Origin of the sequence: Azospirillum brasilense (genome assembly GCF_022023855.1) — a bacterium.
GTDB lineage: Bacteria > Pseudomonadota > Alphaproteobacteria > Azospirillales > Azospirillaceae > Azospirillum > Azospirillum brasilense_F.
In genome coordinates, this window is the sequence record NZ_CP059452.1 from 405,858 (window position 1) to 462,764 (window position 56,907).

Annotated in this window: 48 protein-coding genes (1 of these 48 cut by a window edge); 27 read left to right on the forward strand and 21 right to left on the reverse strand. The window is 67.7% G+C overall.

Going from position 1 to position 56,907, the window contains the following annotated elements:
* From H1Q64_RS28320 to H1Q64_RS28370, 11 genes are all read right to left on the reverse strand, one after another.
* Positions 1-88 carry the 5' portion of an acyl-CoA dehydrogenase family protein gene (locus H1Q64_RS28320; protein WP_237907224.1) on the reverse strand. The gene continues 1,046 nt to the left of window position 1, outside the view, so only the first 88 of its 1,134 coding nucleotides appear in the window; it begins with the start codon at positions 86-88; its stop codon lies beyond the left edge, outside the window.
* A gap of 121 nt (positions 89-209) precedes the next feature.
* Entirely contained in the window at positions 210-1,391 is a 1,182-nt protein-coding gene (locus H1Q64_RS28325) for an acetyl-CoA C-acyltransferase (protein ID WP_237907225.1), read from the reverse strand.
* A gap of 28 nt (positions 1,392-1,419) precedes the next feature.
* On the reverse strand, positions 1,420-2,592 hold the full coding sequence (locus H1Q64_RS28330; protein WP_237907226.1) for an isovaleryl-CoA dehydrogenase: 1,173 nt from the start codon (positions 2,590-2,592) through the stop codon (positions 1,420-1,422).
* A 140-nt stretch (positions 2,593-2,732) separates the two neighbouring features.
* Positions 2,733-4,226, reverse strand: coding sequence for an aldehyde dehydrogenase family protein (locus H1Q64_RS28335; protein WP_237907227.1), 1,494 nt, complete (start codon positions 4,224-4,226; stop codon positions 2,733-2,735).
* A 60-nt stretch (positions 4,227-4,286) separates the two neighbouring features.
* A complete protein-coding gene (locus H1Q64_RS28340) occupies positions 4,287-5,516 on the reverse strand; it encodes a phenylacetate--CoA ligase family protein (protein ID WP_237907228.1) in 1,230 nt (409 codons plus the stop codon).
* 145 nt (positions 5,517-5,661) lie between these two features.
* Positions 5,662-6,507 (reverse strand): ABC transporter ATP-binding protein, encoded by an 846-nt coding sequence (locus H1Q64_RS28345; protein WP_145624901.1) that lies wholly within the window; start codon positions 6,505-6,507, stop codon positions 5,662-5,664.
* A gap of 70 nt (positions 6,508-6,577) precedes the next feature.
* Entirely contained in the window at positions 6,578-7,861 is a 1,284-nt protein-coding gene (locus tag H1Q64_RS28350; protein ID WP_237907229.1) for an ABC transporter substrate-binding protein, read from the reverse strand.
* 72 nt (positions 7,862-7,933) lie between these two features.
* The gene (locus H1Q64_RS28355) at positions 7,934-9,007 is read right to left on the reverse strand and encodes a branched-chain amino acid ABC transporter permease (RefSeq protein ID WP_109469029.1); all 1,074 of its coding nucleotides are present in this window, start codon (positions 9,005-9,007) and stop codon (positions 7,934-7,936) included.
* Between the two features lie 15 nt (positions 9,008-9,022).
* The gene (locus H1Q64_RS28360; RefSeq protein ID WP_014241711.1) at positions 9,023-9,910 is read right to left on the reverse strand and encodes a branched-chain amino acid ABC transporter permease; all 888 of its coding nucleotides are present in this window, start codon (positions 9,908-9,910) and stop codon (positions 9,023-9,025) included.
* 153 nt (positions 9,911-10,063) lie between these two features.
* Complete coding sequence (locus tag H1Q64_RS28365) at positions 10,064-11,995, reverse strand: long-chain fatty acid--CoA ligase (RefSeq protein WP_237907230.1); 1,932 nt, start codon at positions 11,993-11,995, stop codon at positions 10,064-10,066.
* Positions 11,995-12,882: an ABC transporter ATP-binding protein gene (locus H1Q64_RS28370; protein ID WP_014241713.1), complete on the reverse strand. Its 888-nt coding sequence runs from the start codon at positions 12,880-12,882 to the stop codon at positions 11,995-11,997. The genes H1Q64_RS28365 and H1Q64_RS28370 overlap by 1 nt, the downstream gene beginning before the upstream one ends.
* 202 nt (positions 12,883-13,084) lie before the next feature.
* On the opposite strand from H1Q64_RS28370, the gene H1Q64_RS28375 reads away from it, so the two are divergent.
* Complete coding sequence (locus H1Q64_RS28375; RefSeq protein ID WP_237907231.1) at positions 13,085-14,743, forward strand: AMP-binding protein; 1,659 nt, start codon at positions 13,085-13,087, stop codon at positions 14,741-14,743.
* 124 nt (positions 14,744-14,867) lie between these two features.
* Here H1Q64_RS28375 and mmsB read toward each other — a convergent pair whose 3' ends face one another.
* The gene (mmsB, locus tag H1Q64_RS28380) at positions 14,868-15,758 is read right to left on the reverse strand and encodes a 3-hydroxyisobutyrate dehydrogenase (RefSeq protein WP_237907232.1); all 891 of its coding nucleotides are present in this window, start codon (positions 15,756-15,758) and stop codon (positions 14,868-14,870) included.
* A 45-nt stretch (positions 15,759-15,803) separates the two neighbouring features.
* Positions 15,804-16,943: an isobutyryl-CoA dehydrogenase gene (locus H1Q64_RS28385; RefSeq protein WP_237907233.1), complete on the reverse strand. Its 1,140-nt coding sequence runs from the start codon at positions 16,941-16,943 to the stop codon at positions 15,804-15,806.
* A 162-nt stretch (positions 16,944-17,105) separates the two neighbouring features.
* Here H1Q64_RS28385 and H1Q64_RS28390 point away from each other — a divergent pair, with 162 nt between their 5' ends.
* The 3 genes from H1Q64_RS28390 (at position 17,106) to H1Q64_RS28400 (ending at position 20,139) form a co-directional block, all read left to right on the forward strand.
* Positions 17,106-17,801, forward strand: a complete 696-nt coding sequence (locus tag H1Q64_RS28390) for a GntR family transcriptional regulator (protein ID WP_237907234.1) — start codon at positions 17,106-17,108, stop codon at positions 17,799-17,801.
* A gap of 91 nt (positions 17,802-17,892) precedes the next feature.
* A complete protein-coding gene (locus H1Q64_RS28395; protein WP_237907235.1) occupies positions 17,893-19,449 on the forward strand; it encodes a malonate--CoA ligase in 1,557 nt (518 codons plus the stop codon).
* 123 nt (positions 19,450-19,572) lie between these two features.
* On the forward strand, positions 19,573-20,139 hold the full coding sequence (locus H1Q64_RS28400) for a TetR/AcrR family transcriptional regulator (protein ID WP_237907236.1): 567 nt from the start codon (positions 19,573-19,575) through the stop codon (positions 20,137-20,139).
* A gap of 143 nt (positions 20,140-20,282) precedes the next feature.
* Here H1Q64_RS28400 and H1Q64_RS28405 read toward each other — a convergent pair whose 3' ends face one another.
* From H1Q64_RS28405 to galE, 3 genes are read right to left on the reverse strand one after another with little or no spacing between them, the layout of a single operon-like run.
* Positions 20,283-21,461 carry a DUF2336 domain-containing protein gene (locus H1Q64_RS28405; protein WP_269145434.1) on the reverse strand — a complete coding sequence of 393 codons (1,179 nt, stop codon included), beginning with the start codon at positions 21,459-21,461 and terminating at the stop codon, positions 20,283-20,285.
* A 50-nt stretch (positions 21,462-21,511) separates the two neighbouring features.
* On the reverse strand, positions 21,512-22,048 hold the full coding sequence (locus H1Q64_RS28410; RefSeq protein WP_237907237.1) for a MarR family winged helix-turn-helix transcriptional regulator: 537 nt from the start codon (positions 22,046-22,048) through the stop codon (positions 21,512-21,514).
* A 14-nt stretch (positions 22,049-22,062) separates the two neighbouring features.
* Positions 22,063-23,082 (reverse strand): UDP-glucose 4-epimerase GalE, encoded by a 1,020-nt coding sequence (galE, locus tag H1Q64_RS28415; protein WP_237907238.1) that lies wholly within the window; start codon positions 23,080-23,082, stop codon positions 22,063-22,065.
* 501 nt (positions 23,083-23,583) lie between these two features.
* Between galE and H1Q64_RS28420 the strand changes: the two genes are divergently transcribed.
* The 13 genes from H1Q64_RS28420 to H1Q64_RS28480 all read left to right on the forward strand — a co-directional run bounded on the left by H1Q64_RS28420 (position 23,584) and on the right by H1Q64_RS28480 (position 40,711).
* Positions 23,584-25,305: a type I secretion system permease/ATPase gene (locus H1Q64_RS28420; protein WP_237907239.1), complete on the forward strand. Its 1,722-nt coding sequence runs from the start codon at positions 23,584-23,586 to the stop codon at positions 25,303-25,305.
* A complete protein-coding gene (locus tag H1Q64_RS28425) occupies positions 25,302-26,675 on the forward strand; it encodes an HlyD family type I secretion periplasmic adaptor subunit (RefSeq protein WP_237907240.1) in 1,374 nt (457 codons plus the stop codon). The genes H1Q64_RS28420 and H1Q64_RS28425 overlap by 4 nt, the downstream gene beginning before the upstream one ends.
* A gap of 71 nt (positions 26,676-26,746) precedes the next feature.
* Positions 26,747-26,962 (forward strand): hypothetical protein, encoded by a 216-nt coding sequence (locus tag H1Q64_RS28430; protein ID WP_145624157.1) that lies wholly within the window; start codon positions 26,747-26,749, stop codon positions 26,960-26,962.
* A gap of 722 nt (positions 26,963-27,684) precedes the next feature.
* Complete coding sequence (locus H1Q64_RS28435; protein WP_237907241.1) at positions 27,685-28,506, forward strand: calcium-binding protein; 822 nt, start codon at positions 27,685-27,687, stop codon at positions 28,504-28,506.
* Positions 28,507-28,580: 74 nt separating this feature from the next.
* Entirely contained in the window at positions 28,581-30,932 is a 2,352-nt protein-coding gene (locus H1Q64_RS28440; protein ID WP_237907242.1) for a glycosyltransferase family 2 protein, read from the forward strand.
* 4 nt (positions 30,933-30,936) lie between these two features.
* The gene (locus tag H1Q64_RS28445) at positions 30,937-31,764 is read left to right on the forward strand and encodes a class I SAM-dependent methyltransferase (protein WP_237907243.1); all 828 of its coding nucleotides are present in this window, start codon (positions 30,937-30,939) and stop codon (positions 31,762-31,764) included.
* Positions 31,761-33,062, forward strand: coding sequence for a glycosyltransferase family 4 protein (locus tag H1Q64_RS28450; protein ID WP_237907244.1), 1,302 nt, complete (start codon positions 31,761-31,763; stop codon positions 33,060-33,062). The genes H1Q64_RS28445 and H1Q64_RS28450 overlap by 4 nt, the downstream gene beginning before the upstream one ends.
* Positions 33,059-35,233, forward strand: a complete 2,175-nt coding sequence (locus H1Q64_RS28455) for a glycosyltransferase family 2 protein (protein ID WP_237907245.1) — start codon at positions 33,059-33,061, stop codon at positions 35,231-35,233. Before H1Q64_RS28450 ends, H1Q64_RS28455 begins: the two co-directional genes overlap by 4 nt.
* Before the next feature lie 32 nt (positions 35,234-35,265).
* The gene (locus H1Q64_RS28460; protein WP_014241733.1) at positions 35,266-36,579 is read left to right on the forward strand and encodes a glycosyltransferase family 4 protein; all 1,314 of its coding nucleotides are present in this window, start codon (positions 35,266-35,268) and stop codon (positions 36,577-36,579) included.
* Positions 36,580-36,752: 173 nt separating this feature from the next.
* Positions 36,753-37,871, forward strand: a complete 1,119-nt coding sequence (locus H1Q64_RS28465; protein ID WP_237907246.1) for a hypothetical protein — start codon at positions 36,753-36,755, stop codon at positions 37,869-37,871.
* A 63-nt stretch (positions 37,872-37,934) separates the two neighbouring features.
* Positions 37,935-39,122: a polysaccharide pyruvyl transferase family protein gene (locus tag H1Q64_RS28470; RefSeq protein WP_237907247.1), complete on the forward strand. Its 1,188-nt coding sequence runs from the start codon at positions 37,935-37,937 to the stop codon at positions 39,120-39,122.
* A gap of 101 nt (positions 39,123-39,223) precedes the next feature.
* Positions 39,224-39,994 (forward strand): hypothetical protein, encoded by a 771-nt coding sequence (locus H1Q64_RS28475; RefSeq protein ID WP_237907248.1) that lies wholly within the window; start codon positions 39,224-39,226, stop codon positions 39,992-39,994.
* A 246-nt stretch (positions 39,995-40,240) separates the two neighbouring features.
* Positions 40,241-40,711: a hypothetical protein gene (locus tag H1Q64_RS28480; protein WP_237907249.1), complete on the forward strand. Its 471-nt coding sequence runs from the start codon at positions 40,241-40,243 to the stop codon at positions 40,709-40,711.
* Between the two features lie 84 nt (positions 40,712-40,795).
* Here the strand turns inward: H1Q64_RS28480 and H1Q64_RS28485 are convergent, their stop codons facing one another.
* Positions 40,796-42,508, reverse strand: a complete 1,713-nt coding sequence (locus H1Q64_RS28485; RefSeq protein WP_237907250.1) for a right-handed parallel beta-helix repeat-containing protein — start codon at positions 42,506-42,508, stop codon at positions 40,796-40,798.
* A gap of 501 nt (positions 42,509-43,009) precedes the next feature.
* Between H1Q64_RS28485 and H1Q64_RS28490 the strand changes: the two genes are divergently transcribed.
* From H1Q64_RS28490 to H1Q64_RS28505, 4 genes are all read left to right on the forward strand, one after another.
* Positions 43,010-44,083 carry a Bug family tripartite tricarboxylate transporter substrate binding protein gene (locus H1Q64_RS28490; RefSeq protein ID WP_237907251.1) on the forward strand — a complete coding sequence of 358 codons (1,074 nt, stop codon included), beginning with the start codon at positions 43,010-43,012 and terminating at the stop codon, positions 44,081-44,083.
* A gap of 83 nt (positions 44,084-44,166) precedes the next feature.
* Complete coding sequence (locus tag H1Q64_RS28495; protein ID WP_237907252.1) at positions 44,167-44,673, forward strand: tripartite tricarboxylate transporter TctB family protein; 507 nt, start codon at positions 44,167-44,169, stop codon at positions 44,671-44,673.
* Between the two features lie 152 nt (positions 44,674-44,825).
* Complete coding sequence (locus H1Q64_RS28500; protein ID WP_419468869.1) at positions 44,826-46,373, forward strand: tripartite tricarboxylate transporter permease; 1,548 nt, start codon at positions 44,826-44,828, stop codon at positions 46,371-46,373.
* A 97-nt stretch (positions 46,374-46,470) separates the two neighbouring features.
* Complete coding sequence (locus tag H1Q64_RS28505) at positions 46,471-47,175, forward strand: TerC family protein (RefSeq protein WP_237907254.1); 705 nt, start codon at positions 46,471-46,473, stop codon at positions 47,173-47,175.
* Between the two features lie 7 nt (positions 47,176-47,182).
* On the opposite strand, the gene H1Q64_RS28510 is transcribed toward H1Q64_RS28505, so the two are convergent.
* The gene (locus H1Q64_RS28510; protein WP_237907255.1) at positions 47,183-47,371 is read right to left on the reverse strand and encodes a hypothetical protein; all 189 of its coding nucleotides are present in this window, start codon (positions 47,369-47,371) and stop codon (positions 47,183-47,185) included.
* A gap of 161 nt (positions 47,372-47,532) precedes the next feature.
* On the opposite strand from H1Q64_RS28510, the gene H1Q64_RS28515 reads away from it, so the two are divergent.
* Together H1Q64_RS28515 and H1Q64_RS28520 are read left to right on the forward strand one after the other, a co-directional pair.
* Positions 47,533-48,219, forward strand: coding sequence for a CBS domain-containing protein (locus tag H1Q64_RS28515; RefSeq protein WP_237907256.1), 687 nt, complete (start codon positions 47,533-47,535; stop codon positions 48,217-48,219).
* Between the two features lie 36 nt (positions 48,220-48,255).
* Positions 48,256-49,029 (forward strand): GntR family transcriptional regulator, encoded by a 774-nt coding sequence (locus H1Q64_RS28520; protein ID WP_237907257.1) that lies wholly within the window; start codon positions 48,256-48,258, stop codon positions 49,027-49,029.
* A 158-nt stretch (positions 49,030-49,187) separates the two neighbouring features.
* On the opposite strand, the gene H1Q64_RS28525 is transcribed toward H1Q64_RS28520, so the two are convergent.
* Positions 49,188-50,687, reverse strand: a complete 1,500-nt coding sequence (locus H1Q64_RS28525) for a CoA-acylating methylmalonate-semialdehyde dehydrogenase (protein WP_237907258.1) — start codon at positions 50,685-50,687, stop codon at positions 49,188-49,190.
* Between the two features lie 28 nt (positions 50,688-50,715).
* On the reverse strand, positions 50,716-52,077 hold the full coding sequence (locus H1Q64_RS28530; protein WP_330874626.1) for an aspartate aminotransferase family protein: 1,362 nt from the start codon (positions 52,075-52,077) through the stop codon (positions 50,716-50,718).
* Between the two features lie 125 nt (positions 52,078-52,202).
* On the opposite strand from H1Q64_RS28530, the gene H1Q64_RS28535 reads away from it, so the two are divergent.
* The 3 genes from H1Q64_RS28535 (at position 52,203) to H1Q64_RS28545 (ending at position 54,471) form a co-directional block, all read left to right on the forward strand.
* Positions 52,203-53,165 (forward strand): LysR family transcriptional regulator, encoded by a 963-nt coding sequence (locus H1Q64_RS28535; RefSeq protein ID WP_237907259.1) that lies wholly within the window; start codon positions 52,203-52,205, stop codon positions 53,163-53,165.
* Between the two features lie 79 nt (positions 53,166-53,244).
* Positions 53,245-53,805 carry a hypothetical protein gene (locus H1Q64_RS28540; protein WP_237907260.1) on the forward strand — a complete coding sequence of 187 codons (561 nt, stop codon included), beginning with the start codon at positions 53,245-53,247 and terminating at the stop codon, positions 53,803-53,805.
* A gap of 198 nt (positions 53,806-54,003) precedes the next feature.
* Positions 54,004-54,471: a DUF4112 domain-containing protein gene (locus tag H1Q64_RS28545; protein ID WP_237907261.1), complete on the forward strand. Its 468-nt coding sequence runs from the start codon at positions 54,004-54,006 to the stop codon at positions 54,469-54,471.
* Between the two features lie 9 nt (positions 54,472-54,480).
* On the opposite strand, the gene H1Q64_RS28550 is transcribed toward H1Q64_RS28545, so the two are convergent.
* Entirely contained in the window at positions 54,481-55,206 is a 726-nt protein-coding gene (locus tag H1Q64_RS28550) for a pyridoxamine 5'-phosphate oxidase family protein (protein ID WP_237907262.1), read from the reverse strand.
* 100 nt (positions 55,207-55,306) lie between these two features.
* Between H1Q64_RS28550 and H1Q64_RS28555 the strand changes: the two genes are divergently transcribed.
* Positions 55,307-56,749 carry a PLP-dependent aminotransferase family protein gene (locus tag H1Q64_RS28555; protein ID WP_237907263.1) on the forward strand — a complete coding sequence of 481 codons (1,443 nt, stop codon included), beginning with the start codon at positions 55,307-55,309 and terminating at the stop codon, positions 56,747-56,749.
* Positions 56,750-56,907: the final 158 nt, after the last annotated feature.

Sequence of the window (56,907 nt, forward strand, 5' to 3'; positions counted from 1 at the left end):
CGCGCTCGGCGGCGGTGGGCGCCAGCCGCTCCGCCGCGAAGTCCCGCGCCATGTCGCGCACCATCCGCTGCTCTTCCGTCAGCCGCATTGCTTTCCCTCCCGCGTGCATGTTGCCCCCACCCCGGCCCTCCCCCGCTTCGCAGGGGAGGGAGATTGGTCCCCTCCCCTGCGTGAGCGGGGGAGGGCCGGGGTGGGGGCTATACTCCCCGTCAGACCAACTCCACCGCCACCGCCGTGGCCTCGCCGCCGCCGATGCACAGGCTCGCGACGCCGCGCTTCAGCCCGTTCTTCTCCAGCGCCGCCAGCAGCGTCACCAGGATGCGGGCGCCCGACGCGCCGATCGGATGGCCGAGCGCGCAGGCGCCGCCATGCACGTTGATCCGGTCGTGCGGGATGTCGAGTTCGCGCATCGCCGCCATGGCGACCACGGCGAAGGCCTCGTTCAGCTCATAGAGGTCCACGTCCTTGGCCGACCAGCCGGCGCGCTCCAGCACCTTGTTGATCGCGCCGACCGGGGCGGTGGTGAACCAGGCCGGGGCCTGGGCGTGGTTGGCGTGGGCCTTGATCTCCGCGAGGATCGGCAGGCCCAGCTTTTCCGCGTTGGAGCGGGTGGTCAGCACCAGCGCCGCCGCACCGTCGGAGATGGAGGAGGCGTTGGCCGCCGTCACCGTGCCGTCCTTGGCGAAGGCGGGCTTCAGCGTCGGGATCTTGGCCGGGTCGGCCTTCAGCGGCTGCTCGTCCTTCTCGACCACCGTGTCGCCCTTGCGACCCTTGACGGTAACCGGGGTGATCTCCTTGACGAAGCTGCCGTCCTCGGTGGCGCGGCGGGCGCGGTTCAGGCTCTCGATGGCGTAGTTGTCCTGCGCCTCGCGGGTGAACTGGTAGTGGGTGGCGCATTCCTCCGCGAAGGTGCCCATCAGGCGCCCGCGGTCATAGGCGTCCTCCAGCCCGTCGAGGAACATGTGGTCGAGCACGCGGCCATGGCCCATGCGATAGCCGCCGCGCGCGCGGTCCAGCAGATAGGGGGCGTTGGACATGCTCTCCATGCCGCCGGCCACCATGATCTCGGCCGAGCCGGCCTTGATGAGATCGGTGGCGAGCATCACCGCCTTCATGCCCGACCCGCAGACCTTGGAGATGGTCGTGCAGCCCGCGGCCTCCGGGATGCCGGCGCCGAGCGACGCCTGACGAGCCGGCGCCTGTCCCAGACCGGCGGGCAGGACGTTGCCCATGAACACCTCGTCCACGGCCTCCGGCTTCACCCCGGCGCGCTCCAGCGCGGCCTTGATGGCGGCGGAGCCAAGCTGCGGCGCGGTCAGCCCCTGCAAGTCGCCTTGAAAGCCACCCATCGGGGTGCGGGCGGCGCCCGCGATGACAACGGTATCGGTCATGGTTCTTCCCTTCCCTTCGCCCTCGGCTTTACGCCGTTTCCTTGAACAGCTCGCGCCCGATCAGCATGCGGCGGATCTCGCTGGTGCCGGCGCCGATCTCGTAGAGCTTGGCGTCGCGCAGCAGGCGGCCCGTCGGGTATTCGTTGATGTAGCCATTGCCGCCCAGAGTCTGAATGGCCTCCAGCGCCATCCAGGTCGCCTTTTCGGCGGCGAAGAGGATCGCCCCGGCGGCGTCCTTGCGGGCCGTCTCGCCGCGGTCGCAGGCCTTGGCGACGGCGTACACATAGGCCTTGGCGGCGTTCATGATCGTGTACATGTCGGCCAGCTTGCCCTGCATGAGCTGGAACTCGCCGATCGGCTGGCCGAACTGCTTGCGGTCGTGCAGGTAGGGTACCACCACGTCCATGCAGGCCTGCATGATGCCGAGCGGCCCGCCGGCCAGCACCGCGCGTTCATAGTCCAGCCCCGACATCAGCACGTTCACGCCGCGCCCGACGCCGCCCAGGATGTTCTCCTCCGGCACCTCGCAATCCTCGAACACCAACTCGCCGGTGTTGGAGCCGCGCATGCCCAGCTTGTCGAGCTTCTGCGCGACGGAGAAGCCCTTGAACGACTTCTCGATCAGGAAGGCGGTGATGCCGCGCGGGCCGGCGTTGACGTCGGTCTTGGCGTAGACCACCAGCGTGTCGGCGTCCGGCCCGTTGGTAATCCACATCTTCGTGCCGTTCAGCACGTAGCGGTCGCCCTGCTTCTCGGCGCGGAGCTTCATCGAAACCACATCGGACCCGGCGTTCGGCTCCGACATGGCAAGCGCGCCGATGTGCTCGCCGGAGATCAGCTTCGGGAGGTAGCGGGTCTTCTGCTCCGCGGTACCGTTCTTGCGGATCTGGTTGACGCAGAGGTTGGAGTGCGCGCCGTAGCTGAGGCCGACCGAGGCCGAGGCGCGGGAAATCTCCTCCATTGCCACGACATGCTCCAGATAGCCCATGCCGGCGCCGCCGTATTCCTCCTCCGCCGTGACGCCGAGCACGCCGAGGTCGCCCAGCTTGCGCCACAGCTCGTTCGGGAACTCGTTGGTCCGGTCGATTTCCGCGGCGCGGGGCGCGATCTCGTCGGCGGCGAAGCTGCGCACGGTGTCGCGCAGCATGTCCGCGGATTCGCCGAGGTCGAAGTTCAGGGTCGGATACTGGTTCGACAGCATGGTGTTGGCGCTCCCCCCAGAGGTCTGTTCTTCGTTCCCGCCATACGGCGACGTATGGAGCCGTACGGTAGCGTATGGAAATGGGCGTGGCAAGGCCTCTTGGCCCGTCCCCCTTTCGGAGGAGGCCCAAGAGGGTCCGCTCACTTCAAGTTGATGATGATCGTCTTCTTGTGGGTGAAGTGCTCAAGCATCGCCTCCAGCGAGGCCTCCTTGCCGAGGCCGGAGGACTTCACGCCGCCGTAGGACAGGTTCGGCTGCACGACCAAGTTCTGGTTCACCTGCACGAACCCGGCCTCCAGCCGGTGCACCGCGTCCATCGCCACCTTCAGGTCGCGCGTCCAGATCGTCGCCGCGAGGCCGTATTCGGTGTCGTTGGCCTGGGCGATGACCTCTTCGTAGTCGGTCCAGCGGATGACGCAGCAGACCGGGCCGAAGATCTCCTCCTGCGCGATGCGGTCGCTGTTCTTCACGCCGGTGAAGATGTGCGGCTGCACGTACAGGCCCTTGGTCAGCTTCGGGTCGGACGGCATGGCCGAGCAGACATGCGGAGTCGCCCCGCCCTCCTTGCCGATGGCGATGTAGCTCTGCACCCGGTCGAGCTGCTGGGGCGAGACGATGGTGCCGATGTCGGTCGACTCGTCCAGCGGGTCGCCCATCTTCATGGCGTTCACCTTCTCCTTCAGCTTCTCCACGAAGGCGTCGTGGATGCTGTCATGGACGAAGATGCGCGAGGAGGCGGTGCAGCTCTGGCCCTGGCGGGTGAAGCGCATGCCGGCGATGGCGCCCGCAATGGCCTGCTCCAGGTCAGCGTCGCCGCAGACGATCATCGGGCTCTTGCCGCCCAGTTCCAGCGTCACCGGGATCAGCTTCTCGGCGGCGGTCTTGTAGACGATCTTGCCGGTCTCGACGGAGCCGGTAAAGGTCACCTTCTTGACGTCCTTGTGCGCCACCAACGGGGCGCCGCATTCCGGGCCGTAGCCCGACAGGATGTTCACCACCCCGGCCGGAATCACCGTGTTGATGAGCTGCACGACGCGCAGGACGGCGAGCGGCGCCTCCTCCGCCGACTTCACCACCACGGCGTTGCCCGCCACCATCGCCGGGGCAATCTTCAGCGCCATCAGCAGCAGCGGCACGTTCCACGGGATGATCGCGCCGACCACGCCCACCGGTTCGCGCACCGTCATGGTCAGCATGCTCGGGTTGAAGGGGACGGTCTCGCCCTTCAGTTCCGGCGCCAGACCGCCGAAGAAGACGAAGGCGTCGGAGAGGACGCCGGCCTCGACGCGCGACTCGGTGCGCAGCGCCTTGCCGGTCTCCAGCGCGATCAGCTTGGCAATTTCCTCCTTGTGGGCGTCGAGCACGCGCCCGCATTCGGCGACCAGCTTGCCGCGCTCGCGCACCGGGCGCTTGGCCCATTCCTTCTGCGCAGCCACCGCGGCGGCCACCGCAGCGTCCACGTCCGCCGCCTCGCCGAAGGCGGCCTCGGCCACCGTCTCGCCGGTCGCCGGGTTCACGACGGGGAAGCCCTTGCCGGAGGAAGCCGGGCGGAACTCGCCGCCGAAGAAATGCTTGCCCGACAGCTCCCTGGCGAGCGCGAAGGGGTCGAGCTGGAGGTCGGTGCTGACGCTCATGGCGAAAAGGTCCTCGTGTGTATCGGGTCGGTTATCGTTGTTTTCGGGTATCGTCGGCGCTCAGGCGCGGGCGTCTTCGATGACCTTACCGTCGTTGGGCAGGCTGCCGGGGGCCGCGAACTCCACGACACCCTTCAATTTGGTGACGGCGGCCAGAGTTTCACGCACCGACGCCGCCAAAGCCTCGCCGGACTCGGGCGACTCGCAGCGCAGGGTCATGGTGTCGTTGGCGTCCTCCCGCCCGACGACGAGGCGGGCCTTGCCGATCTGCGGGTGGCGGCGCAGCACCTCGGCGATCTGCTGCGGATGGACGAACATGCCCTTGACCTTGGTGGTCTGGTCGGCGCGGCCCATCCAGCCCTTCAGCCGCATGTTGGTGCGCCCGCAGGGGCTCTCGCCGGGCAGCACTGCGGACAGGTCACCGGTGGCGAAGCGGACCAGCGGATAGGCCTGGTTGAAGGTGGTGACGACGACCTCCCCCACCTCGCCCTCCGGAACGGGATCGCCGGTGCCGGGGCGGACGATCTCCACGATCACGCCCTCCTCCACCACCAGCCCGGCGCGGGCCGGCGTCTCGTAGGCGACGAGGCCGAGGTCGGCGGTGCCGTAGCTCTGGTAGGCGGCGATGCCGCGGCCCTCGTAATAAGCGCGGGCGTCCGGCAGGAAGGGGCCGCCGGTCAGATGGCCGATCGCGATGGAGGACAGTTCCAGCCCCAGCTCGTCGCCCTTCTCCAGGATGATCTTCAGGAAGTCGGGTGTGCCGATGTAGGCCCGCGGCTTCAGATGGGCGGCCACCTGGGCCTGCATCTCGGTGTTGCCGACGCCGGCGGGGATGACCGCGCAGCCCAGCGCGTGCGCGCCCGTCTCGAACATCGAGCCGGCGGGGGTCAGGTGGTAGGCGAAGCAGTTCTGCACGAGGTCGCCGCCGCGGATGCCCGAGGCGTAGAGCGCCCGCGCGGTGCGCCAGGGGTCGGTGCCGTGGGCCTCCGGATCGTGGATCGGACCGGGCGAGGCGAAGACGCGGGCCAGCCGCCCGATGGCGACCGTGGTCATCCCGCCGAAGGGTGGCACCTCCCTTTGCAGCGCGATCAGGTCCGACTTGCGGGTGACCGGCAGCGCGGCGAGCGCGGCCCGGTCGCGGACGGCGGCGGGGTCCACATCGGCCAGCAGGCGGGTGAAATAGGGCGCGTTCGCCTTGGCGTGGGCGATCTGCGCCGGCAGCGCCGCGAACAGCTCCGCCTCGCGCCGGTCGGGGGAGCGGGTTTCGAGTTGATCGTAAGTGTCGGACACCGATGCCTCCCGGCTGTTTTTCTTGGGGTGTCGCATGGAGCCCCCACCCAAACCCTCCCCCGCTTCGCAGGGGAGGGCTCAACTCCTCCCCCTGCAAAGCGGGGGGAGGTTGGGAGGGGGGCCCGTGACGACCACTCCTCTCACGTCAAATCCAGCGCTTCCGGCGCTTGAAGCTCTTGAGATTCTTGAAGCTCTTGCGCTCTTCGTTGCCGCCGCCGAGGTAGAACTCCTTCACGTCCTCGTTGTTGCGCAGCTCCTCGGCGGTGCCGTCGAGGACGACCTTGCCGTTCTCCATGATGTAGCCGCGCGTCGCGGCCTGGAGCGCCATGCGGGCGTTCTGCTCGACCAGCAGGATGGTGACGCCCAGATCCTTGTTGATCTGCCGGATGATGCTGAAGACCTCCTTCACCATCAGCGGCGACAGGCCCATCGACGGCTCGTCCATCAGGATCAGCTTCGGCCGGGCCATCATCGCGCGCCCGATGGCCAGCATTTGCTGCTCGCCGCCCGACAGGTAGCCGGCAAGGCCGGTGCGTTCCTTCAGGCGGGGAAAATAGTGATAGACCATCTCAATGTCGTCCTTCACGCCGCCGTCGCGGCGGGTGAAGGCGCCGAGGCGCAGATTCTCCTGGCAGGTCATGTCGCCGATGATGCGGCGGCCCTCCATCACCTGGAAGATGCCGCGCCGGACGATCTTGTCGGGGTCGATGCCGTTGATGCGCTCGCCCGCGAAGGAGATGTCGCCGCGCGTGACCTCGCCGTCCTCGGTCTTGAGCAGGCCGGAGATGGCTTTGAGCGTCGTCGATTTGCCGGCGCCGTTGGCGCCCAGCAGGGCCACGATCTCCCCCTCCGGCACTTCCAGGCTGAGGCCGCGGAGCACCAGGATGACGTCGTTGTAGACGACCTCGATGTTGTTGACGGACAGCAGCGGCGCCTTGGCCGTGCCGGGAACCGGAGCCGGGGCGACCGCAGTCGCGGTGGCGGCGTTCATCATGCGGCACCTGATGCAGTGTAACGGGACGGAAGCCCCCGCCGCTTGTTTGCGGCGGGGGCGATCCGGCTTACCAGCCCAGCCACTCCGGCTTGCGCGGGACGTCGATGGTGGCGATCTTCTCCAGCTTGATCGTGCCGGCCTTCACCAGCTCGTCCACCGAGCCGCCGGTATCGCCGGCCACGTTGGCGCGGTACAGGTTGACCTTGTCCATGCCGCGGTGATCGGTCTCGGTCCAAGTCGACGGCACGCAGACGCCCTCCAGGCCTGCCGGCACCCAATCCTTCTTCTGGTACATGCCCTTGCGGATGTTCGGACCGGTCACGCCGCCGTTCTGCTTCGCCCAGTCCATGGCTTCCTTCATGTAGAAGGCGGAGCAGATGCCCGACACATAGTGCACCGGACGGTAGGCGGTGCCGGCGGCGTCGGAAACCTTGGAAATCTCCTTGACGATCTTCATGCCCGGCGCGTCGCCGCCCCAGATCGCCGCGGTGCGGACCGGGAAGATCACGCCGTTGGCGGCCGAGCCGGCGGCCTTGGCGGCGTTCTCGTCCATGCCCCAGACGTTGCCCATGAACTGCACCTGGGCGCCGACCGTCTGGCAGGCCTTCAGCACGGAGATGTTCGAGCCCGCCGTGTTGCCGAGATAGGCGTAGTTGGCGCCGGCCTGCTTCAGCGTCAGGCACTGGGCGGTGTAGTCGCCCGGCGTCAGGGCGAACTGCACCGCCGGAAGGACATCGAAGCCCAACTCCTTGGCGAGTTGCTCACCGGCTTCCTTCGGGGCGTTCGGGTAGGGGTGGTTGGCGCCCATGTGGACGTACTTGGGCTTGCCCGAGCCGCCCTTCTTCTTCCAGTCCTCGGCCGCCCACATCAGCATGGCGCGCAGGCCGTCGGAGTAGGACGGGCCATAGAAGAAGTTGTAAGGGGCTGGCTTGGAGCCGTGCGGGCCGTTGCCGGTCGGGTCGGTCAGGTGGCCCGAGTAGGAGCCGGAATAGTAGGGAATCTCGTCCTTGCCGACGAAGCCGGTCAGCGCCTCGGTGTCGGCGGTGCCCCAGCCCTGGATGGCCGCGACCTTGCCGCTGCCCGACGACCACTTCTTGTATTGGCTGATGGCGCGCGGCGCCTGATAGCCGTAGTCCACCGTCTCGACGTCCATCGTCGTGCCACCGACGCCGCCGTTCTTGTTGATGTAGGCGAGCGCGTCGGCGACGCCCTGGCCGAAGGGCACGCCCACGTCCGACGTAGCACCGGACTGGTCGGCGAGATGGCCGACCGGGATTTTCTGGGCGTTGGCGGCCGCGGTGCCGAGCAGGACGACGGCGGCGGACGCCAGCAGGACGGTCTTCATGGTCATGGTGCGTTTTCTCCCAGTCGTTATGTTTTTCAGAAGCCGATGTGCGAGAGGCGTGCCAGGGCGAAAAGGGCCCTAGTGCGAGAACGGGTAGAGCTTCCAGTAGGCCTTGATCTGCTTCCAGCGGTGGGCCAGCCCGTCCGGTTCGAAGACCAGGAACAGGATGATGACCAAACCGATGGCCATTTCGCGCAGGAAGGCGATGGCCTCCCTCAGGTTCAGCGCGGCGTCGATGGCGGTGCCGGACAGCGCCGTGGTGATGGCCTGCATCACCTCGGGCAGCAGCACCATGAAGGCGGTGCCCATCAGCGAGCCCATGATCGAGCCCAGGCCCCCGATGATGATCATGCCGAGGAACTGGATCGAGAAGAGGATCGTGAAGCCCTCCACCGACACGAACTGCAGATAGTGGGCGTAGAGCGCGCCGCCGATGCCAGCGTAGAAGGACGAGATGCCGAAGGACATCGTGCGGTACTTGGTCAGGTTGATGCCCATGATCTCCGCGGAGAGATAATGGTCACGCACCGCCACCAGCGCCCGCCCGTCGCGCGACCGCATCAGGTTGGTCGCCAGGATGTACATGACGACCACATAGACCAGCACGACGTAGAAGAAGCTCTCGTCGGTGTCGAAGGCGTAGCCGAACAGGGTGAAGGGCTCCGCGATCGTCCCGGCGGTGCCGCCGGTGAACCAGTCGGCGCGCGAGAAGAAGTCCTGGAGGATGTACTGCGCCGCCAGCGTGGCGATGGCGAGGTACAGGCCCTTCAGCCGCGCCGCCGGGATGCCGAACAGCATGCCGACCGCGGTGGTCATCACGCCGGCCAGCGGAATGGCGAGCGCCACCGGGATGCCGAAGCTGTTCGACAGCCACGCCGACGAGAAGGCGCCGAAGCCGAAGAAGGCGGCGTGCCCGATGGAGATCTGGCCGGTGAAGCCGACCAGGATGTTCAGCCCCAGCGCCGCGATGCCCAGATAGCCGATCTGGATGCACAGGTTCAGCCAGTAGCGGTCCATGAAGGCCGGGCAGAGCAGAAGCAGCGCCACGCCCAGGATCGCGAAGTTGCGGCTGGTCTTGGTCGGGAAGATGGTCGTGTCGGCGGCGTACCGGGTCTTGAAGTCGCCGCAGGGGATGAGACTGATGTTCGCCATGGTTGCGGCCGCTCCTTACACGCGCTCGATGTCCTTGGTGCCGAAGAGGCCGTAGGGCTTGATCATCAGGATGACGATCAGGACGTAGAAGGGGGCGATCTCGTACATGTTGCCCCAGTTCAGCCACTGGCTGTCCAGGTAGTGCGCGAGATTCTCCAGCACGCCGACGATCAGGCCGCCCAGCACCGCCCCGGCCACGCTGTCCAGCCCGCCGAGGATGACCGCCGGGAAGACCTTGATGCCGAAGAAAGAGAGCGCGGAGGACACGCCGTTGACGACGCCGACCGTGACGCCGGCCACCGCCGACACCATGGCGGAGATGGCCCAGCTCATCGCGAACATGTGGCGGACGGAGATGCCCAGCGACTGCGCGACCTGCTGGTCGAAGGCGGTCGCCCGCATCGCCAGACCCATCCGCGAGTATTTGAAGAACCAGCCGAAGCCCGCCATGATCAGGATCGAGATGACCAGGCTCATCACATAGACGGTCTGCACGTCGAGCCCGAGGATGTTCACGGTCGGGCTGGCGAAGATGGTCGGGAACGGCTTGGCGAAGACGCCGAACATCCACTTCATCATCGCCTGGAAGAAGATCGACAGGCCGATGGTGACCATGATGACGGAGATGATCGGCTCCCCGATCATCGGCCTCAGCACGACGACCTGAAGCACGATGCCGAAGACCAGCATGAAGGCCAGCGTGATCGGAAAGCCGATCCAGAAGGGCAACTGCCAGGAGGTCAGCAGCCACCAGCAGGTCCAGGCGCCGATCAGCAGGAATTCGCCCTGGGCGAAGTTCACGATGCGGCTGGCCTTGTAGATCAGCACGAAGGACATCGCCACGACGCCGTACAGCGCGCCGACGATCAGTCCGTTGACGAGAAGCTGGAAGAGCAAGGTCATGGCGTGGCCTCGTCTTTGTTCCCTCTCCCCTCTGGAGAGAGGGGTAGGGTGAGGGGGTTCCGGAGGGACTGGAGAGTTCGGCAAACGCCGAACTCCCTCACCCCGCCCCTCTCCCCAGAGGGGAGAGGGAGATTAGTGCGCATCACCGCCCCCTCACGCCGCGGCCTGCGCCGGCTTCTTGGCCGGCGTGGGCAGCAGGTCGACCACCTTCAGCACGGTGCGGATGCGTTGCTTGGTGCCGTCCTGGAAGGTGATGGTGGTGTCCACGTCGATGGCCGGCTGGCCCGCGTAGATGGAGTCAATGATCTCGCCGTACTTCTCGGCGATCACGCCGCGCCGCACCTTGCGGGTGCGGGTCAGCTCGCCGTCGTCGGCGTCCAGTTCCTTGTAGAGCAGCAGGAACTTGGTGATTCGCTGAAACTCCGGCAGCGTCGCGTTCACCCGCTCCACTTCCTGGCGCAGCAGCTCGTAGACCTCCGGCTTGGACGCCAGATCGGAATAGGTGGTGAAGGCGATGCGGTTCTTCTCGGCCCACTTCGACACGATGGGGAAGCGGATGCAGATGATCGCCGAAAGGTAGGGCCGCTTGTTGCCCAGGATCACCGCCTCGGCCACATAGGGGCTGAACTTCAGCTTGTTCTCGATGTATTGCGGGCTGAAGCGGTCGTTGTTGCTGGTGGTGGCGATGTCCTTGATGCGGTCGATGATGACCAGATGGCCCTTCTTGTCGAAGAAGCCGGCGTCGCCCGTGTGCATCCAGCCGTCGCGCAGGTCCGCCGTGGTCGAGGCCTCGTTGCGGTAGTAGCCGGCGAACATGTTGGGGTGGCTGACGACGATTTCGCCGATGCCGTTCTGGTCGGGTTCGATCACCTTGACCTTGACGCCGTCGTCGAAGGGGACGCCCACCGTGTCGAAATCCACGTCGTTCGAACGGTGCACCGTGTAGGCGCCCATCGTCTCGGTCTGGCCGTAGATCTGGCGCAGCGGCACGCCCAGCGCCTGGAAGAACTTGAAGGTGTCGGGGCCGAGCGCCGCACCGCCGGTCGCCGCCGACTTCAGGTTGGTGAAGCCCAGGCGGTCTCGCAGCGCTGCGAAGAGAATGCGGTCGGCGACCGCGGAGCGGGTTCCGTTGGCGAGCGCCTCCAGCCCCAGCTTCATGCCGTAATCGTACATCTTCTGCTTGAAGGGGGAGGCGTCCATCATGCGGGCGCGCACGTCGGCGGCGATCTGCTCCCACAGGCGGGGGGCGAACAGCACGAAGCTCGGCCCGATCTCGCGGAAGTCGTTCATCATCGTCTCGGCTTCCTCGACGAAGTTCACGCGCATCCGCGACACCATGCCCATGCCGACGGCGTAGATCTGCTCCATGATCCAGGACAGCGGCAGCACCGACACATACTCGTCGGTCGGCCCCTTGGGGTCCACCGACAGGTAGCTGGCGACGTGGCGGATCAGCCGACCGGCCGGCAGCATCGCCAGCTTCGGGTTCGAGGTGGTGCCCGAGGTGGTGCAGAGCACCGCCACGTCGTCGCCGCGCGTCGCGCCGACCAGCTCCTCGTAGAGGTTCGGCTTCTCGGCGTGCAGCGCGTTGCCCAGCTTTACCAGCTCCGCCGCCTCCATGAGGCGCGGGTCGCTGTATTTGCGCATGCCGCGGGGGTCGGAATAGATGATGTGCTTCAGCGTCGGCAGGCGCTCACCGAGGTTCAGCAGCTTGTCGACCTGCTCCTCATCCTCCGCGAAGATGATGTGAACGTCGGCGTAGGTGATGAGGTAGGCGACCTCCTCGTCCATGGCGTCGCGGTAGATGCCCAGGCTCATGGCGCCCATGGCGTGGGCGGCGATTTCCCCCATCACCCAGTCGGGCCGGTTGTCGCCGAGCAGGGCCACCACATGGCCGCGCTCCACGCCGAGCTTGATGAGGCCGAGCGTGAAGGCGCGCACGCGGGCGTGCATGTCCGCCCAGGTGAACTCGCGCCAGATGCCGAAATCCTTCTCGCGCATGGCGACGTCGCCACCATGCTCGCGGGCGTGCAGGGTCAGCAGCTTCGGCAGCGTGTCGTGAGTCTTGATATCCGGAAGAGACATCACGCGACCTCCTGCTTGGGCGGCGGGGCCACGGCCTCGTCCTCCTCGTCGTCCTCGCCGAGATAGGCGCGTTTGACGCGCGGGTCGGCCAGAACCTCCTCGGGCGTGCCCTCGGCGATCTTCTTGCCGAATTCCAGGACGATCACGCGGTGGGAGATGTCCATCACGACGCCCATGTCGTGCTCGATCATCACCACCGTCATGCCGAACTCCTCGTTCAGATCGACGATGTAGCGGGCCATGTCCTCCTTCTCCTCCAGGTTCATGCCCGCCATGGGCTCGTCCAGGAGGATCAGGTCGGGTTTCAGCGCGATGGCGCGGGCCAGTTCGACCCGCTTGCGCAGGCCATAGGAGAGCGTGCCGGCGGTGGCCTTGCGGACATGCTGGATTTCCAGGAAGTCGATGATCTCCTCGACCTCGCGGCGGTGGGCCAACTCCTCCTTGCGGGCGCCGGTCAGCCAGTAGAGGGAGCCGGTGAAGAAGTTGTTCTTCAGCAGGTGGTGCCGCCCGACCATGATGTTGTCGAGCACCGTCATGTGGCCGAACAGCGCCAGATTCTGGAAGGTGCGCCCGATGCCGAGCGAGGCGCGGTGGTTGGGCGTCATGCCCGTGATGTCCTGGCCCTTGAAATAGACCTTTCCGTCGGTGGGCCGGTAGCGGCCGGAGATGCAGTTGACCATGGAGGTCTTGCCCGCACCGTTCGGGCCGATGATGGAGAACAGCTCCCCCTTGCGGATGCTGAAACCGACGTCGGTCAGCGCCTGCACGCCGCCAAAGCGCAAGGACACGCCCCGAGCTTCGAAGATGGTGTCCGATGGGGAGGCCGCGCGGGTGGCGTCGGCCGGATGGGCGTAACCGCGTGGCGATGCGACGGGCGCGCCTGACATTTCCTCCTCCGTTGCTGTGGAACTGCCTTTTTTATCGTTCGCCGGACTGTTTGAGTGGCGAACTGGTCCATATTGTGGACCGTCCTTTATGCAACGACCGAACTATAACCCGTGATGCGCACCGTTTTCAACACGGACATTCCGTGTATGCATGTTTTTCGGAGCGACATCTGACTCAAAGGTCCATAATATGGACCCCATCATGACCCGGCCCGATTCCGACACCGAAACCGCCCCCGCCGGAGCGTCCGGCGGCACGCAAAGCCTGGAGCGCGCGCTGGCCCTGCTGCGTGCCGTCGCGGCCCACGGGGCGGAGGGCGCGCGTCTGGCCGACCTGATGGGGGACACCGCCCTGTCGAAGGCGACGGCGCACCGCCTGCTGACCGCGCTGGCGCGGGAACGTTTCATCGACCAGGACCCGCGCAGCCGCCGCTACCATCTGGGGCCGGAATTGGATTCGTTGGGCCGCATCGCCGCCGCACGCCACCGCTCCGAAGGCGAGAACGACACCCTGGCGCCCGGTCCGGCCACCGTTCAGCCCACCGCCTTCCTCCGCCCGGATTACCAGGGCGAGGCGATTCCGCTCGCCGATCTGCTGTGCGACCGTCACGCCCGCGCCGACGGCGCCCGCGCCGCCCTGCTGCACGAAAGCGTCGCCGGCCAGACGACCGAGCTGAGCTTCGCCCGGCTGGCCCGCGATTCGGCGCGCTTCGCCGCGGTGCTGCGCGGCCTCGGCGTCGGGCGCGGCGACCGGGTGGCGGTGCTGCTGCCCAAGGGGGCGGAGCTGCTGATCGCCGCGCTGGCGATCTGGCGGTTGGGCGGAGTCTACATGCCGCTCTTCACCACCTACTCCGCCGCCGCGGTTGCTTATCGGCTGGCCGACAGCGAGGCGCGGGCGATCGTCACCACCGGTTTCCTGCGCCGCAAGATCCCACGCGACAACAGCCGCCCCGTGGTGATGGTGGAGGGGGACGAGGCCTTTGGTCCCGGCGCCGACGCGGTGCCCTTCTGGTCCGCGCTTCATGAATCGGCCCCCTTGCCAGACATCGCCCGCTACGCCGATCGCGACGCCTTCGCGCTGATCTACACCTCCGAGGCGGAGCCGAAGCCGCTTGGCGTCTCGCTCCCCGTGATGGCGCTGGCCGGGATCGAGCAGTACATGCGGATCGGCCTCGACCTGCGCGACGACGACATCTATTGGAACATGGCCGATCCCGGCTGGGCCTACGGCGCCTATTACGGGCTGGTCGGGCCGCTGCTGCTCGGGCGCACGACGATCTTCTGTGACGGCCCCTACGACGTGCGGCAGGGCTACCGGATGCTGACCAAGTTCGGCGTCACCAACCTGACCTGCGCGCCGTCCCAGATCCGCGCCTGGCACAGCGCCGACCCGGAGGGCGGTCCGCACAAGCTGGCGCTGCGCATCCTGTCGGTGGTCGGCGAACCGTTGCCGCCGGAACTGATCGGCTGGGCGAACCGGGTGGTCAGCGTCCCTTTGCTCGACCAGTACGGGCAGCGCGAGACCGGCATCTTCATGATGAACCGCTACGACCCCGGCCACGCCGACCGCACCGCCGATTCCTCGCTGGGACGGCCCCTGCCGGGCTTCCGCGTGGTCATCCTCGACCCGCAGGGGCGCGAGGCGCCGGTCGGCGGCGCGGGCGAGATCGCCATCGACGTGGAGTCCTCGCCGCTCTTCTGGTTCGACGCCTACGCCAACGATCCGGGGCGCACCGCCGCCCGTTTCCGCCACGGCCGCCGCTACTACCTCACCGGCGACTGGGCGTTCCTGGACGGCGACGGCAACATCCATTTCCGCGGCCGGGCGTCAGACGCCATCGTCATGCAGCAGGCGGATTGAGGAGCGGCGTTTGCCCCCACCCCGGCCCTCCCCCGCCGGGCGGGGGAGGGTGATTATAGCGAAGCGACGGCAGTTCCCTCCCCCGCCCAGCGGGGGAGGGTTAGGGTGGGGGCAATGTTCGCCCTCACACCTTCCCGCGCAGCAGATTGACGATGCCGGAGAAGTCCTTTCCCCCAAAGCCCGCGTTGCAGAACAGCGCGTACATCTGCGCCGCCTCGCCGCCGAGCGGCAGCGGGCTGCCGGTGCTCTGCCCAGCCTCCACCGCCAGCTTCAGGTCCTTCAGCATCAGCGCGGCGGCGAAGCCCGGCTGATAGTCGCGGTTGGCCGGCGAGGTCGGGACCGGACCGGGCACCGGGCAATAGCTGGTCAGCGACCAGCACTGGCCCGACGACTTCGATGCCACGTCGAACAGCTTTTGCGACTCCAGCCCCAGCTTCTCGGCGAGCGCGAAGGCTTCCGACACGCCGATCATCGAGATGCCGAGGATCATGTTGTTGCAGATCTTCGCCGCTTGGCCGTTGCCCGGTCCGCCGGTGTGCACGATGGCCTTGCCCATCGCCGACAGGATCGGCTCGGCGCGGCGGAAGGCGGTGTCGCTGCCGCCGACCATGAAGGTCAGAGTCGCCGCCTCGGCGCCGCCGACGCCGCCGGACACCGGCGCGTCGACCATGGCGTGGCCCGCCGCCTCCGCCGCCGCGGCGACGGCGCGGGCGCTGTCCACATCGACGGTGGAACTGTCGATGAACAGGCTGCCCGGCTTGGCCTTGGCGATGATGCCGTCCGGCGCCGTGTAGACCTCGCGCACATGCTTGCCGGCGGGCAGCATGGTCACGACCACCTCGGCCTCCCCCGCCGCGGCGCCGGGGCCGGTGGCGATGGTGGCGCCGGCGTCGCGCGCGGCGGTGCAGGCGGCTTCCGACAGGTCAAAGGCCAGGACGGTGTGGCCGGCCTTCAGCAGGTTGCGCATCATCGGCGCACCCATGTTGCCCAGCCCGATAAAGGCGATCGTCGCCATTGCGTTTCCCCTAGTCTTACTGTGACGCTGTTTGTTGTGATGCTGTCAGCCGCCGGTCAGGTGGCGGGCGATGATGACGCGCATGATTTCGTTGGTGCCTTCGAGTATCTGGTGAACCCGCAGGTCGCGGAAAATCCGCTCGATCGGGTACTCCTTGATGTAGCCGTAGCCGCCGTGGAGCTGCAGCGCCTCGTTCACCACCTGAAACCCCACGTCGGTGGCGAAGCGCTTGGCCATCGCGCAATGGGCGGTCGCCTCCGGCGACCCGGCGTCGAGGCTGGCGGCGGCGCGGTGCAGCATCAGCCGGGCGGCGTCCAGCTCCGTCGCCATGTCGGCCAGCTTGAACTGCAGGGACTGGAAGGCGTTCAGCGGCTTGCCGAACTGCTTGCGCTCCGTGGTGTAGGCAATGGCCTGCTCCAGGCAGAAGCGCGCCCCGCCGACCGAGCAGGCGGCTATGTTCAGACGCCCGCCGTCCAGACCCTTCATGGCGATGCGGAAGCCCTCGCCCTCCTCGCCGATGCGGTTGGCGACGGGCACGCGGCAGTTCTCGAAGATGACCGCCGAGGTCGGCTGGCTCTTCCAGCCCAGCTTGTGCTCCTGCTTGCCGAAGGACAGGCCGGGCGTCCCCTTTTCCACGACGATGCAGGAGATGCCCTTGGGACCGGGTTCGCCGGTGCGGACCATACAGACATAGACGTCCGACGTGCCGCCGCCGGAGATGAAGGCCTTCGAGCCGTTCAGCACGTAATGGTCGCCGTCCCGCTCCGCCCGCGTGCGCAGCGAGGCCGCGTCGGACCCCGCCCCCGGCTCGGTCAGGCAATAGCTGGCAAAATGCTCCATGGTCGTCAGCTTGGGCAGGAAGCGCTCACGCTGCTCCGCGTTGCCGAAGCGGTCGATCATCCAGGAGGCCATGTTGTGGATGGAGATGTAGGCCGCCGTGGACGGGCAGGCCGCCGACAACTCCTCGAAGATCAGCGCCGCGTCCAGCCGCCCGAGACCGGAGCCGCCGAACTCCTCCTCCACATAGATGCCGGCGAAGCCGAGTGCGGCGGCCTGCCGCAGGGTGTCGACGGGAAAGACGCTGTTCTCATCCCAGTGCGCGGCGTTCGGCGCCATTTCCTGCTGCGCGAAATCGCGCGCCGTGTCGCGGAACGCCTGCTGCTCCTCCGAAAGCGCAAAATCCATGCGCATCCTCCCCAGAACCGCAGTGGCCCGGAGATCCATGACGGATCTCCGGTTCTCATTGTTGGATGGAAGGACTATCATGCTGGATACGCGCTGTCCATCTCTTGTATACAGAGACGGGGGCGGCGGAAAGCCGCGGACTAGGAAGGGGACACGCTCGGGATGAGCGACCGGATTGCCGCCAGCAAGACCACCGATAAGGGCGCCACCCGCGCCGACGAGGTGCGGCTCGCCATCGAGGAGGACATCTTCCTGGGCCGGCTGCGCCCCGGAACACGGCTGGACGAGGAAAGCCTCGCCCAGCGCTTCAACATCTCCCGCACCCCGATCCGGGAGGCGATCCTCCAGCTCGTCCACGCCGGGCTGGTGGAAAAGCAGCCGCGCCAGGGGGCGGTGGTGGCGCCGCTGAAGCTGCACCGCATGGTGCAGATGTTCGAGGTGATGTCGGAAATCGAAGGGCTGTGCGCCCGCTTCGCCGCCCGCCGCATGTCGGAGGAGGAGAAGCAGGCCCTGAAACACCTGCACGACACCTCGAAGGCGCATATGGAGGCGCGGGAGCTGGACGCTTACTACGCGGTAAACCGCTCCTTCCACGAGGCCGTCCAGGCGGGCAGCCACAACGAGCCGCTGCAGGAGATCGCGCGCGGCCTGTTCGCCCGGCTGGCGCCCTACCGCCGCTACCAGCTCAACCACCCCTACCGCGTCAAGGACAGCTTCAAGGAGCATGACGACGTGGTGGAGGCGATCCTGGTCGGCGACCCGGAGGCCGCCTACGCCGCCATGCGGCGCCATGTGACCATCCAGATCGACATCTTCACCGAGTTCGTGTCCATTATGGGCGGAAACGAAATACAATAACCCGGTCTTCCGTATACAAAGATGTGGCCGACAACAGGTGCCCGTGCTACACCCTGGACACCGGATCACCGGGTGCATGGAGGGAATCATAATGTCCGACGTGGGTGGCAATCTGTTCGAGCTGTTCCGTTCCCGCTTTCCGGCGGACCGCAGCCGCCCCTTCGCCGAGACCGAGCCCGGCACCGCCAACGCCCGCACCGTCACCTACGGCGATCTTGAGGCGTTGACCGGCCGTTACGCCAACCTGCTCGCCGACCTCGGCCTGAAGAAGGGCGACCGGGTCGCCGTCCAGGTGGAGAAGTCGGTCGAGAACATCATCCTCTATCTCGCCACCGTGCGGGCGGGCGGCGTCTTCCTGCCGCTGAACCCGGCCTACACAAAGGCGGAGGTCGAGTATTTCCTGACCGATGCCGAGCCGCACGTCTTCGTCGCCCGTCCCGAATCCGCCGACGCGCTGCGCGAGGTCGCTGACAAGGCCAAGGTCGCCCATCTGCTGACTCTCGGCACCCACGGCGACGGCACCCTGCCGGAGCAGGCCGCCGGCAAGGGCACGGACTTCGCGACCGTCCCGGCCGAGGCCGACGATCTGGCCGCGATCCTCTACACCTCCGGCACCACCGGGCGGTCGAAGGGGGCGATGATGAGCCACCGCAACCTCGGTTCCAACGCGCTGACGCTGCACAAATACTGGGGCTTCCAGCCGGACGACGTGCTGCTGCACGCCCTGCCGATCTTCCACACGCACGGCCTGTTCGTGGCGACCAACTGCGTGCTGCTGAACGGCTCCTCCATGCTGTTCCTGCCGAAGTTCGACGCTGAGCAGGTCATGGGGCTGCTGCCGCGCGCCACGGTGATGATGGGCGTGCCGACCTTCTACACCCGCCTGCTCGCCCATCCCGGCCTGACGCGCGAGGCGACGGCGCACATGCGGCTGTTCGTTTCCGGCTCGGCGCCGCTGCTCGCCGACACGCACAAGGAGTTCTCCGCCCGCACCGGCCACGCGATCCTGGAGCGCTACGGCATGACCGAGACCGGCATGCTGACCTCCAATCCGCTGGACGGCGACCGTATCCCCGGCACGGTCGGCTTCCCGCTGCCGGAGGTGTCGGTGCGCGTCGTCGACCCGGAGACCGGCGCGAGCCTCGGCACCGACGCGATCGGCATCATCGAGGTGGCCGGGCCGAACGTCTTCTCCGGCTACTGGCGGATGCCCGAGAAGACGAAGCAGGAGATAAAGCCGGACGGCTTCTTCATCACCGGCGACGTCGGCAAGGTGGACGGGCGCGGCTACGTCCACATCGTGGGGCGCGCCAAGGACCTCATCATCTCCGGCGGCTTCAACGTCTACCCGAAGGAAGTTGAGACGGTCATCGACGGCATCGACGGGGTGGTCGAATCGGCGGTGGTCGGCGTCCCGCACCCCGACTTCGGCGAGGCGGTGACCGCCGTGGTGCTGCGCAAGCCTGGCAGCGCCACCCCGGACGAGGCGGCGGTGATCGCCGTCTGCAAGGAGCAGCTCGCCAACTTCAAGGTGCCCAAGCGCGTCTTCTTCATGGACGAGCTGCCGCGCAACGCCATGGGCAAGGTGCAAAAGAACCTGCTGCGCGACGCCCACAAGGATCTGTTCACTACGGCGAAGGCGCGCTGAGGCGCGCCGGGCTTCCCCTCTCCGGTCAAATCCGTATAAGGTTCGGCTTTTTTCCACCCGGTGGGTTGTGGACAGGCCATCGGCGACTCGATACGCTGCCGTATGGTCTCCGGAGTGTTACCGATGGAAGCGAAGACGCTGAACCGTGAATCTTGGCTGTCCGCCGCCTTTTCCGCCCTGGCGGAGGGCGGCGTCGAGCAGGTGCGGGTCGAGCTTCTGGCCAAGCGGCTGAAGGTGACCAAGGGCAGCTTCTACTGGCACTTCCGCGACCGGATGGAGCTGGTGGAGGCGATGCTGGAGGGCTGGAAGACCGGCCGCATCGAGGCGATCAAGGCGCAGACCCGCCTGGACGGCCGCACGCCGGCCGAGGGGCTGCGCCACGTTCTGTCGCTCTACGGCGGCAGCAGCAACCCGCGCGGCATCGCCATCGAGTTGGCGATGCGCGACTGGGCGCGCCGCGACCCCCGCGCGTCGGAGATCGTGGCGGAGGTCGACCGCGAGCGTTTGCGCTGCGTGTCGGACCTGTTCGCCGGCCTGGGGCTGGACCCCGACGACGCCTTCGCGCGGGCGTATCTGTTCTACTCGTTCATCTTCGGGGAAGGGCTGCTGGCACGCTCCGCCGCGCCGGACCGGTTCGAGAAGGCGCGGGACATCTGCGGGAAAGTGCTGGTGCCGGAGGGGGTTGTCTAGCGAGCGCGGTGTTGCCCCCACCCTTCCCACGGCTTTGCCGCGGGCCCCTTCCCTCCCCCGCTTCGCAAGGGAGGGAGACCAATCCCCTCCCCTGCGAAGCGGGGGAGGGTCAGGGAGGGGGCAAGCGTTGCCCCACCCGCAAGTTACGTCCCCGTCCCGCACACCGGCGCGAAGGGCAAGCCCGCCTGATCCAGCGCGCGGTCGATCACCTCGTCCGACGCGCCGTCGAACAGTTGCAGCAGCAGTTCATCCACCACCCATTCGTTCGTCGGGGTCAGGGCAGCAAACAGGTCGGCCATGACCTCCGCCTGGAAATCGTCGCGGCGGTTGTCGCTGCCCTCGTAGCCCATGCGCTTGGCCGTGGCGATGGCCACCTGAAAGGGCGGCACCAGGACCGGCGCGACCGACGCCTTCTTCAGCACCGCCCGCAGCCCCAATGCCCCGTCGTCCCAGGCCAGCTTGCGGGCGTTCTCCGCCGGGATGCCGGCCTTTGCCCCCAGCCCCGCCGAGAACAGCGCAACGTCGCCCGCGCACAGCACGCGGAACAGCAGCGCCGCGGTGAAGCGCCCGTTGGCGTGCAGCCAGCGGGCCACCGCCTCCACATCCTCCGAGCCGCGGAGCGCCGGACGCAGCAGCCGCAGCGTCGCCGACTCGCGGCCGCGGTTGGCCAGCCGGTCCACCAGATCCTTGGACAGGCCATGGCTGTGGGCCAGCGTGGCGCGCATCGCGTCGGAGACGAAGGCGACCAGCCGCTCCACCACGGCCAGCGGCAGGCCGGGGCGGGTTGCCGCGGCCTCGCTGACCATGCGCACCCGGCCGAAGCGGTCCAAGGCCCGGTGCAGCGCCGGTTCCGCCACCTCCGCACCGGGGTTGCGCAGCAGGGCGGTCACCACCGCGACGTTGCCGGTCTCGACGACGGCCCCAGCCACCCGCGCCGACACGGTGTGGCGGTTGGCGACGGCCATGTGCTTGCCGGCGTCGGGGTCCGCCAGCACGTCGAGCAGCAACTCGTCGCTCAGGCTCCCGGCGTCGCGCAGGATCGGGAAGGCCACGCGGGCCACGTCCTTCACCAGCCGCTCGGCCAGCTCCGCGGTCAGCATGGCGTTGTTGCGGATTTGCCAGGCCACCGCCTCGCGCACCGCCACCTGGGCGTCGGCGGCGAAGCAGTGCATCACCTCAAGCGCCAGCGACCGTTCGGCGTCGGTCAGCCCGCCTTTCTCCAGATCGCCGGCCAGCTTCTGCATCGTGTCGATGCGGGCCTCCGCCGACGAGGATTCGAGCAGGCGCTCGACGTCGCGGATGGACAGGGATGAGTCGGTCATGTGCGGATGCCTGCGGGTGGGAGATGCATAAGGCTGTTCAGTCAAGCCACTCAATCGAGGCCCTGGCCGGCGTAGCGGACCATATCGCCCCAGATGCGGTCGAGCCGGCGCAGCGTGCGGTAGGCGGCCTTCAGGTCGGCCGCCTCCGCCTCGTTGCGGACCAGGGCGCTGGCCTGCACCTGCTCCAGATTGAACAGCTCGTCGCGCAGCGTCCGTCCCTTGTCGGTCAGGCGCAGGCGGGCCGTGCGGCGGTCGCGTTGGCTGGCGCCGCGGTCGATGTAGCCGGCCTCGACCAGGATCTTCAGGCTGTAGGAGGCGTTGGACCCAAGATAATAGCCGCGCTCCATCAGGTCGCGGACCGACGGCTCGTCGTCGCCGATCAGCATGACCATCAGCGCCTGAACCGGCCCGATGTCGTCGATCCCCTGCCGCAACAGGCCGGCCCGCACGACGTCGAGGAATCGGCGGTGCATCCGCTCGATCAGCCGGGCGAGCCCGTGATACTCGGCCAGTTCCGTCGCATCGATGGCGTCCGGTTTGGCTTCGGCCGGCTTGGATTCGGCGCCCGCCCGGCGCTGCGTGCTCATCCCTCGTCTCTCCGTCACTCGGCGGCCTGCGCCACGGCCGGGCCGCGGTAGCCGCCCGGATGGCGGCGGCGCCATTCCCACGCGCTGCCGATGATGCTGTCCAGATCGGGGAAGCGCGGCGCCCAGCCCAGCTCGCCCCGGATGCGCTCCGACGAGGCGATCAGCACCGCCGGATCGCCGGCACGGCGAGGCCCGACCTTGACCGGGACCGTCAGGCCGGTGACCCGCTCCGTCGCCTCGATCACCTGGCGGACGCTGTAGCCCGTGCCATTGCCCAGGTTGAAGCGGACGCTCTGCGTCTCCAGCGCCGGCAGCACCCGCAGATGCGCGTCGGCGAGGTCGCAGACATGGATGTAGTCGCGCACGCAAGTGCCGTCCGCCGTCGGGTAGTCGTCGCCAAAAATCTCGATGTGCGAGCGCCGGCCGCTGGCCGCGTCGAGCACCAGCGGGATCAGGTGGGTTTCCGGGTGATGATCCTCGCCAATGATCCCGTTCGGGTGCGCGCCGGCGGCGTTGAAGTAGCGCAGGCAGGCGGAGCGCAAGCCGTGGCAGCGGTCCGCCCAGTGCAAGGCGCGCTCGATGAAGAACTTAGATTCGCCGTAGGGGCTGCCGGGGTCGATGGTGGTCTCCTCGTCGATCGGCTGGCGCTCCGGCGTGCCGAACAGGTTGGCGGTCGAGGAGAAGACCATCTTGCGCACGCCGGCCGTGGTCGCCGCGCGGATCAGGTTCAGCGAGTTGACGGTGTTGCCGTGCAGATAGAGATGCGGGTCGCGCATCGATTCACCGACCAGCGACAGGGCGGCGAAATGGAACACCGCGTCGAAGCGCCATTCGGCGAAGACGCGGGTCAGCGCGTCCATGTCGGCAAGGTCGGCCTCCACGAAGGCGGCATCGGACGGCACGGCGGCGCGGTGGCCCTGGCGCAGGTTGTCGAGCACGACGACCCGGAAGCCGCGGTCGAGCAGTTCGGCCACACAGTGACTGCCGACATAGCCGGCACCGCCGGTCACGAGTACGGTCTGGGGCGTGTTCATCGTAAATATTCCTTGGATTTGAGAAATATTCGTCAGTCCAGGCACCCGCCGGCATCAAAGGATCGTACATCCCCCGGTGGCAAGTGCAAGAGTTCCGCGATGCACCATGCCGTCAATTCAGACGGAAGGCCAGTTGACGAAAAAGAGACATGAGCGCCGGAAAATGCTCGGAACATGATCAGAAAAATGTGCTGAAACAACATTTTACAGCGCTGCAAATACCCCTTTCGATCGGTGTCGGACGGGGTAAGGGCTCAAAGTTGTCACACGCCGCAGCGCAGCGTCGGACGTAAGCGGAAATGGCGCGGGACCGGTCTTCACGCAATGGGCGGCCTTTGTCCGGACTTCGTCTCAAAAGGAGTTCATGCGGCTCGGCTGCATCTCAATATTTCGTTAACCATGAAACCCTTTGCATGACCGGCTTCATGGCCCGCCTCAAAACCTGAGAACGCGGGTCTCCGGAACGTGGCCGGAACGCGGGACGCAAGAAAAGGAATCGGCATGAGCGGTACGGATCGGACCCTGCTGACCCAAGCCTACCGGAAGATCGGACGCGGCCTGCTGCTGGCCGGCGCCCTCACCTTCTTCGTCAACATCCTGATGCTGGTGGTGCCGCTCTACACGATGCAGGTGTACGACCGCGTGATGAGCAGCCGCAGCCTGGAGACGTTGACCATGCTCGCGGTGATCTCCGTGGGCGGGTTGGTGCTGTACGGCGTGCTGGACTTCATCCGGGCGCGCGCCTTCCTGGTCTGCGGGGCGGTGATCGCGCACCGCTTCAACGTGCCGGCGCTGCAGGCGGCCATCGTGGACGCGCTGGGCGGCGGAACGCGCAACGCCGGCCAGACGATGCGCGACCTGAACGACCTGCGGAACTTCATGACCAGCAACGCCGTGGTGGTGCCGCTGGACCTGCTGTGGACGCCGATCTTCCTGGTCATCCTGTTCATCCTGCACCCGATCTACGGCTGGATCGCGGTGGGGTCGGCGCTGCTGCTGCTGACCATGAACGCGCTGACCGACGCACTGACCCGCCGCCCCATCGCCGACGCGAACGAGGCGTCGGCCAAGGTCTTCGCCGACGTCGCTAGCACGGTCCGCCACGCCGAGGCCATCGAGGCCATGGGCATGCTGCCGCCGCTGGCCCGGCGCTGGCAGATGGCGCAGATCGGCTCCGCCTCGCTGATCGACCGCGGCGTGGTGCTGTCGCGCGGCATGGCCTCGGCCTCCCGCTCGCTGCGGCTGATCCTGCAGATCGCCACGATTTCCGCGGGCGCCGCGCTGGTCATCCGGAACGAGGCGTCGCCGGGCAGCATGATCGCCACCGGCATCATCATGGCCCGCCTGCTCCAGCCCTTTGAGCATCTGGTGGAGAACTGGCGGCAGTGGGTCGTCGCCCAGACCGCCCACAAGCGCATCCGCGAGCTTCTGAACGGCGAGGGCGCGCGGCGCAGCACCATGCCGCTGCCCCGCCCCGACGGGCGCCTGACCGTGGACCGCGTCAGCCATGTGCCGAAGGGTCTGCAGCGCCCGGTGCTGCGCGGCGTCTCCTTCGCGCTGGAGCCGGGGGAGGTGCTGGGGATCATCGGCCCGTCGGGCGCCGGAAAATCGACCCTTGCCCGCCTGCTCGTCGGCATCTGGGAGCCCACCGCCGGCGGCATCTACCTCGACGGCACCAGCACCTTCCTGTGGGAGCGCGAGAGCTTCGGCCAGTATGTCGGCTATGTGCCGCAGTCGGTGGCGCTGCTCGACGGCACCATCGGCGAGAACATCGCCCGCATGGCCCAGGCCGACCCGGCGGAGATCGTGCGGGCCGCCCGGCTGGCCGGAGTCCACGACATGATCGGGCGCCTGCCCTTCGGCTACGATACGCCGGTCGGCGAGAACGCCTTCGCCCTGTCCGGCGGCCAGCGGCAGCGCATCGCGCTGGCCCGCGCGCTGTTCGGCAAGCCGCGCCTGATCGTTCTGGACGAGCCCAACTCCAACCTCGACCATGAGGGCGAGCAGGCGCTGCTGACCGCGATCAACCACGCGCGGCGCGATGGCGCCACCATCGTGATGGTCGCCCACCGCCCCTCCATCGTATCCGTTGCCGACAAGCTGCTCGTCCTCAAGGACGGAATGGTCGAGCATTTCGGCGAACGCACCGACGTGCTGAAGATGGTCCAGCCCGGCGGCGCCGTGAAGGTGGCCCGGCTGGTCCGGACGGGAGAATCCGCATGACCGACACGACGCTTTCCCAGCCCGCGAACACGCCAGCCTCCCTCACCGCCGCTTGGTCGCCGGTCATCGACGTGACGCCGCACGAGCCGACGCTGCGCGGCACCGCGCTGGCCGGGGCGCTGGCCGTCGCCATCGGCTTCGGCGGCTTCTTCGGCTGGGCCTTCACCGCCAGCCTGGACAGCGCGGCCATCGCGTCCGGCACCATCATGGTGGAAAGCCACCGCAAGACCGTCTCCCATCTGGAGGGCGGTATCCTCAGCGAACTGCTGGTCAAGGACGGCGACATGGTGGAGGCCGGGCAGGTCCTGCTGCGGCTCGACACCACGCAGAGCGGCGCGGTGGTCGCCCAGCTTCACGGTCAATACTGGACCTCGCTGGCCCGGCTGGCCCGGCTGCGCGCCGAGCAGACCGACGCGAAAGCCCCGGTCTATGCCGACGAGCTGGTGGCCGCCGCCAAGACCAGCTCCGTCGCCGCCGAGGCCCTGGCCGCCGAACAGCGCCTGTTCGAATCGCGACGCGACGCCTATGAGGGACAGATCTCCATCCAGCGCAAGCGCATCGGCCAGCTCCGCGACGAGCTGGTGGCGCTGGAGTCGCAGCGCGTCGCCGCCAACGACCGGCTGCGCTACACCCAGGAGGAGCTGCGGATCGTCGAAACGCTTCTCGCCAAGGGCTACGAGCGCAAGCCGCGCATGCTGGAGCTTCAGCGCAACGTCGCCGACACCAAGGGGCGGCTGGGCGAGATCCAGGCCGACAAGTCAAAGGCCGAACAAGGCATCGCCGCGGCGGAGTTGGAGATCATCAACCTCGGCAACACCCGCCGGTCGGAGGTCGGGAACGAGCTTCAAACCGTCCAAGCCACCGTCTCCGACCTGTCGGAACGGCTGCGCAGCGCCGGCGACGTGCTGAAGCGCCAGGAATTGGTCGCCCCCCAGGCGGGCCGGGTCACCAACCTGCGCTTCTACACGCCGGGCGGCGTCATCCCGGCCGGTCAGGGCATCCTCGACATCGTCCCGCAGGACGACGGGCTGATCGTCGAGGCCCGCGTCTCCCCCGCCGACGTCCAGAACATCGACGTGGGCGGCAGCGCCATGGTGCGGCTGGTCGGTTATCGCCAGCGGCTGGTCCCGCCGGTGCAGGGAAAGGTCCTGACCCTCTCCGCCGACCAGCTCGAGGACGAGCGCACCGGGCAGGCTTATTTCCTCGCCCGGATCAGCCTCGACGCCGCGGCGCTGAAGGCCCTGCCGAACGTCGACCTGCATCCCGGCATGCCGACCGAGGTGATGATCCACGGGCACACCCGCAAGGCCATCGAGTATTTCCTGAGCCCCTTGACCGACGGCATGAACCGCGCCTTCCGCGAGAACTGACCGAGGCGGCGCACCGGATCATTTCGCACGCTCCACCGTTGCCCAGCAGGCAAGAAAAGGAGCGTGCGAGCATGACCACACAGTGGGACCGGAACACCCTGAAGCGCGTCGCCGACGCCATCGGCGACGTCCATCTTTACGACAAGCACCACACTGGCGAGTTCATCGCCATGCGCCTGCGCGATTCGCTGGCCGACAGCCCCGGTTATGACCGGGCGGCGGTCGACGACAAGCTGATGCAGCTGGCGCGGGTCGCGTTGGATGCCGCAGAGGCCGGGAAAGCCTGATCCGAAACAGGCGCAAGATAAAAATTTTCGTCCCCTCGGGGGCGTTGCCCCACAGCCATCCGGCGGCCTTCGGCCCGACATCGGTGCGTCGCCGGAACGGCTCGGGCCTCGGGCAATGCCCGTTCGGGTCGTCTCGTGGAGCGCCTTTCGAACGCCGTGCGCTACCAAGCGGACCGCATCGCTCCGCCCCCGCTTTCAAATTCCGGCTTTTAAAATAGCTTGTCCTTCCCGCCGGATTTTTAAAATTCCGGGGTTTTGAATGCGATGCAGCATCGGCGGCATCTCCGAGGTGCAATGATCAACGACATAATCCTAAGCCAAACGCATAGGACTTAAGGATCAACTAAAGGCATTTTGTCGAATTTCAGCAAAAACGCCCTCCTGGCGTCTTTAAAAGTATTAGAGGCAAACAATTTTGTTTCTTTTGCCAATTATGAGTCTTCGTTTTTGAAAGAGGCCGTAAAAACGCCGATCTGCCGCGACGTACAAAATTAGATGTTTAGATTTTCGAAGGGCTTTGAAGCCAAGGTGACAGCAATGACGTAATGAACGTTGATGATTATTGTGTTTTGACTCTATGAACTCAAGATTTGCCTGGGTTTGACCTTAGTTTTGTCACAGCCCTGCCGAACGGTATTTGGGTAAAGGCTTAGGGGTACCTCGCCATTTCGGGGTAGGAAATCCCCCACCCCACCGAATCCCATCGTTAAGGAGTATGATTCATGGCCACCCTTCCTGGCGGCAACTATGACGACATCATCACCGGTACCAACGGCAGCGACTTCATCAACGGCGGCAACGGTGACGACATCCTGATGGGTGGCAACGGCGCCGACACGGTCCTGGGCGGCGACGGGCGCGACGCCCTGTTCGGCGGGAACGGCGACGACCTCCTGAGCGGCGGCAGCGGGGCCGACGTCCTCGACGGCGGCAATGGCAACGACACGCTGGATGGCGGGGATGGAGACGATTACCTGTCCGGCGGCAACGGCGACGACGTCCTGAGCGGCGGCCGCGGCAACGACATTCTCGACGGCGGCAACGGCGACGACGTCCTGAACGGCGGCGACGGCGCCGACATTCTGAGGGGCGGCAACGGCGACGACGTCCTGACGGGCGGCGGCCACAACGATTACCTGGACGGCGGCGCCGGCAACGACATCCTGATGGGCGGCACGGGCGACGACATCCTGAAGGGTGGCGAGGGCGACGACTTCCTGTCCGGAGGTGATGGGAACGACATCCTGGACGGCGGTGCGGGCAACGACCTGCTGGTCGGCGGCGCCGGCAACGACGTCTTCGTCTTCTCCGGCGGCGGCGGCCAGGACGTGGTTCTCGACTTCCGTGCGGGCGAGGACGTCCTCCAGATCGAGCGCAACATCAACGGTCTGGAAATCAACGACGCCTCCGATCTGGCGGCACGCGTCACCGACATGGGCGGCAACGCCGTCATCGATCTCGGCAACGGCGACAGCATCATGCTGAAGGGCGTTTCGGCCGACGAAGTTCACAACAATCCGAACGACTTCTTCGTCATTCACTAAAGCCGTAACCCACTCAGGTACCGGACCGGCGGCGTGCTGAATCCACGCCGCCGATGGGTCCGGCTAAGGAACGCATGACCGTGCTCGCCGTCCTGCCGGCCTCCGCCTCCATCGCGTCCGCCCAGCTCCATGCGCTCGGCGACGACTTCGTGCTCGCCTCGTGGGAGAGCGACGGACCGGAGCCCTCCGGCCGGGTCGTTCCCACCCTCGACGGCGAGGAGGTCCGGCCGCCCTACACCACCTTGTCCGTCCGGACGAGTTGGGGTGGGCAGCGGGTGCTGTCGATCCTGCGGGCGCCCCGGATCTCCGGTGCGCCCGTCCGTTTCGTAGCCCAGAGCCGCGTCGTCGCGGAGGTCCTGGCCGAACCGCAGGTTCCTGACCCCGACCCCGCCTTCCTGCTGGGCAGCCTCGACGCGCCCTCGCGGCTGCGCGTTGTACGTTTCCTCTTCGATTTCGCGCGCTCCACCCCGTCGTTGCGCAGCGACGCCGGCTTCGCCGCGGTCTGCCGCCGCATGGTGCTGGAGCTGTCGCCCACCCCCTCCCCCCTCGTCGCCCGCGCCCTGGCGACCGACGAGCTTCTGCTCTGCGGCGGTTCGCTGTCGTCGGGCTTCGGCGAGGTGACGGGGGCGGTCATCATCACCGCGGGCGCCGTCGGCCCCTCCCCCTTCGACGTCTGCGTCGGCTCCGCTCTGGACCGGCGCGGGCGCGCCGCCATGTCGCTGCTGGTCGACAAGGCGCTGTGCGCGCCGGGCAACCTGCTGGTGGTGCTGGGCCGCAACGGGCTGGCCTGCCGCGCCTTCTCGGCCGTGGCACCCAACCTGCCGAGCCTGACCGAGCGGCTGTCGACACGCCGCGACACGCCGCTGGAGCTGCGCCAGTACATTCTGAATGCGCTCGCCCAGCGCGGGCGGTCGGACGCCACGGCGGCCGCGGCGGTGCGCGAGCTTCAGGTGCTCGCCCCGCTGCCCAAGCGGCAGGTCGCCGACGCCAAGCGCTCCATCGGCGCCGCCCTCGACCTCGCCGTTCCGACCGGCGACGGCGGGCTGTTCCTGGCCGGCTGGGTGCACGACCCGCATGGCCTGTCCGGCGGCCTCACCGTGCACACGCCCTTTGGCGGCGAGCGCCGGCTGGAGATTCTGGAGCACCGCTTCCCGCGCGAAGACGTGGCGAAGCTGTTCGGCACCGCCCCGTCCACCGACCGCAGCGGCTTCGTCGCCTACCTGCCCGGCGCGCCCGAACCCGCGGCGGCGCTCCAGGTCCATGCGGAGCTTCGCCTCGGCTCCGGCGGGTCGATCCGGCTGGTGCCGCCGCTGCGCCCGCTGTCGCCCGCCGACGCCCGCGCCGCGGTTCTGGGCAGCCTGCCGCCGCAGCACGCGACTCCGCTGGTTCTGGAAACGGTGATCGCCCCGGCCGTGGCACCGCTCCACGCCGCCCACATGGCGAGCCGCGGCGAGCCGGAGACGGTCAATTTCGGGCGCGTTCCGGAGACGCCGGCCGTCTCGGTCATCATCCCGCTCTACAAGGCGCTGGAATTCCTGCGCTTCCAGCTCTCCAGCTTCGCCACCGATCCCGGCATGGCCGGGGCGGAGCTGATCTTCGTGCTCGACAGCCCGGAGCAGCGCGACGAGCTGGTGCACATGCTGCACGGTTTCCACGCGCTCTACGGCCTGCCGATGCGGGTGCTGGTGCAGCCGGCCAATTACGGCTACTCGGCGGCCAACAACGCGGGTGTCGCCGCCTCCACCGGGCGGACGCTGCTGTTCCTCAATTCCGACGTGATCCCCGACCAGCCCGGCTGGCTGCCCGCCCTGCTCGCCGCGTTGGAGCGCGCGCCGGGGACCGGGGCGGTCGGGCCGAAGCTGCTGTTCGACGACGACAGCCTGCAGCACGCCGGCCTGTACTTCGACCGCGACGTCCGCGGGCGCTGGTACAACCATCACTTCTTCAAGGGCCTGCCGCGCGACTTCCTGCCCGCCCGGCGGGAGCGCAGCGTGCCCGGCGTGACCGGCGCCTGCCTGATGATGACCCGCGAGACCTTCGACGCCGTGGGCGGCTTCTGCGAGGACTATATCATCGGCGACTACGAGGACTCCGACCTCTGCCTGCGCATCCGCAAGGCCGGGCTGGACATCCGCTACGTCCCCTCGGTCGATCTGTACCATCTGGAGCGCCGCTCGATCAGCCGGCACCAGGGCTACACCCGCGGCGTCGCCTCCGAATACAACGGCTGGCTCCACGCCCGCCGCTGGGCCGCGATGATGGAAGAGCTGGCCGCCCGCGACTGGAGCGCGTTGCCGCCGCCGCCCGCGCTGGAGGACAGCCTGATGCGCCCCCTGTCGGCGGGCGCCCCCACGGACACCGCCCTTCCCGTTGCCGTTCCGGGCAAATCCCGCCTGTTCGGGCGCACGAACCGGAACCGGAGCTGACTTGATGAACGAGATCCTTACCGGGCGCCGCCTCGCCGTCCTGCGCCGCAACACCGACCCCCGGCTGGAATGGCTGTGCGCGCAGATCGCCCGCAACCGCTTCCTGCCCGTGCCGCCGCCGGACCGCGTGTTCATCGGCGACGGCGATTTCCGGGCCATCGGGGCGGAATTCCTGCGCCACTTCGTGCGCGTCGGCGGGCTGAAGCCGAAGCACCGCGTGCTGGAGATCGGCTGCGGCATCGGCCGCATGGCCGTGCCGCTGACCCAGTATCTCGACTCCAGCTACGACGGCGTGGACATCGTCGAGGACGGCATCCGCTGGTGCGCGGAGACGATCACCCCGGCCTATCCGGAGTTTCGCTTTCGGACGCTCGACGTGGCGAATGCGCTCTACAACCCCGGAGGGGCGGAGGACGCGGCGCAGACCCGCCTGCCCTTCCCGGACGGCGGGCACGACTTCGTGATCCTGACTTCGGTCATCACCCATCTGCGGACAGCGGAGACGGTGCGCTACGCGGCGGAGATCGCCCGCGTGCTGAAGCCGGGCGGACGCTGCTTCCTCAGCCTGTTCCTGGTGGACGCCCGCGCGCGGGACGGCATCGCCAAGAAGACCGCCCGCCCGGCCTTCTTTGAGGCAGCCGGGCCGGAGTTCATCGCCGACGAGGCCAACCCGAACGCCGCCGTCGCCTACAGCGAGTCCTTCCTGCTGGACACCTTCGCGGAACAGGGGCTGCGCCCGGCGCGCCCGGTCCTGCGCGGCCACTGGAGCGGGCAGCGCAACGCCGAGAATTTCCAGGATCTCCTGGTTCTGGAAAAGGAGGCCGCCCGATGAGCCTGCCCCGCGTCCTCGTCGTCGCCCACAATCATCCCAGCCTGCATCCCGGCGGCACGGAAATCTTCGCGCACGAGCTGTTCGGCAGCCTGAAGGCCAAGGGGGCCGAGGCCCTGTTCCTCGCCTGCACCAACGGCGTCCACCGCGACCGCAAGCCCGGCACCAACCTCCAGACTCTGGGCCGCAGCGCCGACGAGGTGGTGCTGTGGGCCGGGCATTTCGATCATTTCTTCCAGAGCCAGATCGACCTGCACGGCATCGTGCCCGACCTGTCGAACCTGCTGCGCGCCTTCCAGCCGGACATCGTGCACATCCACCACACGCTGCTGCTGGGCGTGGAGATGCTGTTCCTGATCCGCCGCGTCTGCCCGCGGGCGCGGATCGTCTACACGCTGCACGACTACTACCCGATCTGCGCCAACGACGGGCAGATGGTGACGACCAGCGGGCATGCACTGTGCCGCATGGCCTCGCCCGACGCCTGCCACCGCTGCTTCCCCGACCGGCCGGCCGACCAGTTCGTGCTGCGCGAGAAGCACATCAAGGCGATGTTCGGGCTGGTCGACCATTTCCTGGCGCCCAGCGCCTTCCTGCGCGACCGCTACATCGCCTGGGGCATCGACCCGGACAGCATCTCCGTCATGGAGAACGGGCGCCCGGCGGTCCGTCCGGCGCCGCACCGGCCGCTACCCGCGGGCGCGCCGCGCAACGCCTTCGCCTATTTCGGCAACCTGAACCCCTTCAAGGGGATCACCGTCGCGCTGGACGCCGCCGCCCGGCTGGAGAAGCAGGGGCAGGACCTGACGCTGGCCGTCCATGGCGGCGCGCCCTTCCAGACCGACGCCTTCAAGGACAAGGTCGAGCAGGGCTTCAAGGGCGCCCGCGGCACCGCCGTCCGCCACGGCCCCTACCGGCGCGAGGAGATGCCCGAGCTGATGGCCGCCGCCGACTGGGTGGTGATGCCGTCGATCTGGTGGGAGAACGCCCCGCTGGTCATCCGCGAAGCCTTCCAGCACCGCCGCCCGGTCATCTGCAGCGGCATCGGCGGCATGGCGGAATCGGTGACCGACGGGGTGGACGGGCTGCATTTCCGGGCGGGGGACGCCGCGGATCTGGCGCGCGTGATGACGCGCGCGATGACCGAGCCGGGGCTTTGGGACCGGCTCGTCTCCAACATGCCGGCGGTCCCGACAACCGGGGAGTCCGCCGAAAAACACGTCATTCTCTATGACGACATAATGAATGGTCCGGGGGGATCGCATGCGCAGGGCTCGATTGCGGGGAGCATCGCGGTATGAAGGAACCGATCACCAAGGCCGACATCACGGCAGCCATTCTTCTTGACGACGACACGCTCGTCCTTTTCGGCGCCATTGACCGGGCGCTGCCCGCGCAGGGCGCCGTGCATCTCGACGGGTCGGTGGAGGGCCGCTACGCCGGACGCTCCTGGGCCGACGCCGAGGGCGAGCGCTGGTTCCTCGGCGGCATCCGCGTGCCGGGGCTGGCCCAGATGCGCCCGTCGCGCGTCGAACTGGCGGACGAGAAGGGGGAACGCCTCGTCCTGCCGCGCCTGTCCAACGTCCGCACCAACCCGTCGCACCTCGTCTCGGCGCTGAAGGGCTTCCAGCCCGGCGCGCTGGCCCTGGCGCTGGATTTCGCGATCCAGCTCGCCGCCTCCTCGAAGGACGGGGCGGAGAGCGAGTCCGACCGCATCGGGCGCCTGCTCTCGGGCCTCGCCCAGGAGGTGTCGCAGCCGGACGGTTTCGCCGAGGTGTTCGGCCGCTTCCGCGACGGCAGCCTGATGCTCCAGGGTTGGGCGCGCAGCTTCCGCAACGGCGCCCAGAAGATCCTGATCGAGGCGGAGGAAACCGCCGCCTACCGCGCCACCGCCGGGTCCTTCGCCCGTCCGGACCTGCCGCCGGAGGCGTCGGGCGTGATGGCGGTGCTGACCGACCAGACCCCGCTTCCCACCGCCATCCGCCGCGTCCACTATCGCGCCGCCGAGGGTTGGCGCCATCTGGAGATCTTCGAGCACCGCACCATCCTGCCCGACGGCGTCGCCTCCGCCCATGTGCGCGACATGCTGGGCAACATCCAGGACGCCGAGACGCGCCAGCGGATGACGCGCATCGCCGCGTCGCGCTACGACGGAGCGGAAACGGTGTCGCGGCTCGACATCCCGGTGCGCACCGGCTTGGACATGGCGCTGCGCGTGCCGGGGGCCGGGCTGTTCGTCGCTGGCTGGCTGCTCGACCCGACGCGGCAGGTCCGCGCCGTCACGCTGAAGGGGCCGGGCGTCGCCGTCCGGCTCGACGAGGGCTGGTCGCGGCTGGCCCGCCGCGACGTGACGGAGGCGTTCCAGCATGACGGCCTGTTCGCCGGGCGCATGATCCCCGGCCAGGACCAGCACGGGTTCACCGCCTTCGCCGCCGAACCGTCGGGCCTGCCCCCGGGCGCCGAGTTCCATCTTGAGCTGGAACTGGCCGACGACCGCTTCGCCTTCCTGCCGCTGAGCTGCCTGCCGCCGGCTCCGGAAGCGCTGCGCCGCATGCTGTCGCTGGTCAATCTGGACAGCCCGTCCATCGACACGCTGATCGCGCGCCATGTCGGACCGATGCTGCGCACCGCCCGCGCCCGCTCCGGTGCCGCGCCCTCTGCGGGCGTGCACCCGATGGGCCGTCCGGTGAAGGCGCCGCGCGTCTCGGTGATCCTGCCGGTGACCGACGGGCGCGAGGACGTGGACCTCAACATCGCCCGCCTAGCCATCGATCCGGACTTCGCGGAAACCGAACTGCTGGTGGTCGCCGCCGCCGGCACGCACGAGCGGCTGGGTGGTGCGGTCCGTCAGGCCGCCGCCTTCTACCGCATGGCCGTCACCTTCGTGGCCGCTCCCGACGCCACCGACGCCTTCGAGGCGATGGCCGCCGCCCTGCCCCACGCCCGCGGCGAGCGGGTGCTGACGCTCTCCCCCTCCGTCCTGCCGACCGAAAAGGGCTGGCTGGCGGCGCTGGAGCGGGTGTCGCGCAAGTCCGGCGGGCCGGTGATGGTCAGCCCGACCCTGCTCTACGAGGACCATTCGATCCGCTTTGCCGGCATCATGGCGGTTGAGGATTCGGACGGCGCCAAGACCTTCGAGCGCCGCTTCGCCGGCTACCCGCGCGACTGGCTGAAGGAGCAGGACGCGGCGACGGTGGACGCCGCCGCCCCGGAATGCGCGCTGCTGCCCAAGGACGCGCTGGTCCGCGCGCTGGCTGCCATGGGCTCCTACATGGGGGCCGACCACAAGGGGCTGGATCTCTGCCTGCGCCTGCGCGCGCTGGGCGGGGCCTGCGTCTGGCTGCCCCGCGTCACTCTGGTGGCGCTGGACGAACAGCCGCGCGACGCGCACGCCGACCGCTGGCGCCGCGCCGGCGCCATGGTGGACCGCTGGAGCTTCGAGGACATCTGGTCCGCCCGCGCCGCCGCCTGACCACACGCAGCCCTATCGAGATCGGCCCGACCATGAGCAACAAGCGCGTCCTGATCATCAGCCACGGCCATCCCGCCTTCTCGCTGGGCGGCGCGGAGGTGGCCTCCTACAACCTGCACCAGGGGCTGCACGACCTGCCGGGCTGGGAGAGCCATTACCTGGCCCGCACCTCCCCGCCGGTCACGCCGCACGGCAGCTCCGCCCTGATGGCGCTGCGCCAGAAGGAGCGGGAGGTCCTCTACTACGCCAACGACTACGACCATTTCCGGCTGTCGAACCGCAACCTGCCGGGGCTGGAGAAGGACTTCGTCCGCTACGTCCGCGACCTTCAGCCGGACGTGGTGAACTTCCACCATTTCCTGGGGCTGGGGATCGAGACGATCCAGGCGATCCGGCAGGCGCTGCCGCGCGTGCCGATCGTGGTGACCTTCCACGAGTATCTGTCCATCTGCCACCACCACGGCCAGATGGTGAAGACCAGCCGCAACACGCTGTGCTACCGCGCCAGCCCGGCCGACTGCGCCGGCTGCTTCCCGCACATCGGCGAGGCGCAGTTCTTCAAGCGCGAGCTGTTCCTGAAGACCTTCCTGGAGCAGGCGGACTTCTACGTCAGCCCGTCGAACTTCCTGATCGACCGCTACGTCGACTGGGGCCTGCCCCGCGAGAAGTTCCGCATGATCGAGAACGGCCTGACCGTCGAGGGCATCGCCCCGCCCCGGCCCTTGGCCCGCGGCGGCAAGCGCAACCGCTTCGCCTTCTTCGGCCAGCTCACCGAGTTCAAGGGCGCCCATGTGCTGGTCGAGGCGATCGGCCGCGTCTCGGAGAAGGCATGGGGCGAGGACGGCGCGCTGATGATCTTCGGCGGCAACCTGGAGCGCCAGCCCGAGGCCTACCAGAAGAAGTTCAACGAGGCGGTGGAGCGCGCCGGCGACCGCGTGCGCTTCTACGGCAGCTACCGCTCCGCCGAGCTGCCCGGCCTGATGAAGGACGTGGACTGGGTGGTGATGCCATCCATCTGGTGGGAGAACTCGCCGGTGGTGATCCAGGAAGCCTTCCTGCACGGCCGCCCGATCATCTCCAGCAACATCGGCGGCATGGGCGAGAAGGTCACCCACGGCGTGGACGGCCTGCATTTCCGCAACGCCAGCGTCGAGGATCTGGTGGACCGCCTGACCGAGGCGCTGACCACGCCGGACCTGTGGGACCGTCTGCGCATGCGCATCCGCCGTCCCATCGACCGCGCGGAATGCGCACGCCGCCACGCCGACGTGTTCGACGCGCTGATCGCGAATGCGGGTGGCGGTGCCGTATCGATGCCCGAGCGGGCGGTGGCGCAGAAGCCGTGATGCGCTTCCTCCTTGCCCCCACCCTCCCGCTTCGCGGGTCCCTCCCTCCCCCGCTGCGCAGGGGAGGGCTTGAGGGGTATGCGGCGAAGTTCCCTCCCCCGCCCAGCGGGGGAGGGTCAGGGCGGTGGCAATACGCCGGCATCCTCCTCGCCACGCTCCTCCTCGCCGCCCCCTTGCACGCCGCCGACCTCCGCGTCAGCGTCCCAACGGGAGCCACGCTGGAGACCGTCTACGACCACCGCACCCAAGCCTGCGAGGACTGGGACGTGCCGGACGCCCCGGCGCGCGCCTGGAAGGCGGCGGACGGCAGCGTCCGGCTGCTCGCCGCGCACACCCGCGCGCGGACCCTCCGCGGCCCGTCGCTGAACGAGCTGCACCACGCCTGCCACATCGTCTTTCAGTCGTCGAAGCGCGACGACCCGGCGCGCTTCGACGACATGGGCTGGCTGACCTCGCCCTACACGCTGGACGGCACGACCGTCTACGGGCTGGTCCACAACGAGTATCACGGCCACAAGCGCCGCGACCTCTGCCCGACCGGCGACTACATGGCCTGCTGGTGGAACGCGCTGACCCTCACCGTCTCGCACGACGGCGGGCAGAGCTTCGGGCCGGCGCGCTACGTCGCCGGGGTGCCCTACCGCTTCCGCGGCGATCTGGGGAAGCGCGCCGGGCTGTTCGCGCCGAGCAACATCGTCGAGCGCGACGGCTGGTACTACGCCATGGCCTTCGCTGAGGGCATCGGCGCGCAGAAGCGCGGCGTCTGCCTGATGCGGACCCGCGACCTCGGCGATCCGGCGTCCTGGCGGGCGTGGGACGGGCGGGACTTCACCGTCCGCTTCCGCGATCCCTACACCGAGGGCGAGGCCGATCCCGCGGCGTCGGTCTGTGCGCCGCTGCCGCCCGACCGGTTGCCCTTCACCGTCACCAGCCTCGTCCGCCACACGCCGAGCGGCCTCTACGTCGCGGTGATGGCCGGGCGGCGGGCGGAACGCAAAGGCGCGGAGCCGGTGTCCGGCGTGTGGGTGTCGACCTCCGCCGACCTGATCGGCTGGTCCAGCCCCCGCCTCGCCTGGGCCGCACCGCTGCTCACCGATAAGACTTGCGCCGTGGACGAGACCTTCTACTACCCGGCCATTCTCGATCCGGACGCCAGAAGCCGGAATTTCGAGGACACGGATGGAAACGCCCAACTCTACCTGACCCGGCTTGCCCAGAAAAATTGCAAGCCGACCAGGGATCGCGATCTGGTCCGAATAATGATCCGGGTTGAGCCGTCCCAAGGCGGCTAAAATTAATCAAGATAAAACCCGAACCCCGCAACCTTCCACCACCCCGACCCCAGGAGAATTAAATTGGCTAACATCCTAGTCATGATTCCCTCCGGCGAAGTCTATGACCATGACTGCGTGCGGTGGTACAGCTACCAGAACATTCAGCGTAGCATCAATCATTACCACAACATCGGCGACGCCTTCGTCTACGATTCCTCGCTGAAGCTGCTGACCTTCGACCGTCTCGACGTCGTCGAGATCCGCGAGTTCAAGCAAGAGGTGGTGGACCGGGCCAATGCCGAATACGATTACGTGTTCCTGCGCGGGTCGAACTACATCCACGACCACATGACCTGGCCGGAAGGCACGGAGCAGGTGCTGTCCAAGCTGCGCATCCCAGTCATCGCCTTCGGCGTCGGCGCCCAGGCCCCGGCCACCGGCAAGCTGACGCTGTCGGACGAGAGCAAGCGCATCTGGCAGATGTTCGCCGACAAGTCGACGACGCTGGGCGTGCGCGGCACCTACACCGCTGAAGTGCTGTGGGACCTCGGCATCAAGAACGTGCGCATCGTCGGCTGTCCGACCGCCTTCCGCAACCGCGATCCGGAGCTGCGCATCGACCTGCCGTCGCTGGACAGCGTGCGCAACGTCGGCATCACCATGCGCCGCGAGGTGTCCAGCCACTATTCGCCGGACGTGAAGACCTACCTCACCCGCCACCGCGACTTCGTCAAGGACATGAGCCGCCGCTTCGACACCGTCCTGATGATGCAGGGCGAGGTCGAGGAGAAGAAGCTGCTCTGGGGCACCGACGAGCAGAAGTCCGAGGCCTGGGACGAGCTGCACAACAACAACTGGCTGAAGAACTGGTACTTCGACGAGGAGCTGGACGAGCTGTACCGCTCGCGCCTGTGGTACTCGGACGTCGTCGCCGACTATGAGAACATCGTGCGCTCGAAGGACCTCGTGCTGGGCTACCGCCTGCACGGCAACCTGATGGCGCTGTCGAATGGCACGCCGTCGGTCTATTTCAGCTACGACAGCCGCACGGCGGAGTTCGCGGAGACCTTCGCGATCCCCTGCTACGACGTCTATTCCGACAAGCCCTTCGTCCTGGAGGAATACTGGGACCAGAGCCTGTTCGAGAAGTTCAACCGCACCTTCTACCAGCGCTACCGCGACATGCGGGAGTTCCTGGACGAGAACTACATCCCGCACCGCATGCCCAGCCCGACCGCGCGCAAGTCGCCGCAGCGCAAGGCGGCCTGACGGCGGTTGCCGCAAAGAGGGGCGCCGGTTCCGGAGAATGTTTTCTCCGGGGCCGGCGCCCCGTTCCCGTTCCTTCTCCCGCTTACTCGCGAGTGCCCGCCATGCCCGACGTCGCCACGCCCGACACCCTGTCCTCCAGCCCCGTCGCGGCGGAGCCTGCGGCGTCCGTCATCGAAGGCCGGGTGGACGCAGTCCAGGCCGGACGGATCTACGGCTGGGCCTGGGACCGCTCCTACCCCGCCGACCGCCTGACGGTGGAGTTCCGCGCCGAGATGCCGGACGGCCGCAGCGTGGTCCTGGGGCGTGCGTTGGCCGATCGCCCGCGCGAGGATCTGGTGGGCGGCAACTTCGGCGACGGGCACCATGCCTTCGAGGCCGACCTTGAAGTTCCGGAGGGGCTCGACCAGACGCGCGTCGTTGCCGTGGTCGTGGCGCCCAGCACCGGCACCATCGCCACCTTCGCCCAGCCGAGCGCCGAGGAGAAGCTGCTGGAACGCACGCTCGCCCCGCATCTGGTGCGCATCGCCGCCGGGCTGGACGCCGCCCGCCGCGATCACCAGCAGATCGCCGCCGGCCAGCAGGGCATCGCCCGGCTGCTGCGCGAGACGCAGGAGCGCATCGCCGCCGGCCAGGCCGGAGCCGGTGCCGCCGTGGCGCAGCAAGCAGCCCTGTCGGACGCGCTCCACAGCCTTCAGGAGCGGGTGGCCGGGCTGGAAGTCTTCCTCGTCCGCATGGACACGACGCTGCGTGGATTCGACGACGCGCTGAAGGTGAAGGCGGCCAAGTCGCACGCCCCCGCCATCATCGCGGCCCTGGCCTCGGCCGTGGGAGCCTTCGCCGCGACGGTGATCGGGCTGGCGATCTTCGGATAACGGTCGCCCTCCCGGCTCCTGCTCCAAAACTCCGTTTCATCGTTCCCGGGCGCTTCAGCCGCCGCCGACCCCGGCGGCGGCTTTGCCGTGCGCCGGTGGTGGACGCGCCGCCGCTCCGCGTGCCACCCTGCGTGACGCGCGTCCCGCCGGGAACTTGCGGGCCGCGATGCGGCGTTCTGGACATCCCTGAAACGAACCGCATTCCGAGCCGACAAGGCCGATGGTCTTAACCGGGAGACATGCGACATGCCCGCAGACGGTCCGTCCACCCCTCCGAATCCCCCGCTCGGCGGCAGCCTCATCACGCCCAAGGATCTCCACGCGATCACCGAAGCGCAGGAGATGGCCCGGCGGAAGGAGGCGCAGGAGCTTGAGAAGAAAAGGCAGGAGGAGCAGAACGCGATCCATGACGCCTTCATGCACCAGCACATCCGTCCCGACGCCAAGGAGCGCTTCACCCACGCCGTGCGCGCCGCAGCGGAACGCGGAGAAACCGAAATCCAGATCGTGCGCTTTCCGAGCAGCTATTGCAGCGATGGCGGCCGGGCGATCAACAATTTCGAGCCCGACTGGCCGGACAGCCTCACCGGTTTCGCGCGAGAGGTTTACGATAACTACGACCGTTATCTACGCCCCGCCGGCTACAAGCTGCGCGCCCAGATTCTGAGCTATCCCGGCGGCATGCCCGGTGATGTCGGCGTCTTCCTGCACTGGTGATCGCCGGCATCCGAACGCACCGACGCCCGGCCAAGGAATGGCCGGGCGCGGTCGTCGCCGAAACGATGGAGAGAGAACCCGTCCTTAGGCGGTCGGGCTGGCCTTGGAGGCCGAGGAGATGGTGTTGTTGGCAACGTTCTGGCTGATGCTGTCGGCGATGGACACCGCCGAGCGGCCGTTGTTGTTGTTGAAGATGTTGTCGTGCACGTCGAGCGTGATCGACCCGGCGCCCTTCAGGTGCTCCATGATGCCGCCGTTGTTGTTGAAGATCTCGTTGCCGTAGATCTTGTAGGTGACGCTGGTGCCCTGATTCTGGCCGACCGAGATGCCGACGTTGGCGTTGCCGTAGATCGTGTTGTCGTAGATCTCGGTGCTCGACTTGGCGAGGATGCCGGCGCCGCGCGGGTTGTCGTAGATCGTGTTGTCGTGGATCTTCAGCGTGCTGTTGGCCTGGCTGTGGTCGTGGTACAGCCCGTGCGACCGGCCGTCGCCGCCGCCGGCGCCGTTGTTGAAGATCGTGTTGCCGGCGATCTCACCGCTCAGGATGCGGCCGTTCCAGCCCGAATACACACCGTCGGTCCGCCAGCCGTTGTCGCTGATGGTGTTGTTGGTGAAGTACTGGTCGGCGTTGTCGGCGGAGTAATGCACGATGCCGTAGGCGCCGTTGCCGTCGATCGTGGAATGGTCGATCCGCAGCCCGTGCGAGGTGCCGCTGATGACGACGCCCGAGCCGTGGTTGTCGACGATCTGCGAGTTGGTGACCTTCACGTTGTCGGCGCCGCCGTTGAGCAGCAGGCCGGCGTCGCCCGAACCCTTCATGGTCAGGCTGTCGAAGGTGATGTTGTCCTTGTTGTTCAGGCTGACGGCGTAGCTGGAGCCGCTGGCCGCCTCAATCACCGGGTTGGCGCCGGAGCCGTAGGCGCCGTAGACGATCGGCTTGTCGGAGGTGCCGGAGGTCGAGGCCAGAAGGCTGTCGTGCCAGGTCTCGCCACGCTCGAACAGGACCAGCGAACCGGCCGCGAAGTTGGTCGAGTTCACCTTGTCCAGCGACTTCCAGGCCTGGTTCGCGTCGTGGCCGGAGTTGCTGTCGCTGCCATTGGTCGCATCGACGTAGTAGATCTGCGAGGCCGGGGTGGACGGGTAGTCCGACGTGCCGGAGGTCGGCGCCGTGGGGGCGGCCGGGGCCGCGGCGGCGGTCGTCGCGAAGAACTCCTTCGGCGCGGCGACGGCCAGCGTGCCGTTCCACCACATGTTGGCCTGACCCGGGACGACGTCCTTGCCGTCGAGCGCGCCCTTGTCATAGGTGACGGACGGATCGGTCGGGGCGACCTTGTGGCCGTTGATGGAGATGGCGTTGACCGTCAGGTTGCGGTCCTGCCCATCGACGGCGCCGTCGTTGTCGTACTGGATCTGAATCTTGTGCGCCTGATCGGCGGTCACGTTGGCATCGAAGGAGAAATCCTTGGCATCGCCGCCCGCGGTGCCTTCGCCGACCACGGCGCCGTCCACCAGCAGTTTGAAATGGGGCGAGACGCCGCCCGCAGCGGTGCCGGAGGCGTTCACGACGATCTTGGCGGTGGAGGCGGCAGCGGCCGTGGCATCGGCCAGCGCCAGAGGCTGTGCGGTGGTCTGGAGTGCCTGGAGATGGAGAATTGAGTCCGGCGTCGCGGTGCTGTCGGCGGTCACCGGGGTGATGCTGTCGACAACAGCCTGAAACGGATCGGCACCAGAATCGCTGACAAAACCGGTCGTGTCGGCGTGGTTCTGATGATCAAGCTCAATGGCCATATGTTCCATGGTCTTTCACTCTTTCCTTTTTTACAGCGCCACGTTTGTGGCGGTGGGCGGGAATGTGCGCGGATCGCGCCGTCCCGCTTGCTGTGCGCTCAATCGTTTTCGACAGGACCGGAGCCTAGCCAGCACCGTGTGGCCTTAAATGGTTCGATTTTAGGATAATTAGTTTTTGAAGTGCGCCAAATCCGTCACAGGAATTTACCCAACGAAAGAGGTAGTTCCTCGAATTTAAGCGTTACCACGAAGGGGGTAACTCTTTCGGTAAATTTTTGAAATTGCATCGAAATACAAGAATTTAGCAGCCGATTATCGATGGCTTCTTGCGCCGCACCCAATGATTGGGCCCGGTCGTCTTGTGACATTCCTGTTGAAGAAAGCTGGGATGCCACATACCATACGCCACACGGACAGTTTGAATAACAAACAATCCGTCTCGCCAGACAATCCAAAAATGATGAGCCGTGCCGACGGAAGCCCGGCCACCCAAAAGGGAAGGAATGAGGCATGAAGGACGTACAGCGCCCGCGCTGCGCGCGGAAGACCCCTTTTGACTCCTTCGCTTTTAAAAGACCCCATAGAAGAACGCTCGCCAGCGGAACGGCTCTGGCCGGCGCGCTCGGCCTTCTGCTGCTCCCGGTCGCGGCCCAGGCCGCCTGGGAGCCGACCAAATCGGTCGAATTCGTCGTCCCGGCGGGAACCGGTGGCGGCGCCGACCAGATGGCGCGGATGATCCAGGGTATCATTCAGAAGAACAACCTGATGGGCCAGCCCATCGTCGTCATCAACAAGTCGGGCGGCGCCGGCGCGGAAGGCTTCCTCGACGTCAAGTCGTCGAACCGCAACCCGCACAAGATCATCATCACCCTGTCCAACCTGTTCACCACGCCCCTGGCGACCGGCGTTCCCTTCTCCTGGAAGGACATGACCCCGGTGGCAATGCTGGCGCTGGACAACTTCGTCCTGTGGGTGAACAGCGAGGCTCCGCAGAAATCGCCCAAGGAGTTCGTCGAGGCCGCGAAGGAGGGCGGCGCCAACCGCTTCAAGATGGGCGGCACCGGTTCCAAGCAGGAGGACCAGATCATCACCGCCGCCATCGAGCAGTCGGCGGGCGTCACCTTCACCTACGTCCCCTACAAGGGCGGCGGCGACGTGGCGGCCCAGCTCGTCGGCAACCACATCAACGCCAGCGTCAACAACCCGATCGAGGCGGTGTCGCAATGGCGGGCCGGCGCGCTGCGGCCCTTGTGCGTCTTCGACAAGGAGCGCATCCCGCTGAAGGAGCCGGTGGCCGACGGCAAGTCGTGGAACAGCATCCCGACCTGCAAGGAGTCCGGGCTGGACGTGGAATACACCATGCTGCGCGGCATCTTCATGGGGCCGGGCGTCACGCCGGAGCAGATCGCCTACTATGTGGACCTCTTCAAGAAAGTCCGCGAGACGGAGGAGTGGAAGGACTTCATGGCGAAAGGGGCCTTCAACGTCAGCTTCAAGACCGGCGACGAGTTCAAGACTTGGCTGACCGCGGCGGAAACCCAGCATAAGACGCTGATGGACAAGGCGGGCTTCACCAAGCAATAGCCCCTCTCGTCCGACGCGCGGCCCCCGGGGCATCGCGCCCCGGGCGCCCTCCCCAACCTTTCGGGTTTTCGTGGGAGTGAGCCATGGAGCATGGAACGCAGAACAGTGATCCGGTCGTCTCGAACCGGACCATGGAGATCGTCGTCGCCGGGCTGTTTGCCCTCGTCGCCCTGGTGGTGATGGCCGACAGCATCCGCGTCGGCAACGGCTGGGGGTCCGACGGGCCGAAGGCCGGTTACTTCCCCTTCTATGTCGGCCTGATCATGCTGGTCAGCAGTCTGGCCACGCTGACGGTCAACCTCTGGCGCCACAGCGGCGAACGAACCGCCTTCGTCGAGAAGCACCAGCTCGCCCTGGTTCTCAAGGTGCTGGTCCCCAGCGCCGTCTTCGTGATCCTGACTGCCTTCCTGGGCATCTATCTGTCGGCGGTGCTGTTCATCGCCTTCTTCATGCATTGGGTGGGCAAGTATCCGCTCAAGACGATCCTGCCCGTCGCCATCCTCGTGCCCGCGGGCCTCTTCGTGATGTTCGAGATCTGGTTCCTGGTACCGCTTCCCAAGGGGCCGGTGGAGACGATGTTCGGGTTCTGACCAGTCCAGTTTTTTAAAAGCCGGGGCGGCCGCGGGAACGGCCGCGCACACCGAAGCAGCGGCAGGCATCCGCGACGAACCAGCCCATGCGGCGGGGACGAACCCCGCCCTGCGCGCTCAAGACGCGACGCTTCCAGACGGAACGGGCGCGGATGCCGGAAAGGGAGGGAAACTTGGAAGCGCTCGGGTCACTCATACACGGGTTCGGCGTGCTCGCCGATCCCATGAACATCGCCTACATGTTCATCGGCATCACGCTGGGCGTCCTGATCGGCGTGCTGCCGGGGCTGGGCGGGGCGAACGGGGTGGCGATCCTGCTGCCCCTGACCTTCAGCATGTCGCCGACCTCCGCCATCATCATGCTCTCCTGCATCTATTGGGGGGCGTTGTTCGGCGGGGCCATCACCTCGGTCCTGTTCAACATACCGGGCGAGCCATGGTCGGTGGCGACCACCTTCGACGGCCACCCCATGGCGCAGAAGGGCCATGCGGGCGAGGCGCTGACGGCGGCCTTCACCTCGTCCTTCTTCGGGGCGTTCGTGGCGGTCCTGCTCATCACCTTCCTGGCCCCGGTGATCGCCGGCTTCGCCCTGCGCTTCGGCCCGGCGGAGTTCTTCGCGGTCCAGCTTCTGACATTTTGCAGTTTCGTCGGCATGGGCAGCGAGTCCCCCTTCAAGGTGCTGTGCGCCATGATGCTGGGCTTCGCGCTGGCCGCGGTCGGGCTGGACAGCGTGACCGGCGAACTGCGCATGACCTTCGGCTCGGTGGAGATGCTGCGCGGCTTCGACTTCCTGATCGCGGTCATCGGCCTGTTCGGCATCGGCGAAATCCTCCTGACCATGGAGGAAGGGCTCGCCTTCAAGGGCAAGAGTGCCAAGATCAACGCCAAGGTCGTGTGGGAGACCTGGAAGAGCCTGCCCCGCTACTGGGTCACTGCCATCCGCGGCTCCATCGTCGGCTGCTGGATGGGCATCACGCCCGGCGGCGCCACCCCAGCCTCCTTCATGAGCTACGGCCTCGCCAAGCGCTTCTCCAAGAACCGCCAGAATTTCGGCAACGGCGAGGTGGAGGGCGTGGTCGCTCCGGAAACCGCGGCCCACGCCGCCGGCACCAGCGCGCTGCTGCCCATGCTGACTCTGGGCATCCCCGGCTCGCCCACCGCGGCGGTGCTGCTGGGCGGCCTGCTGATCTGGGGGCTCCAGCCCGGCCCGCTGCTGTTCGTCGAACAGAAGGAGTTTGTCTGGGGCCTGATCGCCAGCATGTATCTGGGCAACATCGCCGGGCTGATCGTGGTGCTGACCACGGTTCCGGTCTTCGCCTCGATCCTGCGCATCCCCTTCAGCATCATCGCGCCGGTCATCGTGGTGATCTGCGCGGTCGGTGCCTACACGGTGCACAACGCCTTCCTCGACATCGTCATGATGCTGGTGTTCGGCGTCGTCGGCTACGTCTTCAAGAAGCTGTCCTACCCGCTGGCCCCGCTGGTGCTGGCCCTGGTGCTGGGCGACATGGCGGAAAGCTCCTTCCGGCAGGCCATGCTGGTGTCGCAGGGCGATCTGGCGATCTTCTGGTCCAACCCGCTGGTCGGCAGCATCGTCACCCTGGCGCTGGTCATGCTGTTCTGGCCGGTGCTCTCCGCCCTGCTGCGCAAGCGGCAGTCCCGGCAGGACGGCGGGACCCAGGTGATCCCCGTGAAATAGGTGATCCCGGTGAAATAGCTCCACCCACTCCCCCGCCGGCGTCCGGGACGGGACGTCCGGCGGGGGACCTTCTTCTCACATCGGGGGATTCGGGACGATGGACACGTCCGATTTCATGATCGCTCTGCTCCAGATCATCTGGATCGACATCCTGCTGAGCGGCGACAACGCGCTGGTCATCGCGCTGGCCTGCCGCTCGCTGCCGCCGAAGCAACAGAAGATCGGCGTCTTCCTCGGCACCGCCGCGGCCATAGTGCTGCGCGTGCTGTTCGCCGTCATCATCGCCTATCTGCTGGCTATCCCGTACCTGAAGATCATCGGCGGGGCGCTGCTGTTCTGGATCGCCATCAAGCTGATGCTGCCCACCGAGGAGGAGGCGCAGGCGGAGCATGATGGCACCTCCGCCGGGCTGTGGGGGGTGGTCCGCACCATCGTGATCGCCGACGCGGTGATGAGCCTGGACAACGTCATCGCCATCGCCGCCGCCTCGCACGGCAACACGGTCCTCCTGGTCCTGGGGCTGGCCATCAGCATTCCGCTGATCGTCTTCGGCAGCACGCTGATCCTGAAGGCCATCGAACGGCTGCCGGCCCTGGTCTATGCGGGCGCCGGGCTGCTCGGCTACATCGCGGCGGAAGTCATCCTCACCGACCCGAGCATCCATTCTCACGTGACGGAAAGCCTGCCGGTGCTGACCGGGACGGCGCCCTTCGTCGCGGCGCTGGGGGTGATGACGGCCGGCTTCCTGATGGCCCGAAGCATCAACCGCCGCCGCGCCATGGTGGAGACCGATCCGGCCTGAGGAGCCGTCAGCAGGAAGAAGGGCGACGGGGCTCGCGGCAGCGACCGCCCCGGACCGCCCGAAAACGGCTCGGCAGGGCCATGGCGCGCACATCGCTGGTGATCTCGGAGATGAGGCCCGGATCGTTCCGCAAAATCTCCGTCACCACGGCGGCCAACCCGGCCAGGGCGAACACGACGGCAAGACTCTCCAACATGGGGAACTCCGGACTCTGACCACACTCATGCTGCGTTGCAGCACAGATGGCGCAAAGTCCGTTGGGGAGCAAGGGATAAGAAACGTAGCATTTCGTATACCAGACACGCAGCAGGAGCCGGACACAGGCTCCGCACCGCCAGTTCAGGGAGGAACGTCGAGATGCAAGCGAAGGATGTCATGACATCGCCGGTCATCACGGTGGCGCTGGACACCCCCGTGCCGGACATCGCAGAACTGCTTTTGAGCCATCGGATCAGCGGCTTGCCGGTGGTGGACCAGGATGGTCGCGCGGTCGGCATCATCAGCGAGGGGGACCTTCTGCGCCGGGTGGAGACGGGAACCGACCGTCCGCGCGCCCGCTGGCTGGAGATGCTGGTAGGCCGCAACGTGCAGGCCGCCGACTTCCTGAAGACCCATGGGCGCTGCGCGCGCGACGTCATGTCGCGGCCGATCCACGCCGTCGCCCCCGACACGGAGATCGCGGAGATCGCCGACCTGATGGAGGACAAGCGGATCAAGCGCGCGCCCGTCCTGGTCGACGGGCGTCCGGTCGGCATCATCAGCCGGGCCAACCTGCTGCATGGGCTGCTCCGCAACCGGCGCGGCGCCGCCGACTTCGGTACGTCCGGCGACGAAGCGATCCGCGCCGCGCTGCTGGAGGCGTTGGACGGACAGTCCTGGGTGGACCTCGATCGGATCAACATCGTCGTCAACGACGGGGTCGTGCAGCTCTGGGGCATGGTCGACAGCGAGGAGCAGCGCCGCGCCCTGCACACCGCGGCAAGCGGCGTGAGCGGCGTCAAGCGCGTGGAGGAGCATCTGAACCGGAACCGCTTCGTCGGGTGATCTCCCGGCCATCCGCCCCATCGAAGGAGCAGCCCGATGCCGCCACCCGAACTGTCCGTCCAACCGCTGGATTCCGGCGCCACCTTCCGCAACCAGGTCTACCGAAAGCTGAAGCAGGCCATCATCCAGATGGACATCTACGACCACCCCGGTGACGTCCGGCTGGACGAACGCCAGCTCAGCGGCCTGCTGGGCGTCAGCCGGACCCCGATCCGCGAGGCCCTGACCCTGCTGGAGCAGGAAGGTCTGGTGCGGCTGGAGCCGCGGCGGGGAATCTACATCGTCCGCAAGACCAAGACCGAGATCATCGAGATGATCATCGCCTGGGCGGCACTGGAAAGCATGGCGACCCGCCTCGCCGCCGAGCGCGCCACCGAGGAGGACATCGGCACGCTGTGGAACATCTTCCGCAGCTTCGAGGAGCAGGCTCCGTCCGACAACATCCAGGAATATTCCGACGCCAACATCGAGTTCCACAAGGCGATCATCCGCCTCAGCCGGGCGCGCATCCTGGAAACGCTGACCGACAACCTGTTCATCCACATGCGGGCCATCCGCAAGCTGTCCATCCGGCAGGACAACCGGGCCGAACAGTCGATGCACGAGCACCGCGAGATCATCCGTGCGCTGGAGCGGCGCGACGGCGAGTTGGCCGAGCGTCTGGCGCGCGAGCACACGCTGGGTCTGGCCGCCCATGTCGAGCGGCACGGCGACTTCCTCGACTGGCTGCGTCTGGCCGAGGTGCGCAATCCTGAGGCGCGCGGGGCGGAGATCAAGGCCGCGTTCAAGGACGGCCTGCCACTGATGTAGCAGCGGACCGCGGACTGCAATTTAACCCTCTCCCCCCTGGGGAGAGGGTGGCCCGAAGGGCCGGTGAGGGGGTCGTGCGTTTCCGATACGTCCGGCCCAAGCGCATCCCCCTCACCCTAACCCTCTCCCCGGAGGGGAGAGGGAATTACGCCTCCCGCTCACTTCATCGACGGGAAGGAGAACTGCGCGCCTTCGCGCACGCCGCCAGCCGGCCAGCGCTGGGTGATCGTCTTGCGCCGGGTGTAGAAGCGCACGCCGTCCGGCCCGTAGGCCGCCAGATCGCCGAACAGCGACCGCTTCCAGCCGCCGAAGCTGTGATAGGCCACCGGCACCGGCAGCGGCACGTTGACGCCGACCATGCCGACCTTGATCGCGTCGCTGAAATAGCGCGCGGCCTCGCCGTCGCGGGTGAACAGGCAGGTGCCGTTGCCGTATTCGTGGGCGTCGATCAGGTCCATGCCCTCCTGCATCGTCTTTACGCGCACGACGCAGAGCACCGGGCCGAAGATCTCTTCCCGATAGATGCTCATGTCCGGCGTCACCCGGTCGAACAGACAGCCGCCGAGGAAGAAGCCGCCCTCGTGCCCCGGCACCACCAGCCCGCGGCCGTCGACCACCAGCTCCGCCCCTTCGGCGACGCCCTGGTCGACAAAGCCCTTCACCTTCTCGAAATGGGCGCGGGTGACCAGCGGACCCATGTCGCAGCCGGTGCCGGTCCCCGCCCCCACCGTCAGGCCGCGCACCTGCTCCGCCAGCATCGCCACCACGCGGTCAGCGGTTTCGTCGCCCACCGCAACGACCACGGAGATCGCCATGCAGCGCTCCCCGCAGGAGCCGTAGGCCGCCCCTATGATCGCGCTGACCGCGTTGTCGAGATCGGCATCGGGCATGACGATGGCGTGGTTCTTGGCCCCGCCCAATGCCTGCACGCGTTTCCCATGAGCGGTGCCGGTGGCGTAGACATACTCGGCGACCGGCGTCGAGCCAACGAAGCTGACCGCCTGGACGCGCGGGTCGGTCAGCAGCGTGTCCACCGCCTCCTTGTCGCCATGGACGACGTTCAGCACGCCCGGCGGCAGTCCTGCCTCCTGGGCCAGCTGCGCGACGAGCAGGGAAGCGCTCGGGTCGCGCTCCGACGGCTTCAGGATGAAGCTGTTGCCGCAGGCCACAGCAACCGGGAACATCCACAGCGGGACCATGGCCGGGAAGTTGAAGGGCGTAATGCCCGCCACGACGCCCAGCGGCTGGAACTCCGACCAGCTGTCGATGCCCGGCCCGACATTCTTGGAATGCTCGCCCTTCAGCAGATCGGCGATGCCGCAGGCGTACTCGACATTCTCGATGCCGCGGGTCAGCTCGCCGCGGGCGTCCTCCAGCGTCTTGCCGTGCTCCCGCGTGATCGCCGCGCAGACGCGGTCGGCGTTGTCTTCCAGCAATTGCCGGAAGCGGAACATCACCCGTGCCCGCTTGGCCGGCGGCGTCGCCCGCCACGCCGGGAAGGCGGCCTCTGCGGCGGCGATGGCCAATTCCACGGTGGCGCGGCCGGCCAGCGGGACGCGGCCGACGGTCTCGCCCGTCGCCGGGTTCACGATGTCGGCGCTGCGGCTGTCGGCGGGGGCGTCGGCCGTGCCGCCGATGAGGTGCGGAACGAGGGTCATGGCGTTTCCATTGTCCTCCTTCGGTGGCTCAGGCGGTTGCCTGGATGGCGTCGGCGACGGCGTTCATCAGCCGGTCGAGGTCGTCGCGCTCGCTGATGAAATGCGGGCCGAACTGCAGCGTGTCGCCGCCGAAGCGGACGTAGAAGCCCGCCTTCCAGCACTTCATGGCGATCTCGTAGGGCCGGCGGGCCGGCTCGCCCGGCAGGGCGGCGATCTGCACCGCGCCGCACAGCCCGTAGTTGCGGATGTCGGTGACGTGCTTCAGCCCCTTCAGCCCGTGCAGCACCGTCTCGAAATGCGGAGCCAGATCCGCCGCCTTCTCGGCCAGCCGGTCCCGCTCGAACAGCTCCAGCGCGGCGAGGCCGGCGGCGCAGGCAACGGGGTGGGCGGAGTAGGTGTAGCCGTGCGGGAACTCGACCATGTAGTCGGCGCCGCTATTGTCCATGAAGGTTTGGTAGATCTCATGGTTGGCGACGACGGCCCCCATCGGCACCGCGCCGTTGGTCAGGCCCTTGGCGACGTTCATGATGTCGGGGACCACGCCGAAGGCGTCGGCGCCGAAGGCGGCCCCCATGCGGCCGAAGCCGGTGATGACCTCGTCGAAGATCAGCAGGATGTCGTGCTTGTCGCACAGCGCACGCAGCCGCTTCAGATAGCCCTTGGGCGGCGGCAGCACGCCCGCCGATCCGGCCAGCGGCTCCACGATCACCGCGGCGATGTTGGAGGCGTCGTGCAGGGCGACCAGTTCCTCCAGCGCGTCGGCCAGTTCGGCGCCCTGCTCCGGCAGGCCCTTGGTGAAGGCGTTCTGCGGCAGCAGTGTGTGCGGCAGATGGTCGGCCTCGACGCCCGAGCCGAACAGCTTGCGGTTGCCGCCGATGCCGCCCAGGCTGATGCCGCCGAAATTGACGCCGTGATAGCCCTTGGACCGGCCGATCAGCTTGGTCTTGGTCGGCTGGCCCTTCAGCCGCCAATAGGCGCGCGCCATCTTCAGCGACGTATCGGTTGCCTCCGACCCTGAATTGACGAAGAACACGTGGTCCAGCCCGGCCGGCGTCATCGAGGCCAGCTTGTGCGCCAGCTTGAAGGCCGCCGGGTGGCCGAACTGGAAGGCCGGGCTGTAGTCCAGCTCGGCGATCTGCCGGGCGACGGCCTCGCTGATCTCGCGGCGGCTGTGCCCGGCGCCGCAACACCACAGGCCGGACAGGCTGTCGTAGATCTTCCGACCCTCGGTGTCCCAGTACCAGGCGCCTTCGGCGCGGGCGATCAGGCGCGGGTTCGCCTTGAATTCGCGGTTCGCCGTGAAAGGCATCCAGTGGGCGTCCAGCTCCTCGCGCGTCAGCCCGGCGGTCGGGGCGGTTCCGGCTTTCTGGCTCTCGTCCAACGGCGGCATCGGGCGGCGCTCCTGCTGGTTTGGGTGGTCATCGGAAATCGCTTCGGAAAACAGTGTGCGCGGAGGCTTGGTTGCGGTTAAATCCAAACCATTCAAACCTTACGCAAGCATCCGCTTACCTATCCATGACCAAGCCCGCCCGCCCCTTGAGCGGCCTCAACGACGCCGACCTGCGCCTGCTGCGCGTCTTCAAGACGGTGGTGGAGTGCGGCGGCTTTTCCGCGGCGGAGGTGGAGCTGAACATCAGCCGCGCCGCCATCAGCCTGCACATGGCCGACCTGGAGCGGCGGCTGGGGCTGCGGCTGTGCCGGCGCGGGCGGGCGGGCTTTCTGCTGACCGACGAGGGGCGCATGGCCTACGAGGCGGCGCTGCGCCTGTTCGCCGGCCTGGAGAGCTTCCGCAGCGAGATCAACGCCGCGCACGGGCGGCTGCGCGGCGAATTGAACATCGGCATCACCGACAACCTCGTGACGATGCCGAAGATGCGGGTGACCGACGCGCTCCGCGGCCTCAAGCAGCAGGGGCCGGAGGTGCGGGTGAACATCCGCATGATCCCGCCCAACGAGATTGAGCGCGGCGTGCTGGACGGGCGCCTGCAGGTCGGCGTGGTGCCGGCGCGGCGCGCCCTGCCCGGCCTGGACCGTCTGCCGCTGTACCAGGAGGAGTCACACCTTTACTGCGGGCGCGGCCATCCGCTGTTCGATGCGGAAACGGTGCCCGACGCCGCGGTAGAGGCCGCCGATGCCGTCGCCCCGACCGAGGCGCAGCAGGTGCCGGAGGCGGCGGGGGTGCAGCAGGCGCTGACCGCCACCGCCACCGCCACCGACCGCGAGGGCGTGGCCTTCCTCATCCTGACCGGCTGCTATGTCGGCTTCCTGCCCACCCATTACGCGCAGCAATGGGTCGAACGCGGGGCGATGCGCGCCCTTCTTCCGGATCGCTTCCATTACGCCCAGGAGTTCCAGGCAGTCACCAAAGCGGGCACGCAGGCCAATCTGGTGCTGGAGCGGTTTCTCGACCTGCTGAGACGGACGGGGCTGGAGGGGCCAGGAATGAAGAGGGTGGGCAGCCCCCAAAAATCAGGGTGATTTCCATTGACGCCGAACCGCTCACGCCCCACCGTAATTGAGGGGGATACGAACAAAGAACCGGTGGGGGAGCGCGGCCATGGTGATGCTGACCGAACAGTTCGTCATCGACTATCTGCTGTTCGCCGCAGTCCTCCTCACCGTCACCTGCTCCCTGCTCGGCAGTTTCTTTCTCAGCGCGCTCACCCGCCAGACAGGCGCCCTTCCACGTCTGCTGCTGTGGGGCGTTCCGGCGACCCTGCTCAGCACCGCCCTGTGGTCGCTGGCCATGCCCGCAGACCAAGCACTCGTCGTCGGCGTGGCCACCGCCGGAGCGACGCTCATCGGTCAGCATCTCCTGCCCTTCGGCCCGGTCGGCCAAGCCGGCTCCTGGTCATGGGAGGCGTTGCTGTTCCGCGGCCTGTCCTGGACCGGGCGCACCGCCCTGATGCTCGCTCCCGCCGTGTGGCTCGGCGGCATGCCGTCCTGGATCCTGTGGTTCGCCCTGGCCGGCCCCATGAACGCGGCCATCTTCGCCCTGTGCCAGTTGCGCGGCACCAACCCGGCGCTGCGCCGGTCGGTGGAACAGGGCGATGTCCTGTGGGGCGGCTCCCAGGGGGCGGTTCTGGGCGGCCTGCCGGCGTTCCTGATGCTTTTGTGACCGGTCCCCAGAAAACCGGGGATGAATCCACCGTACTCATACGAAAATGCACCGGGTGGGTCTTGCGTGGGTGGGACGACCGGGCCATCTGTGCGGGACTGGCTCCGGGCCCCTCTGGCGGTCCACTTGGTACGGACCGCGATGTCGGAGCCCTTCACTTGAGCGGACGGCTCAGCCGTCCCCTTCTGGAGGGTCCGTATGACCGCTACCTCTTTTTCTTCTTTCCGTTACGGTTCCGCCTACAACGAGACGGCGCATGTCGCCGCGCGCCAGCGGCTTGAATGGCTGGCACGGACGATGGACAGCGCCATCCGCGTGCCGGGGACCAACATCACCTTTGGCGCCGATGCGGTGCTGGGTCTGATCCCCGGCTTCGGCAACCTCGCCACCACGGCGGTGTCCGGCTATCTCATCCGCGAGGCCTGGAGGCTCGGCGTGCCGCGCGGCAAGCTGCTGCGCATGGTCGGCAACGTGGCGATGGACAGCTTGGTCAGCGCCGTCCCGGTCGCCGGCAACATCGCCGACGTGTTCTGGAAGGCCAACCGCAAGAACATGGCGATCCTCGCCGAGCATCTGGACGGCCATCCCCCGCAAGGCGACCGGACCAATCACCGCCGTCGCTCGGCGCCCTACACCATCGACGGCGAGTGGCGCCGGACGCGTTGACGGGGGGCGTCACTCCCCGCTGAACCGGATGCGGTGGTTTTCCAGCATCAGCTCGTCCAACCGGCGGCCGGCGGTGAAGCCCGCCAGCCCCGGCGGGACCGGCGTATTGGCGGGAAGCCGCGGACAGGGTTCGGCGGCGCCGATCACCTGAACCACCGGATAGCGGGCGGTGTAGATGGGTAATTCCATGTCCTCGCCCTCATCCGACAGGCCCTTGCCCCGGACCTTGGCGCTCGCCTCCTCGATCTCCATGCCGACGACCATAGTCGCCTTGATCTCCTGCACCGTGCTGGTTCGCAACTCGGCGCTGCGCCCCGGATAGAAGCGGTCGACCATGGCGTCGAGCGCGCGAGCCTTGGCCTCCGGCTCCTCGACGATGCGCGCGGTGCCGAAACACATGGCCGACCGATAATCGGCCGAATGGTTGAACCCACAGCGGGCCAACACGAGGCTGTCGAGATGCGTCACGGTCAGGCAGACCGGCAGGCCGTCGCGCTGCGACCGCAGCATCCGGCTGGCCGAGGAGCCGTGCCAGTAGAGATGCTCACCCTCCCGCCAGAAGGCCGTGGGGGTGCAGTAGGGCTGCCCGTCGATCACGTAGGCGATGTGCGCGATCATCGCGCCGTCAAGGATGGCGTGAACGGATTCGCGATCGTAGCGCCCCCGCTCGTGCAGGCGTTTCACACGATTGCGGTCGGTGATTGGATAGCTGTCGGACGGAACGGCCTCGGACATCGTGGAACTCACTTCGCGGCGGTGGACAACGGCGCCATTAGAGCCTAGCCATTGGTCTGGCGTGAGAGCCAATTGCGACCTTGTCGACTGGACCAATCCGATGCCCGCCGATTTGTCCGACCTGATGCTTCTCCCTATCGACCGGACGGGCGGGGAACCGCTGCTGCGGCAGGTCTACGGCGCGCTGCGCCGGGCTATCCTGTCCGGCGCCCTGCCTCCCGGAGGAAAGCTGCCGCCGACGCGCGCCCTGGCCGAACGGCTCGGCGTCGCCCGCAACACGGTGGTCGCCGCCTATGAGCAGCTTCTGGCCGAAGGTTTCATCGAAGGGCGCGTCGGGGCGGGCAGCTTCGTGTCCCGCGACCTGCCGGACGGGCTGGAGATTCCACCGCCGGAACCGCCCCGCCTTGTCCCCTCCCCACCGCCATCGGCCACACCTTTCGGCACCCTCCCGTTCAGTACGGGGCGCTGCGCGCTGGACGAGCGCAGTTTGCGGATCTGGCGCAGCCTGACCCTGCGGCACCTGCAGCGGCCCGACCCGGAGATGCTCGGCTATGGCGAGCCCGGCGGGCCGGCGGCGCTGCGGGAGGCCATTGCCCGCTATCTCAAAAGCGCGCGGGCGGTGCGCTGCGAGCCCGAGCAGGTGGTGATCACCGCCGGCGCCCAACAGGCCATCGACCTCGTGCTGCGGGTACTGCTGCGGCCGGGCGATGCGGTGTGGCTGGAAGACCCCTGCTACCCCGCGGTGCGCGCCGCGCTTGAGGCAGCGCGGGCGCGCGTCGTGCCGGTGCCTGTCGATGGGCAGGGCATGGCGGTGGCAGCGGGCGTCGCCGTGGCGCCGGACGCCCGGCTGGCCTATGTCACTCCGTCCTCCCACTACCCGCTGGGGGTCGTGCTGTCGATGGCGCGGCGCATGGAGCTTCTGGCCTGGGCGTACAGGGCCGGCGCCTGGGTGCTGGAGGACGATTACGACAGTGAGTTCCGCTACGCGGGCCGACCGCTTGCCTCGCTCCAGGGGATCGACGGCGGCGGGCGGGTCATCTATGTCGGCACCTTCAGCAAGGTCCTGTTTCCCGGCCTGCGGCTCGGCTACGCCGTGCTGCCGCCCGAGCTGCTGGACCCGGTGCTCGCCATGCGTCGCCTGACCGATTGGCACCCGGCGACGCTCTACACGGGTGTGGTGACGGATTTCCTGAACGACGGCCATTTCGGCCCGCACCTGCGCCGCATGCGCCGCCGCTATACGGCCGCGCGGGACGCGCTGGCCGACGCCATCGGCGCGCATCTCTCCCCCTGGATGGAGGCGGAGGTGCCGGAGCAAGGCATGAAGCTGATCGCCCGGCTGCGCCCCGGCCTGTCGGACCGCGACGTGGAGGCGGTGGCGGCCCGGCGGGGCATCGCTGTGCGCCCGGTCAGCCCGATGCACATCGCCGCCCCGCCGTTGCAGGCGCTGATACTGGGCTTCACCGGCCACGAGCCGGGCGCCCTGCGCCACGCCGCCCGCGAACTGGCCGCCGCGTTGGTGGCTGCACGATTAGACGTCTAATCCTCTTTTTTGAGCGCAAAAGATTTAATCTTAAAAAGCCTATTCCCACCAATGCGCTTTGGGCGCCGCACTCCCTGGCTTTCTCCGGCCGCGCGGCGATCCCGGCCCTATGGGGTAGCCCCGATACCCCGTTTTCGAGCCGCTCCCCTCCCGTCGTT

Bases quoted from the DNA above. Each gene is read 5' to 3' on its own strand.
- H1Q64_RS28325 (WP_237907225.1), bottom strand. From the start codon at position 1,391: ATGACCGATACCGTTGTCATCGCGGGCGCCGCCCGCACCCCGATGGGT.
- H1Q64_RS28330 (WP_237907226.1), bottom strand. From the start codon at position 2,592: ATGCTGTCGAACCAGTATCCGACCCTGAACTTCGACCTCGGCGAATCC.
- H1Q64_RS28335 (WP_237907227.1), bottom strand. From the start codon at position 4,226: ATGAGCGTCAGCACCGACCTCCAGCTCGACCCCTTCGCGCTCGCCAGG.
- H1Q64_RS28345 (WP_145624901.1), bottom strand. From the start codon at position 6,507: ATGAACGCCGCCACCGCGACTGCGGTCGCCCCGGCTCCGGTTCCCGGC.
- H1Q64_RS28350 (WP_237907229.1), bottom strand. From the start codon at position 7,861: ATGACCATGAAGACCGTCCTGCTGGCGTCCGCCGCCGTCGTCCTGCTC.
- H1Q64_RS28355 (WP_109469029.1), bottom strand. From the start codon at position 9,007: ATGGCGAACATCAGTCTCATCCCCTGCGGCGACTTCAAGACCCGGTAC.
- H1Q64_RS28360 (WP_014241711.1), bottom strand. From the start codon at position 9,910: ATGACCTTGCTCTTCCAGCTTCTCGTCAACGGACTGATCGTCGGCGCG.
- H1Q64_RS28365 (WP_237907230.1), bottom strand. From the start codon at position 11,995: ATGTCTCTTCCGGATATCAAGACTCACGACACGCTGCCGAAGCTGCTG.
- H1Q64_RS28370 (WP_014241713.1), bottom strand. From the start codon at position 12,882: ATGTCAGGCGCGCCCGTCGCATCGCCACGCGGTTACGCCCATCCGGCC.
- H1Q64_RS28375 (WP_237907231.1), top strand. From the start codon at position 13,085: ATGACCCGGCCCGATTCCGACACCGAAACCGCCCCCGCCGGAGCGTCC.
- mmsB (WP_237907232.1), bottom strand. From the start codon at position 15,758: ATGGCGACGATCGCCTTTATCGGGCTGGGCAACATGGGTGCGCCGATG.
- H1Q64_RS28385 (WP_237907233.1), bottom strand. From the start codon at position 16,943: ATGGATTTTGCGCTTTCGGAGGAGCAGCAGGCGTTCCGCGACACGGCG.
- H1Q64_RS28390 (WP_237907234.1), top strand. From the start codon at position 17,106: ATGAGCGACCGGATTGCCGCCAGCAAGACCACCGATAAGGGCGCCACC.
- H1Q64_RS28395 (WP_237907235.1), top strand. From the start codon at position 17,893: ATGTCCGACGTGGGTGGCAATCTGTTCGAGCTGTTCCGTTCCCGCTTT.
- H1Q64_RS28400 (WP_237907236.1), top strand. From the start codon at position 19,573: ATGGAAGCGAAGACGCTGAACCGTGAATCTTGGCTGTCCGCCGCCTTT.
- H1Q64_RS28405 (WP_269145434.1), bottom strand. From the start codon at position 21,461: ATGACCGACTCATCCCTGTCCATCCGCGACGTCGAGCGCCTGCTCGAA.
- H1Q64_RS28410 (WP_237907237.1), bottom strand. From the start codon at position 22,048: ATGAGCACGCAGCGCCGGGCGGGCGCCGAATCCAAGCCGGCCGAAGCC.
- galE (WP_237907238.1), bottom strand. From the start codon at position 23,082: ATGAACACGCCCCAGACCGTACTCGTGACCGGCGGTGCCGGCTATGTC.
- H1Q64_RS28420 (WP_237907239.1), top strand. From the start codon at position 23,584: ATGAGCGGTACGGATCGGACCCTGCTGACCCAAGCCTACCGGAAGATC.
- H1Q64_RS28425 (WP_237907240.1), top strand. From the start codon at position 25,302: ATGACCGACACGACGCTTTCCCAGCCCGCGAACACGCCAGCCTCCCTC.
- H1Q64_RS28430 (WP_145624157.1), top strand. From the start codon at position 26,747: ATGACCACACAGTGGGACCGGAACACCCTGAAGCGCGTCGCCGACGCC.
- H1Q64_RS28435 (WP_237907241.1), top strand. From the start codon at position 27,685: ATGGCCACCCTTCCTGGCGGCAACTATGACGACATCATCACCGGTACC.
- H1Q64_RS28440 (WP_237907242.1), top strand. From the start codon at position 28,581: ATGACCGTGCTCGCCGTCCTGCCGGCCTCCGCCTCCATCGCGTCCGCC.
- H1Q64_RS28445 (WP_237907243.1), top strand. From the start codon at position 30,937: ATGAACGAGATCCTTACCGGGCGCCGCCTCGCCGTCCTGCGCCGCAAC.
- H1Q64_RS28450 (WP_237907244.1), top strand. From the start codon at position 31,761: ATGAGCCTGCCCCGCGTCCTCGTCGTCGCCCACAATCATCCCAGCCTG.
- H1Q64_RS28455 (WP_237907245.1), top strand. From the start codon at position 33,059: ATGAAGGAACCGATCACCAAGGCCGACATCACGGCAGCCATTCTTCTT.
- H1Q64_RS28460 (WP_014241733.1), top strand. From the start codon at position 35,266: ATGAGCAACAAGCGCGTCCTGATCATCAGCCACGGCCATCCCGCCTTC.
- H1Q64_RS28475 (WP_237907248.1), top strand. From the start codon at position 39,224: ATGCCCGACGTCGCCACGCCCGACACCCTGTCCTCCAGCCCCGTCGCG.
- H1Q64_RS28480 (WP_237907249.1), top strand. From the start codon at position 40,241: ATGCCCGCAGACGGTCCGTCCACCCCTCCGAATCCCCCGCTCGGCGGC.
- H1Q64_RS28485 (WP_237907250.1), bottom strand. From the start codon at position 42,508: ATGGAACATATGGCCATTGAGCTTGATCATCAGAACCACGCCGACACG.
- H1Q64_RS28490 (WP_237907251.1), top strand. From the start codon at position 43,010: ATGAAGGACGTACAGCGCCCGCGCTGCGCGCGGAAGACCCCTTTTGAC.
- H1Q64_RS28495 (WP_237907252.1), top strand. From the start codon at position 44,167: ATGGAGCATGGAACGCAGAACAGTGATCCGGTCGTCTCGAACCGGACC.
- H1Q64_RS28500 (WP_419468869.1), top strand. From the start codon at position 44,826: ATGCCGGAAAGGGAGGGAAACTTGGAAGCGCTCGGGTCACTCATACAC.
- H1Q64_RS28505 (WP_237907254.1), top strand. From the start codon at position 46,471: ATGGACACGTCCGATTTCATGATCGCTCTGCTCCAGATCATCTGGATC.
- H1Q64_RS28510 (WP_237907255.1), bottom strand. From the start codon at position 47,371: ATGTTGGAGAGTCTTGCCGTCGTGTTCGCCCTGGCCGGGTTGGCCGCC.
- H1Q64_RS28515 (WP_237907256.1), top strand. From the start codon at position 47,533: ATGCAAGCGAAGGATGTCATGACATCGCCGGTCATCACGGTGGCGCTG.
- H1Q64_RS28520 (WP_237907257.1), top strand. From the start codon at position 48,256: ATGCCGCCACCCGAACTGTCCGTCCAACCGCTGGATTCCGGCGCCACC.
- H1Q64_RS28525 (WP_237907258.1), bottom strand. From the start codon at position 50,687: ATGACCCTCGTTCCGCACCTCATCGGCGGCACGGCCGACGCCCCCGCC.
- H1Q64_RS28530 (WP_330874626.1), bottom strand. From the start codon at position 52,077: ATGCCGCCGTTGGACGAGAGCCAGAAAGCCGGAACCGCCCCGACCGCC.
- H1Q64_RS28535 (WP_237907259.1), top strand. From the start codon at position 52,203: ATGACCAAGCCCGCCCGCCCCTTGAGCGGCCTCAACGACGCCGACCTG.
- H1Q64_RS28540 (WP_237907260.1), top strand. From the start codon at position 53,245: ATGGTGATGCTGACCGAACAGTTCGTCATCGACTATCTGCTGTTCGCC.
- H1Q64_RS28545 (WP_237907261.1), top strand. From the start codon at position 54,004: ATGACCGCTACCTCTTTTTCTTCTTTCCGTTACGGTTCCGCCTACAAC.
- H1Q64_RS28550 (WP_237907262.1), bottom strand. From the start codon at position 55,206: ATGTCCGAGGCCGTTCCGTCCGACAGCTATCCAATCACCGACCGCAAT.
- H1Q64_RS28555 (WP_237907263.1), top strand. From the start codon at position 55,307: ATGCCCGCCGATTTGTCCGACCTGATGCTTCTCCCTATCGACCGGACG.